Here is a 57,671-nt window from a genome sequence, read left to right on the forward strand (position 1 = left end):
TACGGACCGCCGATCAGGTCGATGCAATACGGCACGGCGGCGAAGATGCCGCCAGCGATCTGCTTGCCGTCGGCATCCTTCAAGCCTTCCAGGGTTTCCTTGATGGCTTTCGGCTGGCCGGGCAAGTTCATGATCAGCGCCGCATGGTCGGGCGTTTCGCGCAGCACCGCCACCTGGCGCGACAAGATCGCGGTGGGCACGAAATGCAGGCTGATCTGGCGCATTTGCTCGCCGAAGCCGGGCATTTCACGGGTGCCGGCCGCCAGCGTCGCTTCCGGCGTCACATCGCGCCGGGCCGGGCCGGTGCCGCCGGTGGTCAAGATCAAATGGCAATGGCTCAGGTCGACCAGGTCGATCAAGGTATTTTCGATCTTGCCGCGGTCGTCCGGAATCAGGCGGGTTTCCAGCCGGTACGGCGTGGTCAGCGCACTGGCCAGCCAGCTTTGCAGCGCCGGGATGCCCTGGTCTTCATAGACGCCATCGCTGGCGCGGTCGGAGACCGACACCAGGCCGATCACGAGTTCATTTGTCGTCATATAACACCTAATACCTGTCTGGTCTTAAAAACCACAAAACCGGGTTATTGTCCCGGTTTTGTCGATATCGAAAGCCATGCGGGGATTATTCTTCTTCCGCAGCGTCGCTCTCTTCTTCGCCTTCCTCGGCCTCAGCCTTGCCGCCATTGGCTTTCTTGGCGATTTGCTTGAGGATCTGGAAAATCTCGCGGTACGCTTTCGGCGGCTTGTTCTCGGCCTGTTCCTTGCGTGCATTGCGGATCAGGGTGCGCAAGTGCTGCACGTCGAGTTCCGGATTTTCCGACAGTAGCACGGTCAGCGCCTTGTCGTCGCTCAGCAACTTGTCGCGCCGGCGCTCCATCGCGTGCATCGCGGCGGTGTCGGCTTTCGACAAGCCTTTCCAGCTGTCGATGGTGCGCTGGATCGCGGCAACTTCTTCTTCATCGAGCGTGCGCATCTTCTTGCCGACGAATTGCAACTGGCGGCGGCGGCCTTCGTGATCCTTGATCAGCTGGCATTCGAGGATGGCGTCGCGCACATCTTCCGGCATCGGCACGCGCTTGACGCGGTCGCGGGCTTCATTGACGAGCTCTTCGCCCAGCTTTTGCAGGACGGTCATTTGACGCTTGAGTTCCGATTTCGATGGGCGCTCGTACTCTTGCTCGAATTCGGAGGATTGGAAGCCGCAAGCTCCCCGGTTTGGATTTGGCATGATAACTGTAGGTTTGGCGTGTGGCCGCACCTGTAAACTGTAAACGACTGCTATGATAACTGTTTTAATGGCCTTACGAAGAAAACAGCTCATGAACGACTCCGTATTTACCCACAGCCAGGATCAATTGAAACAACTCGCGCGCGATGTTTTGACGTTTGCCCGGGAAAAAGGCGGCACCGATGCCGCTGTCGAGATCAGCGAAGGCGGTGGTTTGTCGGTTTCTGTACGTAAAGGCAAGATCGAGACGATCGAGCAAAATAAAGACAAGGGCATGGGTGTGACTGTATTTATCGGCAATAAGCGCGGTAATGCCAGCACGTCCGACTTTTCGCCAGCCGCGCTGCGCGACACGGTCGACGCCGCCTACAATATCGCCCGCTTCACCGCCGAGGACGATTGCGCCGGCCTGGCCGACGCCGAGATGCTGGAAATGGCGCCGCGCGACTTGAAACTGTTTTATCCGTGGCTGATTTCCGCCGAAGAAGCCGTGATGCTGGCGCAACGCGCCGAAGCGGCCGCCTTCGCCGTCGATCCGCGCATCACCAATAGCGAAGGCGCCGGCGTGCATGTGCAGCAATCGCATTTCGTGTCGGCCAACTCGCGTGGCTTCATCGGCGGTTATCCCTTCTCGCGCCACACGCTGTCGGTCGCGCCGATCGCCGGCAAGGGCGCCAAGATGCAGCGCGACGACTGGTATTCGTCGGTGCGCGACGCCCGCAAGATGTCGAAACCGGAAGAAATCGGCCGTTACGCCGCCGAACGCGCCTTATCGCGCCTGAATGCGCGCAAACTGGAGACCCGCAATTGCCCGGTGCTGTTCGAGGCGCCGCTGGCCGCCGGTTTGCTGGGCGCGTTCGTCCAGGCCACCTCGGGCGGCGCGCTGTACCGTAAATCGACGTTCTTGCTCGATTCGCTGGGTAAACAAGTATTGCCATCGCACGTACAGATCGTCGAAGACCCGCACGTGGTCGGCGGCGTCGGTTCGGCGCCGTTCGATGAGGAAGGCGTCAAAACCTTCAAGCGCGACGTGGTCAAGAATGGCGTGGTGCAAGGTTATTTCTTGTCGACCTATTCGGCGCGCAAGCTGGGCATGCAAACCACCGGCAATGCGGGCGGTTCGCATAATCTGTCGATGACGTCCAGCAAGACCAAGCGCAGCGACGACTTTGTCGCGATGCTCAAGAAAATGGGCACCGGCTTGCTGGTCACCGAATTGATGGGCCAGGGCACCAACTACGTGACTGGCGACTATTCGCGCGGCGCATCCGGCTTCTGGGTCGAAAATGGCGTGATTCAATACCCGGTCGAAGAAATCACCATCGCCGGCAACATGAAGGACATGCTGGGCCAGATCGTCGCGATCGGCGCCGACGTCCTGAGGCGCGGCACCAAGCAAACCGGTTCGATCCTGATCGAGAACATGGTGGTGGCTGGCGGCTGATGTAATTCAGGTGATCCCCGCCGTCAGGGGTGCCGCAGCGGGTGCCGCCGGGATCGTCCAGACCCCGCCTGCACCCGTTTTGCATCTATCTTGCAGCGTCTAACACAACGTTCAGGGCAAGGCGCATTGTCGTAGGCAGTACGAATGTACGACAAGGCAATGCAACGCTGCCATGCATGTTTTGTCAGACGCTCTTAAGCGCGCAGCGAGCTCAGGATCGGTTGCAGCACCGCCTGTCCCAGGTTGGCGCTGCGCGCGCCGCTCCAGCCGGCTTGCGGGTCGGGATCGTTGGCGTTGTCCTTGAACGGCAATTCCAGCGTCAGCGACAGGCAGCCGAAGGCGTGCGTGATGTGCGGCGAACCCATGGTCAGCACTTCCGGCGTGAATGGCGCGTCCGGATAACCGTGCACGTCCTGGAAGTCCGGGCTGGCGATCTTGAAATCGGCGATGAAACGGTCTTGCTCGGCCTTTTGTTCAGCAGTGAAATTCTCCAGCGCATTGCTGCCGGCCACGAATACATACGGCAAGCCTTCGTCTCCATGCACGTCGAGGAACAGGTCGCAGCCGATTTCATGCATCTTGTTTTTCACCAGGAATACTTCCGGGCTGCGCTCCAGGCTTGGCGTCATCCATTCGCGGTTCAGGTTGGCGCCGGCCGCGTTGGTGCGCAGGTTGCCGTGCACCGAGCCGTCCGGGTTCATGTTCGGCACCACGTAAAACACGGCGTCTTGCAGCAATTGACGGGCAAACGGATTGGCGCTGTCCAGCAAGGCGTCCAGCATGCCTTCGACAAACCATTCCGCCATTGTTTCGCCCGGGTGCTGGCGCGCGATGACCCACACTTTTTTCTCCGCTTCCGGATCGCCGACCACCAGCACGTTCATATCGCGGCCTTCGATGGTATTGCCCAAATCGAGCAGTTGCACCAGCGGCGATGATTGCGCGCTGTCGATCAGGGCCAGGTGGCGGTCCCATGGATACGGTTCGAAGTAGGCGTAATACACGCTGTCGCCTTCCGGCGTATGGTCGATGGTCATCACCGTGCCGTCGTAGCTGGTCGGCACGCGGAACCAGGTTTCGCGGTCATAGCTGGCCACGGCCTGATAATCGACCCAGCCGGCCGGATAGGCGGACTTGCCGGCGTTCATGAAGCTGATCTTGCACGGCGTCGCTTGTGCGCCTTGCAGGCGGAAATAAAACCACTGCGTGATGTCCGCGTGGGAATCCTTGCGGATGTTCAGCTGGATCGCCTGCGGGGCGCTTGCGCTCAGCACGTCGATGGCGCCGGCGTCAAATTGATGGCTGATTTTAATAGGCATACAATAATTCCTGGTGATTTTATGAATGAATCCGCTGTGCGGCAGGGTACCTGGCGCCATGATACTAGCTTTGACTGATCGTAATGCCCGGATGGATCGCCAGACTTGTTTGAGGCTGCGTTTTTCTGCGCCAGCGCAAACCGCGCGCTTCCCGGTTTGCTAATTTGGTGAATGGCTGCCGGCGTGCGGCAGCCGGGCGCCGTATCGGACGGATCATGCCGGCGCGGCATTTCAAGCTAGACAGGAAATCAGGAGGCCATCATGGCGGACGATAAGAATCACATCAAAATACTGGATAAGAAAATCAGCGACCTCAGCGATGCGCTGGCGCATCTCGGGCAAGGCACGACACTCAAGGATCTGTTGAAGATCATACGTTTCCCCGGCTATACCACGCCGGCCGAATTCGCTTTTTCGATTGCGATGGTCGACGCCATGCAGGTACAAGTCAATGCGCTGGAAAAAGCCGGCCAGGACTTGCTGGCGGCGGGCCGGCTGGTGGTGCAGGGGAAGAATGTCAGCTGATGGGCATGCTTGAGTGCTAGGCCAGCAAACCGCCGAAGCGCTGGTAAAACGACGCTTCCGCCGCCGGCGACTGTGCGTCTTCGCGGCGCAGCGTCGTCATGATGTGTTCTTCGGCGGCGCGGTAAATCAGGCGGTAGATGGCACGGACCAATGCATACGCTTGCGCGCCGGGCCATGGGTCCGGCAAGAGTTCGACCGGCAATTGCGGGTCGTGCAATTGCACCCGGCGGTAGGCGTGAATCAGCAGCGAGCGGACCACAAACGCTTGCTCGGGGGCAATGTCGCTGTCGGTTTCGAGCAAGGCCAGCAATGGCTGGAACTGGACGATGAAACGCCGGTAGTCGTGGATTACGCCGGACAAGTCCCAGCAATCGGCGACCATCTCGCGCAACGGGCGCTGGCTGACGCCGGGCAATTCCTTTGCCTGGCAGATGTACAGCTTGCCCTGCACGCCGTTACGTTGCAGCATGTCTTCCAGCACCGCCGGGTCGCCGGCCGGATGGCCGAACAGGCCGGGTCCGATGGCGCTATACCCTTCCCACAGCATTTCCTTGCGCATCGAACTGCGCTCGGCGGCATCGATGCTGCCGGCCGGTCCCATCACCAGCGTCCAGCTGCCATCCCAGTGCAATACCAGTGGCGCATAGATGCGCCGCAATGCGCGCATGAAACGTCCCAGCGCTTCCGGCGTGACCGCATACGCGCTGCGGCGGCCGTCGCGGCTGGCGCCCAGCCAGCCTTCCTGCGCCAGCCGGAACACACTGGTACGCAGCAAGCGGTCATTGACGCCGAACGGCGCCAGCAATTCGATCAGGCTGCCTAGCCACACCAGACCGCCGTGCGGCACGATGGCGTCGCCAAAAATGGTGGTCACCAGCGACTTCGAGCGCGGCGGATCGCTGGCCAGGAATTGTGCTATCCATTCATTGCATGGGGTGTTCTTCATCGGCTTTCCGGGAGGTTTCTGGCGCGCGGGCGCCGACAGTGCGAGTTTACTTTGCCATGAGGCAAGTGCAGGACTATTTTTAACATGATACGTGCAGAAAGTAGCGCTAGAAAGGAAAGATGGGATACGGATTTTCAATATGACTCAAATATGGTGTATGCAAATTTAATTTTGTATCGTATTATCTGTTCATCCGATGCGCATGACTGCGTAAAAAATGACTTGGAGCATGATCATGTATGCACAAATGGTGGAAACCGGTCTGAAAAACGTTCGTTCGCCCGACGCCATGGACGCGGACGAGCAGCAATTCCAGGCGCGCATCGATGCCGGCATCAAGATCGAAGCGAAGGACTGGATGCCCGACGCGTATCGCAAAACCCTGATCCGCCAGATTTCGCAGCACGCGCATTCGGAAATCGTCGGCCAATTGCCAGAAGGTAACTGGGTGACCCGCGCGCCGACGCTGAAACGCAAATCGATCTTGCTGGCCAAGATACAAGACGAAGCCGGCCACGGCCTGTACCTGTACAGCGCGGCCGAAACGCTGGGCGTGTCGCGCGACGAATTGCTGGCCGCGCTGCATTCCGGCAAGGCCAAATATTCCAGCATCTTCAATTACCCGACGCTGAGCTGGGCCGACATGGGCGCCATCGGCTGGCTGGTCGATGGCTCGGCCATCATCAACCAGATTCCGCTATGCCGCTGTTCGTACGGCCCGTATGCGCGCGCGATGGTGCGCGTCTGCAAGGAAGAGTCGTTCCATGCGCGCCAGGGCTACGACATCATGATGGCGCTGTGCAAAGGCAGCGCGGCCCAGAAGGCGATGGCGCAAGATGCGCTGAACCGCTGGTGGTGGCCGGCGCTGATGATGTTCGGCCCGTCCGACGCCGCATCGGTCAACAGCGCCCAGTCGGCGTTATGGCGCATCAAGCTGTTTTCCAACGATGAGCTGCGCCAGCGCATGGTCGACCAGACCGTGCCGCAAATCGAGTACCTCGGCTTGACCGTGCCGGACCCGGACTTGCGATTCAACCAGCAGACCGGCCACTACCAATTCGGCGCGATCGACTGGTCCGAATTCCACAACGTCTTGAAGGGCAACGGCCCCTGCAACCGCGAACGGCTGGCGACCCGCGTCAAGGCGTATGAAGACGGCGCCTGGTTCCGCGACGCGCTGGTCGCCTACGCCGATAAACAGGCCGCCGCCAGAGCCGCGTAGGCCGGATTGGCGCACAGCGCGTAATCCGGCAAGCTTGGAGAAATATTTACAGGAGCAGGTGATGAGCAAGGAATGGCCATTGTGGGAAATCTTCATTCGCAGCCAGCACGGCCTGGCGCATAAGCACGTCGGCAGCCTGCACGCGCCGGATGCCGAAATGGCGCTCAACAATGCGCGCGACGTGTACACCCGCCGCAACGAAGGCGTCAGCATCTGGGTGGTGCGCGCCGCCGATATCGTCGCCAGCAGTCCCGCCGACAAGGGGGCGCTGTTCGACCCGTCGAACAGCAAAGTCTACCGCCATCCGACCTTCTTCCCGATGCCGGAAGAAGTCAAGAACCTGTAAGCGGAGCGCCACCGTGGAGCATAAAGTCAATTACCTGCTGCGCCTGGGCGACAATGCGCTGATCCTGAGCCAGCAATTGTCGCAACTGTGCGGCAAGGGACCGGCGCTGGAAGAGGACATGGCGCTGACCAACGTCGCGCTCGACCTGCTGGGCCAGACCCGCCTGTGGTACGGCTACGCCGCCGAACTGGAAGGCGCCGGCCGCGACGAAGACCAGATCGCCTACCTGCGCGACGCGCACGACTTCAAGAATTGCCTGCTGCTGGAACAGCCGAACGGCAATTACGCCGACACCATGATGCGCCAGTTCTTTTTCGACAGCTGGCACTACTTCCTGCTGCGCGGCTTGCTGGCAGCGAGCGATGCGCGCATCGCGGAAGTGGCCGAGAAATCGATCAAGGAAGTGACCTATCACTTGCGCCGCAGCGGAGATTTGGTGGTGCGCCTCGGCGACGGCACCGCCGAAAGCCATGCGAAAACCCAGGCCGCCGCCAACGCGCTGTGGATGTACAGCGGCGAAATGTTCCATTACGACGCGGTCGACCAGGCGATGGCGGCGGCCGGCGTCGCGCCCGCCGCCGACGGCTTGCGCCAGGCTTTCCTTGAACACGTCGGCGAAATTTTCGCCGAAGCGACGCTGGCCATGCCGCCGCTGGACGCATGGATGCAACAGGGCGGCAAGCAGGGCATCCATACCGAGCACATGGGATTCATCCTGGCCGAAATGCAGTTCTTGCAGCGCGCCTATCCCGGCGCGGAGTGGTAGATGACTACCGATAAAGCGCAGCCAGCCGGCGTCATCAGCGCCGGCCAGGTCTGGGCCTGGCTGGGCGAGGTCGCCGACCCTGAAATCCCGGTGGTTTCGGTGGTCGACCTGGGCATCGTGCGCAGCGTCGAAATGACCGGGCCACACGCGTGCCGGGTGACGCTCACGCCGACCTATTCCGGCTGCCCGGCCATGCAGGTGATCGCCGATGCCGTCACCGAAGCGTTATCCAGCCATGGCGTCGGCCAGGTGACGCTGGTGAGTCAGTTGTCGCCGGCCTGGACCACCGACTGGATCAGCGAGGCCGGCAAGGCCAGGCTGAAGGGGTATGGCATCGCGCCGCCGGCCGGGCAAGTAATCGACATCAGCGGTTTGCACGGTGGCGTGAAACGGCGCGTGCTGCCGACATTGACGGTCGCCTGTCCCAACTGCGGTTCCGGGCACACCGAGCTGACCAGCCAGTTCGGCTCGACGCCCTGCAAGGCGCTGTACAAATGCCTGGCTTGCCGCGAGCCGTTCGACTACTTCAAGTGCCACTGACGTTTCATTAACGAGAGCCCTATGAGCAAATTTTATCCGCTGCGGGTCGCGAAAGTCAGCCATGAAACGCGCGACACCATCGCCGTGACGTTCGCCGTGCCGCCAGAATTGCAGCGGCAGTTCAGGTTCCAGCAAGGCCAGCACCTGACCTTGCGCGCCGATGTCGATGCCGAAGACTTGCGCCGCTCGTATTCGATCTGTTCGGCGGTGCAGGACGGCACGCTGCGCGTGGCGATCAAGCGCACCCCGGGCGGCGCCTTTTCCAGCTGGGCCAACGACACGCTGCAAGCCGGCGCCGTGATCGACGTGATGCCGCCGATGGGCCACTTCAACGTGCCGCTGGCGCCGGACAATCGCAAGCACTACCTGGCGTTCGCGGCCGGCAGCGGCATCACGCCTATCCTGTCGATCATCAAGACCACCTTGCTGGCCGAACCGCACAGCCGCTTCACGCTGTTTTACGGTAACCGCGCCTCGTCCAGCGTCATCTTCAAGGAAGAATTGACGGACTTGAAGGACGTCTACCTGCAGCGCCTGAACCTGGTTTATGTGATGAGCCGCGAACAGCAGGATATCGAACTGTTCAACGGCCGCATCACCAGGGAAAAATGCGAGCAATTCCTGCGCCACTGGATCAAGGTCGAGGATTGCGACATCGCTTTCATTTGCGGCCCGCAAGACATGATGTTGGGCGTGTCCGCAGCGCTGCAAGCGGCCGGCATGCCGAAGCAAGCCATCAAGGTTGAACTGTTCGCATCCAGCATCCCGAACAGCGCGCACCAGCCGCGCGCCAGGCTCGATGCCGGCGTGCGCCAGGAAACCGAAGTCACCGTCATCATCGACGGCAACCACAGCACGTTCACGATGGACCAGGACCAGGAATCGATCCTCGACGCCGGCCTGCGCCATGGTCTCGACATGCGCTACTCGTGCAAGGGCGGCGTGTGTTCGACCTGCCGCTGCAAACTGCTCGATGGCAAGGTCGACATGGACGTCAACTACGCGCTGGAAGACTACGAAGTGGCGCGCGGATTTGTGTTGAGCTGCCAGAGTTTTCCGGTCACCGACAAGGTCGTCATCGATTTCGACCAGGCCGAATAGCACACTACAACAACGAAAATAACGATAGCGAGACGCCATGAACTATCAAAACATCCTGTTTGACATCCGCGACGGCATTGCCCGCTTGACGCTGAACCGGCCCGACAAATTGAACAGTTTTACCGAGGCCATGCACGAAGAAGTGCGCCATGCGCTGGCCCGGGTTAACGCCGACGGCAGCGTGCGGGTATTTGTGCTGAGCGGCGCCGGCCGTGGGTTTTGCGCCGGCCAGGATTTGTCCGACCGCGCCGTGGCGCCGGGTTCCAAAGGCGTCGACCTGGGCCAGTCGGTGCAGAAAAACTACGCACCGCTGGTGCTGGCGCTGCAAGCGTTGCCGATGCCGGTGATTTGCGCCGTCAACGGCGTGGCGGCCGGCGCCGGCGCCAACCTGGCGCTGGCTTGCGACATCGTGCTGGCGGCCAAGTCGGCCAGCTTTGTCGAAGTGTTTTGCAAGCTGGGCCTGATCCCCGACACCGGCGGCACTTACTTCCTGCCGCGCCTGATCGGCAGCGCGCGCGCGATGGGGCTGGCGATGCTGGGCGAAAAACTGACGGCCGAACGGGCCGAAAGCTGGGGCCTGATCTGGAAGTGCGTCGACGACGGCCAACTGGCCGACGAAACCGACAAGCTGGCGCGGCACTTCGCCAGCGCGCCGACCAAGGGCCTGGCTTTCACCAGGAAAGCGCTGCAAGCAAGCGGCGCCAACACGCTGGCGCAGCAATTGGCGCTGGAGGCGGCAATGATGAGCGAACTGGGCAACAGCGACGATTACCGCGAAGGCGTGGCCGCCTTCATCGAAAAACGCCCGCCGCAATTCAAGGGGAAATAAGCGATGGCAGCCCTGACGCAAGACAGTATCGTCGCCGTGGTCGGCAGCGGCGCGATGGGTGCCGGCATCGCGCAAGTGGCGGCCGCCTCGGGTTATCGGGTCAAGCTGTACGACAGCCGCCCGCAAGCCGTGAGCAAGGCGCTGGCCGGGATCGGCAAGATGTTTGTCAAGCTGGCTGAAAAAGGCCGCATGACGGCCGGCGAAGCGGCCGCCGCCAGCGCCCGCCTGCAAGCGGCGAGCAGTCTGGACGACCTGGCCGACGCCGGACTGGTGGTGGAAGCCATCGTCGAACACCTGGAGGCCAAGCGCGGCCTGTTCGCGCAACTGGAACAAGTCGTCGGCGACCATTGTATTCTGGCGACGAATACCTCGTCGCTCTCGGTCACCGCCATCGCCGCCGGGCTGCGGCTGCCGCAGCGCCTGGTCGGCATGCATTTTTTTAATCCGGTGCCGCTGATGGCGCTGGTCGAAGTGGTCAGCGGCCTGGCCACCGATGCGCAGGCGGCCAGCACCGTGTTCGACACCGCCGCCGCCTGGGGCAAGAGTCCGGTGCATGCAACGTCCACACCCGGCTTCATCGTCAACCGCGTGGCGCGGCCGTTTTATGCCGAAGGGTTGCGCCTGTTGAATGAACGGGCCGGCGACGCGGTCACCATCGACACACTGATGCGCGAGGCGGGCGGTTTTCGCATGGGACCGTTCGAATTGATGGACCTGATCGGCCACGACGTCAATTTTTCGGTCACCCAATCGGTGTTCGACGCCTACTTCGGCGACCCGCGTTTTACGCCGTCGGTGCTGCAACAGGAACTGGTCAACGCCGGTTTCCTGGGCCGCAAGACGGGGCGCGGTTTTTATGCTTATGGCGAGCAGGCCGTGCAGCCGCTGGCGCAGGCCGAAGCGCCTCGGCCGCAACCGGAATTCGTCGCCCGCAGCGGGGCGGTCGGCAGCCATGGCGCCGTCATCGACGCCTTGGGCCAGCGCCTGGTCCAGGCCGGCATCACGGTCAGCCAGCGCGGCATGCCGGAAGGCCATCAAGACCATGAAGCGCCGGCCCTGCATTGCCATGGCGCCGCGATTTACCTCAGCGACGGCCGCAGTGCCACCCAGCGGGCGCGCGACAACCGGCATCCGGATACCGTGCTGTTCGACCTGGTGTTCGATTTCGCCAGCGCCAAACGGATCGCCGTCACCTGCGCCGACCAGTGCAGCCCGGCCGCGTATGACGCCGCGGTCGGGTTGTTCCAGGCCGCCGGCTTCATCGTCTCGCGGCTCGACGACGTGCCGGGCCTGGCCGTGATGCGCACCGTCGCCATGCTGGCCAATGAAGCGGCCGACGCCGTCAATCAGGGCGTGTGCAGCGTAGCGGCCGTCGATCTCGCGATGCGCAAGGGCGTCAATTATCCGCGCGGCCCGCTGGCCTGGGCCGATGACATCGGCCTCGGGCAAGTCGTGGCCGTATTAGACAACCTGGCGCGGGCTTACGGCGAAGACCGCTACCGCATATCGCCGCTGCTGCGCCGCAAACTCGCCCATGGAGTGACTTTTCATGCTTAACGATACCCTGCTCAGCGCCCATGCGCTGGCCGAAGCCGCCGCAGCCGCGATGTACGCGCGCGACAATGCCACCCAGGCGCTGGGCATCGGCCTGGCCGAGGTCGGTCCCGGTTATGCGTGCATGACGATGACGGTACGCAGCGACATGCTGAACGGCCACCGAAGCTGTCATGGCGGCCTGATTTTTGCGCTGGCCGACAGCGCCTTCGCGTTTGCCTGCAACAGCTACAACCTGAACACCGTCGGCGCCGGCTGCGGCATCGATTACTTGGCGCCGGCTCACCTGGACGACGTGCTGACGGCGGAAGCGGTCGAGCAGACGCTGGCCGGCAAAAGCGGCGTCTACGATGTCAAGGTCAGCAACCAGCAAGGCCGCCTGATCGCTCTATTTCGCGGCAAGTCGCTGCGCGTCGCCGGCGAAGTCATACCGCAAAGTTAATTGGCCAGGCCAACAGGAGACAGCAATGGTCCAACGTATTCCCGCGCCATCCGGGCTGGAGGCGATCGAACGCGCCAGCCAGGATGAGTTGCAGGCGCTGCAGTTGCAACGCATGCAATGGTCGCTCCGGCACGCCTACGACAATGTGGCGCATTACCGGACCGCGTTCGATGCGGCCGGCGTGCATCCGGACGACTTGAAAACCCTGGCCGACCTGGCCAGGTTTCCATTCACCGACAAGAAGACCCTGCGCGACCATTACCCGTTCGGCCTGTTCGCGGTGCCGCGCGAGCAAGTGGCGCGCATCCACGCATCGAGCGGCACCACCGGCAAGGCCACCGTGGTCGGCTACACCAGGGGCGACATCGATACCTGGGCCAATGTGGTGGCGCGCTCGATCCGCGCGGCCGGCGGCCGGGCCGGCGACATGGTGCATATCTCTTACGGCTACGGCTTGTTCACCGGCGGCCTGGGCGCGCATTACGGCGCCGAGCGCCTGGGCTGCACGGTGGTGCCGATGTCCGGCGGCCAGACTGAAAAACAGGTGCAGCTGATCCAGGATTTCAAGCCGTCCATCATCATGGTGACACCGTCGTACATGCTCAACATTATCGAGGAATTCACGCTCCAGGGCGTCGATCCGGCCAGTGCATCGCTGCAGGTCGGCATCTTCGGCGCCGAGCCGTGGACCGATGCGATGCGCAGCGAAATCGAGGCGCGCGCCGGCATCGACGCGGTCGATATCTACGGCCTGTCGGAAGTGATGGGGCCGGGCGTGGCCAGCGAATGCATCGAAAGCAAGGATGGCCCGGTGATCTGGGAAGACCATTTTTACCCTGAAATCATCGACCCGGACACCGGCCAGGTGTTGCCGGACGGGACCGAGGGCGAACTGGTCTTCACCTCGCTGTCGAAAGAAGCGCTGCCGATCATCCGCTACCGCACCCGCGACCTGACCCGCTTGCTGCCGCCGACGTCGCGCTCGATGCGCCGCATCGGCAAGATCACCGGCCGTTCCGACGACATGCTGATCATCCGCGGCGTCAATGTGTTCCCGACCCAGATCGAGGAATTGATCTTGAAAATGCCGCAACTGGCGCCGCAATACCAGTTGCTGGTGTCGCGCGACGGCCACCTGGACCAGCTGGAGGTGCTGGCCGAATTGCGCGGCGACGTGTCGGGCCGGCTGTCGGAAAGCGAAACGGCGGCGCTGGTCCGTGAGCTGGAACATCACATCAAGACCCATGTCGGGGTGACCACCCGGGTGCGCGTGCTGGCCGCCGCCGGCATCGAACGCAGCCTGACCGGCAAGGCCAGGCGCGTGATCGACCAGCGCCCGAAACATATCTGACCGTATAAAAATCAGGAGACCAACATGCATCAAGCCTTTATCTGCGACGCCGTGCCGATCGCGGCGGTCAAGCAGCTGGAACGCACCGGCGGGCGTGATGCGCTGTGCACCATGTGCATCGGCGTCGGCCAGGGCATCGCGCTGGTGCTCGAACGCGTTTGAGAGGGAGGAAATCGGCATGGTCAAGGTCTATGAAATCAATGGCGTCAGGCCGGTGGTGCATCCGAGCGCCTACGTGCATCCGAGCGCGGTGCTGATCGGCGACGTGATCGTCGGGCCGCGCTGTTATGTCGGCCCGCTGGCGTCGATACGCGGCGATTTCGGCCGGCTGGTACTGGAACAGGGCGCCAACCTGCAAGACACCTGCGTGATGCACGGCTTTCCCGGCTGCGACACGGTGGTCGAAAGCGACGGCCACATCGGCCACGGCGCCGTGCTGCACGGTTGCCGCATCGGCCGCAATGCGCTGGTCGGCATGAACGCGGTGGTGATGGACAACGCCGTCATCGGCGAGGAATCCATCGTCGCCGCGATGAGCTTCGTCAAGGCCGGCATGATCGTCGCGCCGCGCAGCATGGTGGTCGGCGCGCCGGCGCGCGTGATGCGCAGCCTGAGCGACGATGAAATCCGCTGGAAATCCGGCGGCACCAGCCAGTACCACGAGCTGGCGCTGCGTTCGATGAACAGCATGTATCTGGTCGACGCCCTGACCGAGGTCGAGGCCAACCGGCAGCGGCTGTCGTTCGAGTCGGTGCTGCCGCCGCACTTGCATAAAAACGCCGGGACTTGAGAATTCGGCGCATCCAACCACGTTTTCTGGAGAACTTCACATGGCCACAGTATCCACCCTGCAAAGCCTGATCGGCGGCCGCTGGCTTGGCGCCCAGGCTGCCGTGCCGCTGCACAGCGCGCTCGATAACCGCCTGATCTACCATACCCACGGCGAACGGATCGATTTCGACGAAGCCGTGACCTATGCCCGCAAGACCGGCGTGCCGGGCTTGATGGCGCTCGACTTCCAGCAGCGCGCCGCGCGCCTGAAAGCGCTGGCGCTGTACCTGGTCGAACGCAAGGAAGAGCTGTATGCGATTTCGCACCTGACCGGCGCCACCCGCGCCGACAGCTGGGTCGATATCGAAGGCGGCAGCGGCACCCTGTTCGCCTACGCCAGCATGGGCAGCAACGAGCTGCCGTCGTCGAATGTGCTGCACGAAGGGCCGGCCATCGCGCTGGGCAAGAAAGGCGGCTTCGCCGGCACCCACATCCTGGTGCCGCGCGGCGGCCTGGCGGTGCACATCAATGCGTTCAACTTCCCGGTCTGGGGTTTATTGGAAAAATTCGCGCCGAGCTTTCTGGCGGCCATGCCGTGCATCGCCAAGCCGGCCAGCGCCACCAGCTACCTGACCGAGGCGCTGGTGCGCATGATGCACGCTTCCGGCCTGCTGCCGGAAGGCAGCCTGCAACTGGTAATCGGCGGCACCGGCGACCTGCTGGACCGCTTGAACGGCCAGGACGTGGTCACCTTCACCGGCTCGGCGGCCACCGCCGCCAGGCTGCGCACCAATCGCAACCTGATCGCCCAGTCGGTGCCGTTCAATGGCGAAGCCGACTCCCTCAATTGCGCGATCCTGGCGCCGGACGTGAGCCCGGACGATATCGAATTCGACTTGTTCGTCAAGGAAGTGGTGCGTGAAATGACCGGCAAGGCTGGCCAGAAATGTACCGCGATCCGGCGCATCATCGTGCCGGAGCAACTGCTCGACGCGGTCGGCACGCGCTTGCGCGAACGGCTGGCCAAAGTGGTGGTCGGCGATCCGGCCATCGACGGCGTGCGCATGGGTGCGCTGGCCTCGAAAGAGCAGCAAAGCGACGTGGCCGAAAGGCTGGCGCTGCTCTCGCGCGGCAATCAAATCGTGTTCGGCGCGGCCGACGGTTTCCAGCCGCTCGGCGACGGCGCCGCCGATGGCAGCTTCTTTGCGCCGACTCTGCTGATGTGCCGCGATGGACATCGCAACGACGCGGTGCACGACGTGGAAGCGTTTGGCCCGGTCAGCACCATGATGCCGTACTCGGACCTGGATGAGGCGCTGGCCCTGGCAGCGCGCGGCAAGGGCAGCCTGGTCAGCACGCTGGTCACGCGCGATCCGAAAATCGCCGCGCGCGCCGTGCCGGCCGCCGCCGCGATGCACGGCCGGGTACTGATACTGGAGCGCGAAGCGTCGGTCGATTCGACCGGCCACGGTTCGCCTTTGCCGCAACTGAAGCACGGCGGCCCGGGCCGCGCCGGCGGCGGCGAGGAGCTGGGCGGCGTGCGCGCGGTGCGCCATTATCTGCAGCGCGCCGCGATCCAGGGTTCGCCGACCATGCTGGCGGCGGTGACCGGCGAATATGTGCGCGGCGCGGCCGTCAACGAAAGCCCGATCCACCCGTTCCGCAAGCATTTCGAAGACTTGCAGACCGGCGATTCGCTGCTGACCCACAGGCGCACCGTCAGCGAAGCCGACATCGTCGCTTTCGGCGGCATCTCCGGCGACTTCTTCTACATGCATTTCGACGAGATCGCCGCCAAAGAGTCGCAATTCGGCAAGCGCATCGCGCACGGCTATTTCGTGCTGTCGGCGGCGGCCGGCCTGTTCGTCTCGCCGGGCGTCGGTCCGGTGCTGGCCAACTACGGCCTGGACAACCTGCGCTTCGTGGCGCCGGTCGGCATCGGCGACACCATCCGCGCGCGCCTGACCTGCAAGCGCAAGGTCGACCGCAACCGCAAGGACATCTTCGGTATCGGCCAGGGCGTGGTCGCGTGGGACGTGCAGGTGACCAACCAGAACGATGAACTGGTCGCCAGCTACGACATCCTGACGCTGGTGTCGAAGCGCGAATAAGGCTATAAGCGGTGACAGGCCTCGATTACAAGGCAACTTATTGCTTCGGAATCGTGGCCGGTCCCCTTTGTTTCCTCAAGGCCAGCCGTAGTAGCGTTGAATGGCCGAAGCGAGGAGACTGCCGGCCATGCCAATTTCGACTTGCCATATCGTGTTGATCGCCTTGCCGAACATGTTTTGCATCCACTCGGTCACTTTCGGACCGTTCTTCTTGTGCGCGAGTTCTGGCGCGTTCTTATCCTGTTCGAGGGCCTTGCGCAGGTCTGCGATATCCGCTTCTGTCACACCATGCCTGGCCAGCTCTTGCGATAAAGCTTCGAAGGATCCGGTCAGTTGATTGTTTTGAAAAGACTGATTGCCGGTGCTGACGCTTGTCGACTGATGACCTACGGCGAATGTGCCTTGCAAAGTACTGCCGGAGATATTGATGTTATTGGGCATGGTGTATCCTTATTTCGAATTACTGATAATGCGCGGTAGATGAGCTTTTTTCACCGACTGCAAAATTACCTTCCAATGTACTGTTTGAAATGTTGATGGTGGCACCGTTTTGGGTTTTGGTATCGATTTTTTTACGTAAAAAATCGCGTATATCCTTAAGGAACTGCCTATTTTTCGAAATGATTACCGTGGATCTGCCATCGCAGGTGCCCAGTGAAAGATAAATCGCGATTTTTTGGGAAAGATTCCACAGCGTCAACCCAATCCCGGCAATTAACATGAGCAGTCCAAAGAAGACTGAAGAGGAAAGGGCGCCCAATCCTATTATCGCAATGACAATGCCGACCACGGTTGCTGTATGATTTTTCTTGCCGTCGATCATCCTGATGGTGCCGATGTTTTCCAGCGCGATGATATCCCCGGCGATTTCAATGGTGCGTTCATAGACTTCCGCCACTCCGCTGTCCACTCTTCTGGATTCGTCGTTTTCGGAAATGCCCAGTAAGTTAGAAATGCTCATAATTTTTCCTTAAATAATTAATGCTCGGTAAGTTGTGTTGGATGTTGATTTTTTTTGAATCCCACATTGTACCGGTTAATTATTTGATATATATGATGAAGATAAGATGAGTTGATTGAAAATACTGGAATGCAATTTATCTTGGTAAATCGTGAGAATCAGTGATGAATACATCCACGGATATATTCTCCTTGATAGTTCTGATGCTAAGCTCCTGATTTTTAAGCATCTTATTTCAGCTGCCAGGCAAGCTCGGCATTTTTCCTCCCGGCGGCGCCTGCCCGCCGTCTTTCTGGACGATGAACAAATCGGCCGGGTAGGTAAACACCCAGTCGGCGTAGCGCGCTTTCTGGCGCAGGCCGGTATCGCCATCGAGGAAGTTATCCTGCTTGATCGGCTGTTGCTGCGACAGCGAATGTACGCCGACGATGCGGCCTTCCTGCAGTACCAGGCCCCATGCGGCCTGGCCGGTGGTCGGGTCGGTGTACAGGCGGCGCAAATGGCGTTTCGGCTTGGCGAAGCGGTTATCCTTCAGCAGGTCTTCCAGCGTCAACGGATACTGGGCCTGTCCGCCGGCGCCCTTGACTTCGTAATAACGTCCGATTGCGTTGCGGAATTCATGGCCGATGAAGATCAGCTCGCGCTCCTTGTCGCGCCGCAGCGCGGTCGAGTACAGTTCGCTGGCGATGCTCAGGCCGATGCCCATGAACGCCACCAGCAGCAAGGTCCACAGGTAGGCAAAGCCGGCATGCCGGCGCGCCGGCATGTCAGAGCTGGTCGTACGGTACGCCATCGCGGGTCTTGCCTTTGGCGCCGCTGTGGACGTCGGCCACGCCCGGCACTTCCGCATCGGGCGAATTGATCAATTGCCAGGTGGTGGCCGATTCGGTGACCGGATCGACCGGCACGCTGCGAAAATAATGATGGGTCACCAGGTCGGCCAGCGCAGCCGGATATTCGCCCTTGTCGGCATAAAATTTGTCGATGCCGCTGCGCAGCACTTGCAGGTTTTCCCTCAGCGCGACTTCCTTCGACTTTTCGACCGAGCCGAAATAACGCGGCAGGGCGATGGTCAGCAGCAGCGAAATAATGGCCAGCACCACCAGCAGTTCGATCAGCGTAAAACCGCGGCGTCCGGGTTTGTGCATAGCGCTCACCATTGTTTCAAGGGCACGCCGTTCAAGCCGACGATGTTCGAGCGCGAGCTGATATCGAACACGTCTTCGCCCTCGGCCGGATTGTCGGGCGGCGACGCATACGCGCGCCTGGCCCAGGTATCGGCCGCGCTGCCGCTACCCTGCGGCTGGAACGGGTCGCGCGGCAAGCGCCGCAGGAAATAAATATTCTGCTTGCGCTGGCTGCGCTGGTCGGGCACGCCCTCGACCAGTTCTTCCAGCTTTTTCGGGAAGCCGGAATCGCCGATATTGAGCTTGATGCGGCCATTGTCGGCGGCGCGCTTGTAGGCGTCGATCGCTTCGCGGATCTCGATCAACGCCGTGCGCAGTTCATGTTCCTTGCCGCGCTGCGCGGCCACCTGAACCAGCGGCACCGCCACCGCCGCCAGCGTGCCCATGATCGCCAGCGTGATCATCAGTTCGATGAAGGTAAAGCCGCGCGGTTTCAAGCAAGCGATCCCGTTCACTGGCCGCCTTTCCTGGCCGCGTCGGCCGGCGCCGGCGGGGGCGGAGAGGGAGCCAGGTCGGCGCCGCCGGTCATCGGCGATTCCAGCCGTGGCGGCGCGCTGCCGCCATCCTGCGCCGGTTCGGCGCCGCCTATCGTGCCGCGTCCGCCGGCGTTCGATTCGGTGCCGGAATTGAATTCGGCGGTCGCCAGGTCCGGCCGGCGGATGCTGCGCAGCAGCCGCGGCGTGATCGACAGCACGATCTCGTTGCGCGAGGTATCGTCCTTCTGGCTGCCGAACAGGCGGCTCAATACCGGCAGTTCGCCGATGCCCGGCACCTTGTTGGCGCTGCTGCGGTCTTCGTCGCTGATCAGGCCGGCCAGCACCTGGGTTTCGCCGTCGCGCAGGCGCAGCACGGTCGACGCGCTGCGCGTGCCGATCTGGTACGCCTGGGTGCCCGACTTGCTGACCAGGTCCTTGACCACGTTGCTCACTTCCAGGTTGACCTTGATCGCGACCTCGTCGTCGAGGTAGATATTCGGTTCGACGTCGAGCTTCAGGCCGACGTCGATATAGTTGACGCTGTCCGAGCTGACGCCATTGTTGGTGGTGACGGTGATCACCGGCACCCGGTCGCCGATCAGTATCTTGGCTTTTTCCTTGTTGCGCACGCGGATGCGCGGGTTGGCCAGGATATTGCTGTCGGTATCGGTCTTATTGGCGTTCAAGACCACGTTGCCGATGCCGAGCTTGATATTGTCGCCGCGGATATGGCGCAGGTCATCCACCTTCAGGTTGCTCAGGCCGAAACTGTCGGGGGTGCCGGCCAGCGTCAGCGTGGCCTGTTCCGGCCAGCGGATGCCCAGTTCCATCAGGCGCGTGCGTTTGACTTCCAGCACTTCGACTTCCAGCATCACTTCCGGATCGGCCAGGTCTTGCACGTTGATGATGCGTTCGGCCATGCGTATCATTTCCGGTGTGTCGCGCATCATGATGATGCCCAGCCGTTCATCGGTGACGATGTCCTTGACCCGCAGCAGCGTCTTGATCGAGAACGCCACCGTCTTGACGTCGGCGTTGGCCAGGAAGAAAGTGCGCACCACCAGCTGCTGGTAGTCCTTGACCTTTTGCGGCGTGTTCGGATAGATCGTGATCGACTTTTCATTGCTGACGCTTTGCTCCAGCTGGTTGGCGCCCAGCAGCAAGCCGATGGCGTCTTCGATGCTGGTGTCGCGCACCGAAATCGTGGCGCGCAAATTCGGATCGACCTCCTTGTCGAACACGAAGTTCAAGCCCGACACCTTGCCGATGAAATCGAACACCGAGCGCAGCGGCGCGTCGCGGAATTCCAGCGTGACGGGTTTGCGGTACGCCGCCGCCAGCCTGCCATTCGGCGGATTCGACTTGGCCTGGGCCTCGCCGATGCGGCTTTTCAAGGCCAGCGCATCGCGCTGGCTGGGCCGCTCCAGCAGCACCTGGCGCAGCGTTTCCTGGGCCTGCGCGAGATTCGCGGCGCCGCCGCGCTGATAGACGGCGCCGGCCTCGGCCACGATGCGCTGGTGGCGCCGGTCCTGTGCCAGCGCCGCCAATCCCTGCTGGGCCACCGCGTTGTTCGGGTCGATGGCCAGCGACTGCCGGTAAAACTGTTCGGCTTCGCTGTTGTTGGCTTGCTGGCGCATGCTATCGGCGCGGCTGTTAAAACCATTCACCAGGCGCATCTTGCGGTTGGTCAGCGCGATGCGGAACTGCGCATTGTCCGGCTCCGCGCGCAGCGCCTGCTCCAGCTTGGCCAGGCCCTGTTCGTTTTTGCCTTCGTCGAGCAGCGCATTGCCTTCCTTGAACGCCTGGCTGGCGGCGCAGGCGCTCAGCAAGACACTGAGCGCCACGATGGCCAGGCGGTTCGATGCGGTTCGGTTCAATTCAAGTCCCCTACGACTAAAGATTGTTTTTGCTTGAGCGGCAGGTAAGTGAAGCTCAAGGTGTCGCCGGCGGCGTTGTCGAACAGATAGTTGTCGTCGATTTTTTCGCCGACGCGGGCCACCACGTTGCGGCCGTCCACTTGCAGGAAATAGGCGGTCTTGCCGTCATCGACAAACCGGCCGAGGAAGCGGAACGGCAGCGGCGGCGCGCCTGCGTTCGCATTGGATGGCGCTGCGCCGCCTGGCTGCGCCAGTTGTTGCGACAAGACTTTTTTGGGCGCCTCGGACTGCCAGCTCTGTTTGGCGAACAGATTGCCCAGATCGTCCTCATCCTCGCGGCGCGGATGGATGGCCAGGTCGATGCCGGCCGGCCGGGCCAACGCGGTGGCGAGCGCCTGTGGCGCGGCCGCTGGCGCTGCGCGCGTGGTGGCGGCGGCCGGCGCCACCACGCTGTTCTCGTCGTCCGGCGCAAAATAAGCGGCCAGCAGCGTGGCGATTGCGGCGGCGCCCAGCACGATCTTTTTCATGGCCGCCCCCGCGCTTTCTTGACCAGCAAGATGAATTGAATCCGCGCCTCGACATCGCCGGCCTCGATCTGTTCGCGCTTGAAGATGACCGAGTCGAGCGTCAGCGTCGGCAGCGCTTGCAGTGCGTTGACGATGAACGCCTGCAGGTTGGCATATTCAGCCTTGACCGGCAGCGTGATCTGGTAGCGCAGGAAGGCGGCATTGGTTTCCGGCTGCGCCTTGTACTCGGCCTTGACCAGCATGACGTCGCTTTTTTGCGCCACCTCGACCAGGTCTTTCAACTGCCCGGGAATGCTCTCATGGTCCGGCAGGTAGGCGTAAAACGCCGCCAGCCCTTCAGCGTCGCCGGGCGGCGCGGCCACCGGCGCGGCGGCCGCCGCCTTGCTTGCCTCGGCCAGCTGTGCCTGCAGCAGGTGCTGGCGCCTGAGCAGGCTGCCGCTTTGCTGCAGCGCCAGGCCGGCCACGGCCAGGCAAGCCAGCCCGGCAGCGGCGGCCCAGCCCAGCCGGCGCCACAGGCGGCGCATTTCCCACGACAGGCGCGGCCCCAGGTTGGCCGGCAGGCGCACCGACTTTATTGCCGCCATTGCGCCTCCATTTGGAAACGGTAAGGGTGGTCCGGCGCCGTCATATTCATTTCATGCTTGACCAGGTACACCGATTGGAACAGCGGCTGTTCATTTAAAAACGCCAGGTAATTGATCATGTCTTGCGCGGTTTCCGCTTCGGCGGCGATTTTCAAGGCGCCGCCGGCCTTGCCGCCGTCATTTTCGGTGCCATTTCCTTGATTATTCATGTCCAGCCCGAGCAGCGCCACCCGCACGTCGCGCGGCGCCTGCACCGTCTTGATCAGGCGCGTCACCGGCAAGTTCAGCTGGCGCACCGCGTCGGCCACCAGCTTCAGCTGCAAGTCCTGTTCGCGCTGCTGGCTGGCCGACAGCGGCACGCGCTGCACCGGGCGCGGCCGCGCTTGGACCAATTGCGTTTCCAGTTTGCGCACCGCCTGCAGCTGCACCATCCAGTGCAGCGCGGCCGGTATGCAGACGACCAGGCCGGCGGCCAGCACGGCCAGCCGCCAGCCGGAAGCGCCGCCGCCGCGGCGCAGGAAATCGAGCGTGCTCAAGCCCATGCCGATTCCCTGATCAAATGGGCCAGCGGTGCGGCCGCGTGGCGGAAGCCGGACGGCAAGACCGTCGATGCCGGCGCGGCGCCGCTCACATCGATCACCAGCACATCCTGGATCTGGGCCAGTGCCGGCGTGCGCAAGGTCCAGCGCCGCCACGCCTGCTGCAATTCGGTGTGCCACGCGGCCGGGCAGGGTTGCGACTGCAGCGCCGTGATGCGGCCGCTGGCCACGGCGGCGATGACCAGCCGGCCCGCTTCGATGACGGCAAACGCTTGCGGCTGCTTGGCGGCGATGGCGCGGCCGGCCACGCTGACCACCGGCTCGACGGCGCGCAAGATGTGGCCATGCTCTGCCGCCGCCGCTTGCAGCGCCTGCCGCAATTCGCTGTCGATGCCGCACACCAGGCGCGGCTGGCCGTACGGCGCATCGTCGGCGACGATGGCCCAGCCGCGCGCCTCGTCGCCGTATAGCGCGGCCAGCTGGGTCTGCAGGAAACGTGCCGCAGCGCTGTCCGACAGCAGCGCATCGCTCCACGGCACCAGCGCCATGCGGCACCAGCGGCTCGACAGGCTGACCGACAGCGGCGGCCTGGCGCCGCCAGGCTGCAGCTGCGCCAGGTGTTGCAGGTGTCGGGTCAACGCCGCCAGCGACACCTGCCAGTGGCCGCCGGGATTGTCGATCGCCGTCGCGAACGCGCTGCCGGAGACCAGCTTGCCGCCCCGGTACAGCACGCCGCTCAACTGTTGCGGCGCCAGATGCAGGCTCAGGACGGGCCGAAAAAACTGCTTAATAAGTGACACGGTTCAGCTCCGTCAACGTGGTTTCGCCCAGCCGCACCAGGTCCAGCCCGGCGTCGCGCGCCAGCCGGAAACCCATCTTGGCGGCTTCTTCCTTCATATGGCTGACGGGCGCGCGGGTGCAGATCATTTCGCGCATCGCATCGTTCAGGATCAGCACTTCGGCGACCGCTTTGCGGCCCTTGTAGCCGGTGCCCCGGCAATGGCCGCAGCCTTTGCCGGCCTTGAAGCGCCAGCCCCGCACCTGGCCGGGATCGAGTCCGCTTTCCAGCAATTCACCGGCGTCCGGCTCGGCATCGGCGGCGCAGTGCTCGCAATTGAGGCGCAGCAGGCGCTGGGCCACGATGCCGTTCAGCGCGGCGGCGAAGCTGTACGCGTCGACGCCCATGTGCAGGAAGCGGCCGACCACGTCGAACACATTGTTGGCGTGCACGGTGGTAAACACCAGGTGGCCGGTCAGCGACGCCTGCACGGCGATTTGCGCCGTTTCATCGTCGCGGATTTCGCCGATCATGATTTTGTCGGGGTCGTGGCGCAGGATCGAGCGCAGGCCGCGCGCAAAGGTCAGGCCCTTTTTTTCATTGACCGGAATTTGCAGCACGCGCGGCAGCCGGTATTCGACCGGGTCTTCGATGGTGACGATCTTGTCGCGCCCGGTATTGATTTCAGTGATCGCCGCATACAGCGTGGTGGTCTTGCCCGAACCGGTCGGTCCGGTCACCAGCAGCATGCCGTGCGGCTTGGCGGCCAGGCGGCGGATCTGTTCGATCGCATCGCTGTTCAAGCCCAGGCTTTCCAGCCGCAGCGCCTGCGCCGCCTCGGTCAGCGCGCGCCGGTCCAGCAGCCGCAGCACCGCGTCTTCGCCGAAGATATTCGGCATGATCGAGACCCGGAAGTCGATTTCGCTGCCCTTGACGCGCACCTTGAAGCGGCCGTCCTGCGGCACGCGGCGTTCGGCGATGTCGAGGTCGGCCATGACCTTGATACGCGAAATGACCTGTTCCGCCATTTGCAGGCCCTGCACCTGGCCGGCCTGCACCAGCACGCCGTCGACCCGGTACTTGATCAGCAGGCTGGCCACGTCGCATTCGAGGTGGATATCGCTGGCCTGGAATTTCAGCGCGTCGTAGATGGTCGAGTTGACCAGCTTGACCACCGGGCTGCTGTCTTCGCTGATGCGTATCAGCGAAATGTCTTCGATGCTCTGGTCCAGGCCCGGCGCGTCGTCGGCATCGTGCATCATCTCGGCCATTGCCTGCTGCACGCTTTCCTGCTGCACCAGGTAGGCGGTCAAGTCGTCCGGATGGCACAGCGCGACGCTGAAGGCGCCGGCGATGGCGTAGTCGGCCCATTGCAGCAAGTCGTCGGCGAACGGATTGCCGATCACCAGCACCGGCGCGGCATCGTCTTCCAAGGCCGCCATCAGCACGCACTCGCGCTGCGCGCAATCGGTGTAGGGCAGCAGCTCGAACGCCGGTTTGCCCTGCTGCAGCTGGTGCATGTTCCAGGCCGGGTAGCAGAACAGCGCCGCCAGTTGCGCCGTGAATGGTTCGGCCGCCAGGCCCGACATGTCCTGCATCACGGCCAGCGGCGGCCGGCCCTGGGCCAGCGCGGCGGCGCGGGCCCGTTGCAGCAGGGCCGCGTCCAGTTCCTGGGCCGCCGGTTCGCGCGCGTTCATGACAAGCTCCCGGCAAGTTCGAAGATCGGCATATACATCAGCACCACCACGCCGCCGATGACGACGCCGATGACGGTCATCAGCAGCGGTTCCAGCAGCCGCGACGCCCAGTCGACCCAGCGCGCGAATTCCTCGTCGTGGAATTTGGCCGAGCGTTCCAGCATGTCGCCCAGGCGGCCGGTGTTTTCGCCGACTTTTAATAACGATTGGGCGACCGGGGTGGCCAGCTGGCTTTGTTCCAGCGCCGCTGAAAACGGCAAGCCTTCCTGCACCGCGCGGCGCGCCTGCGCCAGTTGCGCCTGCTGGGCCGGCAGCAGCATCGCGGCCACCAGGGCCAGCGCCTTGTGCAGCGGAATGCCGGCGTGCAGCAGCAGGCTCAGGGCGCGGTAAAAGCGCGCCAGGCGGAATTCGGCGGCCTTGCCGGACAAGACGGGCAGGCGCAGCACTTGCAGGATCAGCGCCTGGCGCATGGCCTGGTTGGCGGCGCCGAACGCCACCGCGCCGACGGTGCCGGCCAGCGCGGCCAGGCACAGCATCGGATGGGCCGCCAGCGCCTGGCCGAAACCGAGCAGCATTTGCGACATCCAGGGAATTTCGCGGCCCGAGCTTTCATACACCACGCTGAATTTCGGCACCACGTAGCCGAGCAAGAACAGCGTGACGAGGCTGCCGACCACCAGCAGCATGGCCGGATAGATCGCGGCCGAAATCAGTTTTTTGCGGATCGCGTCGAATTGCAGCTGGTAGCCGACAAAGCGCGCCAGCGCCTCCGGCAGGTTGCCCGAGCGTTCGGCGGCGTGCACGGTGGCGATATAAATATCGGGGAAGATGGCCGGAAAGTCGGCCAGCGTGTCGGAAAAGCTTTTTCCTTGCTGCAGCGTCAGCATGATCGCGGCCAGGGTCGCCTTGGAAGCGTTACGGACTTCCTTGTTGTGCAGCGTGGCCATCGCCTCGCTCAGGTTCAGCCCCGCTTCCAGCAGGGCCAGCAATTCCTGGCTGAACTGCAGCAGCGGGAATGCCTGTTGATGGTGCTTGATCGCGGCGCCAGCGCCGGGCAGGGCCGCGCTGTCGATCGCCAGTACGCGCCAGCCGTTGCGCGCGGCCGCGCGGATCGCGTCGGCTTCGCTGGCCGCGTCGATGGCGATCGCCTGCCTGCCGGCGGCGCCTTGCACCTGGAGTTGGAACTGCATGGTCGTCTCAGGCGTTCGGGCGGGCTCGCTGAAACAACAGAGGAGGGGGCGTGCGGCGAGCGGCGAAATATGTAGGCATTGGTTCAGACAATCTTCAAGTATTCATAATAAACGGCGGCAAACGCGGCAGCCCTACCTTAGACTGCGCTTGCGAAAAGATCAATATGCTTCTGTTGTTTTTTTAAATTATTACTACTTTTAAAGTATGGAAGAAAATGTGTAGGGCAAAGCTATGTAACGCAACCGTGCACATTTGCTTCAGCACTAAAAACCTATCCCGGTAGAGAATACATCGCCTGCTGACAGCCCCTCAGAAGGGTGGATCGGCGTTGTTCGTCGTAGCATGGCTAGCCATGCGTCCTCCTTGCGCCTTGCCCACACTCCTGATGAGTAGCCATCCGGCGACGCTCCCTACTGGGATAGGTTCTAAAAACAGCCCCGCCGACAATGGGAAGGAGGGGCTGCCGAAGGACACTTATTACGTGATCAGGCTGACTTTGCCGATCACGAACGAGGTTTGCAGTGATGCATTCCAGGTGTGGTGCGTGCCTTCATATGCGGTCTGGCGACGGTTAGCGTGACGCTGCCAGACTTTTCGGGAGTTCATCGACGTCGGCGCCGACGTTGATCGCCGCATAGGCGCGCTTGACGGCGATCGATTCGGCGCTGCCCACGCCATACAGTTCTTCCGCCGCTTGCACGACCTTGTTGCGCGCGTCGGCGTAATTGGTCGACGCGGTGAACTTGGTGGTGTTCGCCTTGAACCAAATACGGAAGGCCTTGTCGTTGCCGATGCCGGTCATCGCCAGCGGGCTTTTTTTCAGGTAGGAGCTGTAGTAATCGGGGGTGGCGCTCGACTTCGAGCCTTGCGACAGGAAGTAGAACATGCGGTTGTTCGGGCCGCTGCTGTAATGCACGTTCAGGTTTTTCAGCGTGGTGCTCCACGCGTCCGGGCTGCGGCTATCCTTGCTCGGCTTGTACATCCAACGCAGCGGCTGGCCGGTCTTGCTGATCTCGGTGCCCATCTGCCAATCGTTGCCGGTGGCCGGGATCACGTTGCCGGTGCCGCGCGCGCGCGCATAGGCTTCGGTCATTTCGCCGCCGATGTCCGAGTTCGATTCGTTCAAGCCGCCCGATTCGCCGGCGTAGGTCAGGTTGGAAGTCGCGTCGGTGACGCCGTGCGACATTTCATGGCCGATCACGTCGATCGCGCCCAGGCTCTTGAAGCTGTTGCCGTCGCCGATGTACATGCATTTGCAGCTAGGGTCGAAGAAGGCGTTGTCGTAGTTGTTGTCGACGTGGACCGCGATATAGGTGGCGGTGTTGTTGCCGTCCAGGCTTTGCCAGCCGAGCACGTTTTTCAGCGTGTCGTAGGTATTCATCAAGCCCCACATCGCATTCACCGCGGCGGTCTGGCCGTTGGCGTTGGTGGTGCTGCCGCCGGCGATGTATTGCTTGCCGTCGCCCCAGGTGTTGCTGGTATTGGTGTAAATGTTGCCGGGATTCGGGTTGGTTTCAGGGCTGTGGTTGGCGTTGGTGATCGCCATGCCGCCATATTTTCCACCGACGCCGCGGCTCGCATCTTTCAGCGAATAGGTGCTGCCGGTCAGCGTGGTATTGATTGGCACCTGGCCGTTGTACTGGCTGTTGCCGACGCCGACCACGGTTTGTAGCGCTTGCCACTGGTCGATCACTGCGCCGCTCTTGGCGTTGACGATGGTGTCGAAGTAGACCAGCTTGCCCTGGCTGGCCATGCGGGTCTTGACCAGGTAGGCCAGCTCATAGTGGTCGACCACTTCTTCCAGGTCGAGCGCGTTCAGCGATGCTTCGGCCTTGTCGACCGCCGAGGCGATGCGCACCGATTTCATCACCGGGTAGATCAGCAGCTCGGCTTGCGGCGCCCAGCGGTGAATGCCGCGCGGCGCGGTGGCCTTGACCACCACGTCGATCGCCGCGACCTCGCTCAGGACCGGTGCGACGTCCAGGTTGACGGTGCTGCTGCTGGTCACCGAATTGCGGTTGCCGTTGCCCAGGCCGGCGCGCCGGTCGGCCACCGATTCGCTGACGATGTCGCCGCTGTCATTGGTCACCACCACGGTTTCGGAACCGAAGATGCGCAGCCCCTTGAAGGTGTGCTGGGCGCGGCTGATCTTGGTGCCGACCACGCCAGGGTGCTGGCTGGATACGGCAAAGCTGTGGTCGGCGTCCAGGCCGAGCACGCCGCGCTGCGAGGACAGCTTGGTCACCAGGCTGGAGGCTTCTTGCGGCGAGGCCTGGTTGACCGGCGCCGCCATCAGGGCTGGGGCGGCGCTGGCCGATGTATTGATCATCATGGGTATCGCGATGATGGATGCGGCAATGATTGTCTTACGTAAATTCATCTCTTCTCCGTGGGTATCGATGAGGAATGTGGTGGATGCGACTTGGCCGCTGGTATCCGATGGCCATCCCGGTATTTCCCACGGCCGGACAACAGGGTAGTTGTGCGAACGTTTCAAAAAGGAAACATCGAGAGCGCGACACTATTCCGTTCCGTTATCAAAAGTCAAAAATCTTCGCAAATTGGTCGAAATGTTGCCGAGTGTTAAGAATTAGACATTTTGACCACACTTTGAAAAGGCCCGTCAAACTCGTTGCCGCATGTCGTACCGGTGTTCATTGAGATGTTCCGTGGATATGGAACTTTGATGCCGGTCCTGCCACTTACCGACTTGTAAATAAACCAAGAAGTCCCGCGATGCGCAAAATTGACTGAACCGCCCATCCTGCCGCGCTTGCGCTCTCGAGGAAAATACACCGTTACTAATATATGTCAGCATTGCAGGATAAGTTGCTACGTTTTTGATAGTGATCACAAGAAATAAAATAAATCTGTTGATTTGTGAAAAAAACAACGAATAGTCTGATTTTCAATCAAAACACTGTTGCTTTTTTTTAATGTCGCGTCCTACACTAACCAGACTATACCGGGATAGTTTCCGCTGGGATTGATAAAAAAAGCGCAAGCGGCATGACCGCACAAAATTAGCGCATCGCGAACCAAGGGAGAAGTACATGTTGTCGTCACGCTCAGTTTGCATGCTTCGTTTCATCATCTTCAAGCCGCCGCCAATAGCGTCGCTGCGATAGCGCACGCTTTTTTTTCCAGACTGCCTCCGCGCTGCGGCGGCATGACCAACGCCGTTTCCGCCATGCCTGCAGGCACGGCGGCTGGCGCTGCTTATTGTGATTTTTGTGAAGGTGTGCCTGTCCAGGGCGCCGGCGTACCACGCCGTATCGTGCTGGGCCAGCGAAATTGAACTATGCTTTCGATTTCCAGTAAAGTTGAACAAATCGTCATGGAGTCGGCTTTCCTGATGGAGGGCCTGGGCCGCGGCCTGCTCAATCTGTCGGAACTGGCGCGCCAGTTGCAGCCGCAGATAGAGAGCGACTTGTGGAAGCCGGTCGGCCAGGCCGCCGTGGTGATGGCGCTGCGCCGGCTGGCCGAGCGGCTGCCGTCGCAGGGCGGCGACATCGTGCCGGCGCAGCGCAGCGGCGAACTGACCACGCGCACCGAACTGATCGTGTTCACCTACCGTTATTCCGAGCATACCTATGAATGCCACCGCCAGTTGCTGGCGCTGGCCGAGCCGCAGCGCGGCGCCTTCATCAGCGTCACGCGCGGTGTCAATGAAGTGATGGTGATTTGCAGCCGGGTGCTGGGCGGCGTGGTCGAAGAAGTGTTCAGCGGCGAACGCCAGCTGGCGCGGCGCGAGCGGCTGACGGCGCTGACGCTGCATTTGAATCCCGGCACCGGCTATACGCCGGCGATCTATCACGCGATCCTGAAGCGGCTGGCCTGGGACAAGATCAACCTGATCAACATGATTTGCACTTACACCGAACTGACGCTGCTGCTGGAGCATAGCCAGACCGGCGCGGCGTTTTCAGTGCTGTCGAAAATCATCGGGAATTAAAAAAGGCCGGCATTGCGCCGGCCCTTGCTGTTCAGCTTTGGTTCAGCTTACCCGGCCAGCTGCTGGCGCACGCGGGCGATCGCGGTCCGCACCTGGCGCGGCGCGGTGCCGCCGACGTGGTCGCGCGCGGCGACCGAACCTTCCAGCGTCAGCACGGTGAACACGTCGTCGCCGACCAGTTCCGAAAATTCGCGCAACTGTTCCAGCGACAGGTCGGCCAGGTCGCAGCCGGCGTCGACGCAGGCGCGCACGGCGTGCGCCACGGCTTCGTGGGCGTCGCGGAACGGCAAGCCTTTCTTGACCAGGTAGTCGGCCAGATCGGTCGCAGTGGCGTAGCCTTGCAGCGCGGCGGCGCGCATCGCTTCCGGCTTGACGGTGATGCCGCCGGCCATGTCGGCGAAGATGCGCAAGGTGTCGACCACCGTGTCGACGGTGTCGAACAGCGGTTCCTTGTCTTCCTGGTTATCCTTGTTGTAGGCCAGCGGCTGGCCTTTCATCAAAGTCAGCAGGCCGGTCAGGTGGCCGTACACGCGGCCGGTCTTGCCGCGCGCCAGTTCCGGCACGTCCGGGTTTTTCTTTTGCGGCATGATCGACGAGCCGGTGCAGAAGCGGTCGGCGATGTCGATGAAGCCGATGCGCGGGCTCATCCAGATCACCAGTTCTTCCGCCATGCGCGACACGTGCATCATGACGACGGCGGCGGCGGCGCAGAATTCGATCGCGAAATCGCGGTCCGACACGGCGTCCAGCGAGTTGTGGCAGACGTCGTCGAAGCCCAGCGTCCTGGCCACGCGCTCGCGGTCGATAGCGAAGGTGGTGCCGGCCAGCGCGGCGGCGCCCAGCGGCAGGCGGTTGACGCGCTTGCGGCAGTCCAGCATGCGTTCGCTGTCGCGGCCGAACATCTCGACGTAGGCCAGCATGTGATGGCCGAACGTGATCGGCTGCGCCACTTGCATGTGGGTGAAGCCGGGCATGATGGTGTCGGCGTGCTGTTCGGCCAGGTCCAGCAGCGCCGAACGGAAGGTGGCCAGCAAGCCGGTGATGTCGTCGATCGCGGCGCGCACGTACAGGCGGATGTCGGTCGCGACCTGATCGTTGCGCGAGCGGCCGGTGTGCAGGCGCTTGCCGGCGTCGCCGACCAGCTCGGTCAGGCGTTTTTCGATATTCAGGTGGACGTCTTCCAGGTCGAGCAGCCATTCGAATGTGCCGGCGCCGATTTCGCCGGAAATCTGGGCCATGCCGCGCTGGATTTCAGCGTAGTCGAATGCGCTCAGGATGCCTTGCGCGTGCAGCATTTCGGCATGCGCCAACGAGCCTTCGATGTCGAACAGCGCCAGGCGCTTGTCGAAAAAGACCGAGGCGGTGTAACGCTTGACGAGATCCGAAACAGGCTCGGAAAACCGCGCCGACCATGCTTCGCTTTTTTTGGAGAGTTGTGCTGTCATATGAATGGGTCCAGTTTGATTGGGAAGATTATAAACAATGCGCGCACAGGGGCAGCAGATTTTGCCGCTTCCGGAGGGGAAACGTGGTTTTTAGCCGTCTGCCGGCGCGTCAAGGCGGGAAAATGTTTTCAGAATGCTACCGGTGTACGGACGGCCGGGGCGCTTTGCGGCTTCAGCCCCGGCTTTTTGTATTCTGTCCCGCAAAACCGGCATTTCATCGCAATCCGATGGCGAGCCGGGGAGCGTCTGGATAAAGTTCAACCATCGCAACACCACTCATTCACGATTCACTCAAAGGAAAACATCATGAACATCGCTAAAAACATGGAAGCCATTTTTGTCGCAGTCATCGTCCTGGCCGGCGCCTCGAACATGGTCAACGCGACAGCGCTGAAGCTGCATGCCGCCCCTGCTGCTGCACCGGCCGCCGCGCTGACCGTGGCCAGCATCGACGCCAACATGCATACCGTGACGGTGGTCGGCAAACGCTTGAGCGCCGCTGAAAAAGCCGTGCTGTAGTCGCCCCGCGGTTTTGACGCCGCCGCATGCCGCGCCTTTCCGGAGAGGTTGCCAGCAGCTGGCCGCAGTTTTAAAAAGTTCTTGAGTCGTCGCACGGAGTGACCGATGATTGCGTTTTATTTAACGCCTGTCACACTGCCCGCCATGCCCGACTTCACCATCAGTAGCGATCCAGCGGAACTCGACGTTCCCGCCATCCACCATTTTTTGAGTACCCAATCGACCTGGGCGATCAACATCCCGCTCGCCACCGTCACGCGTGCGATCGACCATTCGCTGTGTTTCGGCGGCTACTTCGATGGACGCCAGGTCGCGTTCGCCCGCGTGGTCACCGACTATGCCACCTTCGCCAACTTGGTAGATGTGTTCGTGCTGCCGGAATATCGCGGCCGCGGCTACAGCAAGCTGCTGATGGCCGCCGTGTTCGGCCACCCGCAATTGCAGGGCTTGCGCCGCTTCACACTGGCCACTTTCGATGCGCACGGCTTGTACGCGCAATTCGGTTTTGCGCCGCCGCAGCGCCCCGAACTGCTGATGGAGCGCTATTTCCCGCATCTTTACATCGATTGAACCTCACTGCCAATTCGTCAGCGCCGGCGGCACCAGCATTATCAGCGACATCACCAGATAAGCCAGTTGCAGCGGGATCATCCACTTGGCCCAGGTGATCCACGGTACCCGCGCCAGCGCCAGCACGCCGACGGTGATGCCCGACGTCGGTATCATCGGCGTGCTGAATTCGCCGAACTGGAACGCCAGGATCGCGGTCTGGCGCGACACGCCGACCAGGTCCGCCAGCGGCGCCATGATCGGCATCGTCAGCGCCGCCTGGCCGCTGCCGGAATGGATGAAGAAATTGATCACCGACTGGATCGCGAACATCTTTTGCGCCGCGAACACCGGGCTGGACGACGCCACCAGCGGCATCAGCGCGTGCAGCATGGTGTCGATGATGTGCGCGTCGCGCGCCAGTATCATGGTGCCGCGCGCCAGCGCGATCACCAGCGCGGTGCCGACCATGTCCCTGGCGCCCTGCATGAAGGCGTTGACGATGGCGTCCGAATCGAGCCGGCCGACCAGGCCGACCACGATGCCCATGATGAGGAACAGCGTGGCGATTTCCTCGATGAACCACTGGTACTTGATGACGCCGAATACCATCGTCAGCAGGGTCGCCATGAACATCCACAGCACCAGCCGGTGACGGCCGGTCATGCCGTGGAAGTCGCTGAAGTCCAGCGTCTGTTCGCGGCGTTTTTCACAGTCAAGCCGGTAGGTCGGGCTTTTCTCAGGGTGTTGCTTGACCTTGGCCGCATACATCATCAGGAATGCGATGGTCAGCGCGGTGGCGATGACCCATACGACGAAGCGGTAGCCCATGCCGGAAAACACCGGCACGCCGGCGATGCCCTGCGCGATGCCGACGTTGAACGGGTTCAGGAAGGCGGCGCCGAAGCCCACTTGCGAACCGACGAAGGGGATCGACACGCCGACAATCGTATCGTAGCCGAGCGCCAGCGCCAGCGGCACGAAGATCAGGATGAACGGGATCGCTTCCTCGTTCATGCCAAAGGTGGCGCCGCCCAGCGAAAACATGGTGACGAACACCGGGATCAGGGCGACCCGCACGAAGCGCGAGCTGGTGTGCGCCTTGGCCACCGATTTGATCATCGCATCGATCGCCTCGGTTTTTTGCAGCACCGCGAAGGCGCCGCCGACGATCAGGATGAAGCCGATGATCAGCGCCGCCTCGACGAAGCCCTTGATCGGCGCCATCATCAGCGCGACAAACCCTTGCGGCTGGCTGGCCACATAGTGGAAAGTGGCCGGATCGACCAGCTGCTTGCCATTGACCAGGTGGGTGTCGTACTTCCCGCCCGGCACCAGCCAGGTCGACATCGCGATCATCGCCAGGATCGCGAACAGCAGGACGAAGGTGTGCGGCAGCTTGATTTTTTTCATCGCGGCGACCTGTTATTGGCTCAGCAGCGAGCCGGCGCGGAAGGCCGTGGCGCCGGCGACCTTGCCGACGTTCATGCCGCGCAACACGTGGCGATGCGCGCTGCGGCCAAAGAACACCCCGTCCACGCTGCAGCGCAGCGCGGTGACGGCGCCGCCGACCGGATCGATCAGGTCGGCCAGCGCATCGCCGGCCCGCAGCCGTTCGCCGAGCGTCCGGGTGTACACCAGTATGCCCGAGTGCGGCGCGATGATCGGCTCCACGCCGGCCAGCGGCGTCGCCTCGCATAATGCCTCAGGCAGCGCGCCGGCGTCGATCTTCAGCACGCCGTTGAGCGCCAGGAAGCGCAGCAGGCCTTGCGCATCCTGTTGCGCCAGTGGATAGCCGACTTCCATTTCGCCGCGCAGTTCGACGGTGACCGACAGGCACGCGGCCGGAATCGGATAACGGCCGTCGAAATGCGCATCGAGATCCCACCACAAGCGGCTGCACGCTTCGTCGAACGGTTCCCCGCCGGCTTCCCGCTCCAGCAGCACCGCGTGCGCGCCCAGCAGCGCCGACAATGGCGCGACCGCGTCGGCCAGCGGCGTGCCGGCATACAGATGCAGCACCGCCTCGTTATCGCAATGCAGGTCGAGCACGATGTCGGCGTCGATGGCCAGGCCCATCAGGATTTTTTTCAGCGCTTCGGCGTCGGTTTGCGGTGCCCAGTCGGCGATCGCGCGGCGTGCATGGCGCCGGATGGCGGCGACATTGTGTTGCGCATCGGCGCCGAGCTCACCGGCCAGCGTGGTCTTTAATTCATTGGCGACGTGGCGGTAGGCGCGGTTGAAGTTGATGCCGGTGCTCAGGTCGAAACGGCCGAACGGCGCGCCGTGGATCGCCTGCGCCAGGCCGATCGGATTGGCGGCCGGCACCAGGATGATTTCACCGGCGATCTTGCCGTCCGCTTCCAGCTCCAGCAAGCGGCGGCGCAGGAATTGCGCCACCAGCATGCCCGGCACTTCATCGGCGTGCAGCGCGGCCTGGATGTACACCTTCTTGCCGCTGCCCGGCACGCCAAAATGAAGACTGGTGAGTTGATAAGCCGCGCTGGCGTGCGGCGCGGAGACCGGATGAGTGTGTGCTTGCATGGGCGGGGGGCATCCTGGTGAGTTTATCGTTAATTTCCGCTTGGTTATGTGGCATTATTTCACGAAGTAAATCAATGCCGGATCTTTTTGAAAAAAGCTGTTGAATTTTAGTTTTGATATGCGTAGCCTGACTGCATGGCGGCGGGTGCGGTTGTCCGCACCGTCCGAGGCAGTCCCCCAAAAAACAGCGGCGCCTAGAAAATAGAAATAGCAGGTATGAGCAGGTAATAAAAACAAGTAAACAATAAAGTAAACCATACCCTGGGGAGTATCTCAATGCATCAATTATGCTGGCGCGCTGTTGCGTCAGGTCCATTCGCGCCACGTCCATCCATGCTGAGCCGCTCGATACGCGTTGCGCTCGGCTTGGGCGCCGCCGTCGCGCTGCTCGGACACGAGGCGGCCGCGCAGTCGTCCGATTCAGCCACGGCCGCGGTCAACATGCCGCGCGTCGAAATCACCGGTTCGGCGATCAAGCGGGTCGAATCCGAAACCGCGCTGCCGGTGCAGGTCATCACCCGCGCCGATATCGAGAAAGCCGGCGTCACCACCGCCGCCGAATTGATGGCGCGCGTGTCGGCCAACGTCGGCGGCCTGACCGACGGCGCCAGCATCAATGTCGGCGGCGACCAGCGCGGCTTCAACAGCGCCAACCTGCGCGGCATCGGCACCTCGTCGACGCTGGTGCTGCTGAACGGCCGGCGCATGGCCAACTTCGCGTCGCCGGGCGACGATGCCGGGGTCGACTTGAACAATATCCCGGCCGCCGCATTGCAGCGCGTCGAAGTGCTGCTCGACGGCGCGTCGGCGCTGTACGGCACCGACGCCATCGGCGGCGTGATCAACTTCATTACGCGCAAGGACTTCCAGGGCGTCGAATTGAACGCCTATGGCAGCGGCACGCAAGAGGGCGGGGCCGGCAAGCGCACCGCGACCATCAGCGCCGGCACCGGCGATTTGTCGCGCGACGGCTATAACGTGTTTGCGGTACTCGACACCCAAAGCACCGGCAGTCTCAGCACGTCGCAGCGCAAGTTCATCCCGAACCTGCACATTCCGGAACGCCTCGGCCATTTGCTGTCGAGTTATACCAGCCCGGCGAATATCCGCCTCAGCAGCGACCAGCGCGATTATTTGCAAAGCATCGGCTTCCAGATCAACGGCAAGCCGATCACCAACCGCCAGATCAACCTGTCGGTGCCGGGCTGCAGCGGACCGGCGAATCTCTATCTGCCGGCCGGCACCGGCGGCGTCGATGGCTGCACCTACAATTACATGGGCGACACCGAGCTGTATCCGGAATCGAGCAAGCAGAATTTGCTGACGCGTGGCGTGCTGCAATTGAGCCCCGAGCATCAGCTGTATGCCGAAGTGGCGCTGAGCAGTTCGCGTACCAATTATGTCGGTTCGGCGGCGCGGGTAACCGCCAGCATCGATTACAGCAAGGTGCCGCAACTGGCCAACAGCGGTCTCGACAGCACCGGCGACAGCGAGCTGCAACTGCGCATGCGCCTTGGCGAAGCGGGCCGCCGCACCAGCGAACTGACCAGCGAAAGCCAGCGCTACGTGGTCGGCCTGAGCGGCGTCGCCGGCGGCTGGGATTACGACATCGGCTTGAACCACAGCGTCAACACCATCAAGGACAAGGATACCCACGGCTACGTATTGAAGGACCAACTGCTGCAAGGGATCGCCGATGGCTTGATCAATCCTTTCGGCCCGTCCGGTCCGCAAGGCCGCGCGCTGCTCGACAGTATCCAGGTCAACGACGATGTGCGCCACGCGCGCGGCAGCATGGACTCGCTCGACTTCAAGGTGTCGCGCGGCTTGATGGCGCTGGGCGGCGGCGACCTGGCGCTGGCGCTCGGCGGGGAGCTGCGCCGCGAGCGCACCGCCTTCACGCCGTCGGCGCTGCTGATGAGCGATAACATCAATAACGACGATGCGCCGGAAGGCGGCGCCGGCACCAGCGACAGCCGCAATGTGGCGGCGGTATATGGTGAATTGCTGCTGCCGTTCAGCAAGCAGTGGCAAGCGCAATTGTCCGGCCGCTACGACCGTTATCAAGCCATCGGCGGCGCGCTGAGCCCGAAAATCGGCGTTACCTATACGCCGGCCAGGGACGTGCTGCTGCGCGCATCGGCCGGCAAGGGTTTCCGCGCGCCATCGATGTCGGACTTGCACCGGCCGACCGTGTACGGCCAGAGCGCGACCCTGCCCGATCCGGTGTATTGCGCGACGGTCAATAATAATTACGCCGATTGCGCCAACAACTGGGATACCCGGCGTTACAGCAACGCCAATTTGAAACCGGAGCGCAGCCGCCAATTCTCGCTGGGCGCGGTGCTCGAGGGCAGCCCGTACTGGAGCACCAGCCTGGATTACTGGAACATCAGGCGCACCGACTTGATCAGCGAAATCGGCGACGACATAATCCTGGCCAATCTCGACAAGTACGGCAGCCTGGTGCACCGCAATCGCGACAACGAGATCGACTACATCGAACTGCGCAAGGAAAATCGCGGCGCGCAACTGGCGTCCGGCCTCGACCTGACGCTCGACCTGCACAGCCCGACCACCGGGTGGGGACGTTTCGGCGCGCATGTCAACGGCACCTATGTGCTGGACTCGAAAATCCAGACCAGCGCCGGCGACGCCTATATCAGCAACCTGAATCAATTCGTCACCGACAGCGTGGTGCAGCGCTGGCGCCACACCATCACGCTGGACTGGGACCGCGGCGCCTATTCGGCCAGCCTGTCGAATACCTTCTCGAGCGGCTACCAGGACCAGAACTCGGCCATCAATCTCGACGACGGCAGCGTGGTGGCGGCCAACCAGGTCAAGGCGTATTCGATCTGGGACATGTCCGGCGCCTATGCGGTGAACCAGCACTTCAAGCTGCGGGCAGGCATCCAGAACTTGTTCAATACCAGCCCGCCCTACTCGAATCAAGCTTATTATTTCATTTCAGGCTACGATCCGAGCTACACCGATCCGCGCGGCCGGCGCTTCTATGCGTCGGCCAATTACGTCTTTAAGTAAGAACCGCAGCACCGCAGTACCGCAGCACCGCATCAAGCAAGCAGGCAATTTTCGAGCAGTTTTTTTGAGCAATCGTTTTGATGAGGACGGCGCCCCGACCATGCGCCGTCCTGGTCGGAAAGGCATCATGAAAGCATCTGGAATATCGCTACAACGAGTTGCTGCGGCGTGGCTGTTTGCGCTGCTGGGAGTGTGCCTGCAAGCGGCGGCCGCGCCGGCGCCGGCGGTGCCGTCGTTCGGCGCGGCGCCGCGCGGCACGCTGGTGATCATCGGCGGCGGCCTGCGCGCCGATAACGCCGAAGTGTGGCAGCGCATCGTCAAGCTGTCGGGCGGCAAGGGGGCGCGCATCGCGGTGCTGGCGTCGGCCTCGATCAACCCCGAAAAATCCGGCGCCAGCATCGTCGGCAAATTGAACCAGTACGGCGCCGACGCGTTCTTCGTGCCGCTCGGCGTCAAGCTGGCCGGCAGCGATTACCGCAAGGCGGCCGAAGACCCGGCCGTGGTGGCGCAAATCCGTTCCGCCAGCGGGATTTATTTCGCCGGCGGCGACCAGGGCCGCATCACCCAGGCGCTGGTGCGTACGGACGGCAGCCGCACCGCCGCGCTCGACGCGATCTGGTCGGTGTACCGGGGCGGCGGCGTGATCGCCGGTTCCAGCGCCGGCGCGGCGATCATGAGCACCACGATGTTCTACGACGCCAAGCCGGTGCTGGACATGCTCAAGATGGGCATCACCGAAGGCAGGGAAATCGCACCGGGCCTGGGTTTCATCGGCAGCGACGTGTTCGTCGACCAGCACTTGCTGGTACGCGGCCGCTTTGCGCGGATGATCCCGGTGATGCTGAAAAAGGGTTATCACATCGGCCTCGGCATCGATGAAAACAGCGCCATGATCGTCGACGCCGGGCGCGACGTCGAAGTGATCGGCTACAGCGGCGCCTTGCTGATCGACCTGTCCGACGCGCTGACCGACCGCGGCATCAAGAACTTCAATATCAGCAACGCGGCGATCAGCTACCTGGACCGGGGCGACAAATTCAACCTGATCACGCGCATCTTCACGCCGTCGCCGGACAAGGCCGACAACAAGCTCGACCCGAACCAGCCGGACATGCGCGAACCGGTGTTCACCAACGATATCCTCGGCAATAATGCGGTGCTCGACCTGATGGGCAACCTGATCGACAATGCCCAGCAAGAAGCGATCGGCATCGCCTTCGGCAATCCGCGCGACCCGTATCCCGACCTGGGCTTCGAGTTCAGGTTCAGCAAGACCGTCAACAGCGTCGGTTACAGCTCGACCGAGGCGGAAGCGTATTCGGTGCTCAAGCTGCGGCTCGACATCCGCCCGATCCAGCTGCGCCAGCCCTTGTACCGCTACAAATAGCAAAATCCCGGCGTTCCAAAAGTGGCGCCGGGTCGCTACAATGTCCGATCGGCGATCCGCCCATCATGCAAGGACTATTTATGCGCCCGACCACTTTCCGATTTTTTAGCGGCGTGTTGCTGGCCGCCTGCGGCCTGGCCCATGCGGCACAGGCGACTGCGCCGCCGCCTGCACCGCCGCCGGCGACGGTGCGCGTCGACTACCAGCACAGCGGCAACGCGCTGTCCGACCAGTATGCGATGGAGCGGGTGGTGATCGAACCGCTGCCGTGGCCGGGCGATATGTCGCGCACGCTGGACCACACCAACCGCGGCAACAACCGGGTCGAGGTGGTCGACGCCAGGACCGGCGCGCTGCTGTATTCGCGCGGGTTCAATACCGTCTTCGGCGAATGGCGCAGCACCGAGGAAGCGAACAAGACCAGCCGCGGCTTCGAGGAATCGGTGCGGTTTCCGAAACCGGACCGGCCGGTGCGCGTGCGCATCCTGAAGCGCGACGAGCGCAATCAATTTTCGGTCGCGTGGAGCGCCGAGGTCGATACCGACGGCCCGGACGTGATCCGCAAGCAGGGCCCGGCGCCGGCTAAGTTGATCCCGATCCGCGTCAACGGCCCGTCGCCGGACAAGGTCGACTTGCTGATACTCGGCGACGGCTACACCAAGGCCGACATGCCGAAATTCGAGGCCACCGCGCGCCGCATGGCCGACCATTTGTTTACCGTATCGCCATTCCGCGAACGGGCCGGCGATTTCAATGTGTGGGCAATGGCGGCGCCGACCCAGGAATCGGGCGTGTCGCGGCCATCGACCGGTCTGCACCACGCCTCGCGGCTGGGTGCGCGCTACGACATCTTCGGCAGCGAACGCTATGTGCTGACCACCGACAATCGCGCGCTGCGCGAACTGGCGCAATACGCGCCGTATGAATTCATCGAAATCCTGGTCAATAACGACACCTACGGCGGCGGCGGCATCTTCGGCCAGTTCAGCACGGCGGCGGCGAATAACGACTGGGCCAACTACCTGTTCGTGCATGAATTCGGCCACCATTTCGCCGGCCTGGCCGACGAGTACTACACCTCGCCGGTGGCGTATCAGTCGAGCGGCGCGCGTCCGGAACCGTGGGAGCCGAACGTCACCGCGCTGCACGATCCGGCGAATTTGAAATGGACGGACCACGTCAAGGCCGGCACGCCGCTGCCGACCGCATGGCCGAAGGCGGAGTATGAAGAAGCTTCGCGCGCATACCAGAAAGAGCGCGCCGCGCTGCGCCAGGAAAACCGTCCCGAATCGGAAATGAGCGCCTTGTTCCAGCGCGACTTGAAACAGACTGCGGAACTGTTTTCGCGCGCGCCGCACCAGCATCAGGTGGGCGCGTTCGAAGGCGCCAACTACGAAGCCAGCGGGTATTACCGGCCCGAGATGCAATGCATCATGTTCGACCGCAGCGGCCAATTCTGCTCGGTGTGCCAGGACGCGATCAGCACCATCATTGACTTGTATTCGCGGCCTTTAAGCCGGTAATTCTTCCCGGTAAAAGATAGCGATCCGGCATGGCGATATCAAGCCATGCCGGACTTTGTGCGGAAAACCCGCCAAACCGGGCTTTCCAAGCTTACCGTCAATTAAACCGCTGTCAAGGAAATCAAGTATTTGTTGCCGATTTTATTATCGCCAATATTTTTGAAATCTGTCACCACAAAATTGGTATGATGATTGAATAACACTTCTTGTTCCTCCTCCTCCTCGCCTAACTTTGTAATGTCACGTGCCTTGTTTCCATTCGCATGCACTTGCGCGGGCACTGTAATGTGGAAGCAGGTGTTTCCTGTGAAATCGCTTTCATTGGGTTTGTTTTTCTCCCAGCGCCTTGCCAATCCTTTATCTTTGGTCGTGCTCAGGAAGCACGGGACATTGATTGCAGTATTATTTTTGTATGCATTATAAAATCCCTGCAATACAGCGCCATCATGTTCCTTGACCCTGTATGTCTTCCCGGAATAACCTGGTCCCTTGCCAATCATGGATGAAACGCCGTTCAGGATCGGACTTAATTTGTTCAATGTTGGAACATCATTTTTAGAAAGTGCCGTATTGATTTTGTTGCTTAATCCTGTGGTATAAAGCAGGGTGCTGACCATTTCTCCTTTGTTGCAGTTGTCAAATTCTCCATCGCTGGATTCTTTCAGGTTATCGGTGACCTTGAATAAGCTATTGATGTCATGCGGATTTGTGTCATGCGGATTTATTTCTTCGAAATCACCTTCTTTCAACAGATTTGGATTGTTCCATATTAATTTGAAAACATCACTGTTTGCAACTTCAGGATGCTGTATTATTTTCTGTACCATGCCGTTATAGACTTGCATTATTTTCTGCATGTCTTCTTTTTTTGGTTTGGGACCCAAATATTCGTCAATTACAGTTTTTAACTTTATGCCATCGTCCAGGTCGCCGCTTGCTTTTTTCATGTCTTTCGCGGATATTCCAGTTGACTGAGTGGAAGGCGATGCCACTAATTGTTTGAGTTTCTCAGTACGGACATCAAGCATGTTGATGATTGCATCTTGGTCGCGGCGCGCCATGCCCGGAGTCCAAGCCGTCACAAGTGGTCGCCAACTATCCGTACCGCCGCTGTTACGCAAGTCCACGATGCTTTTAACTTGCTGCGGAAAGTTAGGAATGTCTTGAATTGACGCGCATCCCGCATGGGCCGCGATTTTTGCGTAAGACGCATTAACGCTCGGTTTGAATAATCCTTGTATTTCATCGAGTTCAGACAAACTTGCCGGGGATTTTCTTTCTCCCATCGCGCGCGACAAGAATGCGCTGCCATTATCGATGCGAATGGCTTTCTTATCTTTTGTTACCAAAATGTTGTCAAATTCAAGACCAACAACGTCCCAGTTTTTGAGTAATACATCGGCTGCAAATCCGGAAAGAATATTTTGTGATACCGCTTTTTTTACTTCCGGATTACTTCCTTTTAATACATCATTCAATGAGCCGGCTATGTTTGGGTTGCTGACGAATTTGGATGCAAAACGGGCCTTTCCTTTATGCTGGAATACCGCCGATTCTGGTGCTGCGTCAGCACCCATGAGGCGCCGATAAATTTTATTAGCGACGACCTCGCCGTGAGATTGAGCTTCATCTTCGTAGAACTTCACATAGCGCTCGATCTTATCCGTACCACGATATTTTCCACCCGGCGTACTTCCGGTTTGAGACGGCAACAGCTTGCCTAATACTACATGTGAGTCAAGTGGATTTTGCTGGGGCGCCGATCCGACCGAGGAAGAATTTCCATGGCTGGACGATGGTGGAATACCCCTGTTATTAATGGGATGGCTGTTGTTTTGGTTATATGGGTTGTAGGAATTCAGTGATCCGGGATTAAGAGTAGGGTGCATGATTTATTCTCTTGCATTAAAGGTATTCGGTTGTGGGCTGTTTTGTAATGAAGGACAGCGAGATGGTGCCGTTCTTCTATATAGGTATGGCCGGAGTCCGAATAGTTCCTTACGCTCATCATGCACAGCACGAAAAAGCGCTTCATGCAGGAGCTAAGAGCCACCCCTTTCAAGGAGTCCATCGGGCACTAATTGTCATTTCACGAATCCAACACATTGTTCATGTGTAGAGGAGTGATGTCATGCTGATGGATAACATTGTCGAACGATTCGCCGAGCGCGCGCCCCTTACCGTCATGGCCAGACTGGCATTGCAGCGCGCACTCGATCCGGCCTGGGTTGATCAGGTATTCGATCTGCACCGCCAGGCCCAATATCAGCGCGAGTTGCTGTTTTCGAGTGTGGTGGAAATCATGTCGGTGGTCGCGGTGGGGCTGCGTCCCTCGGTGCACGCGGCTGCCAAGCGCTACCTGGCCTTGCCAGTTTCTATTACCGCCCTGTACGACAAGATCAACCATACCGATCCGGCCGTGGTGCGAGCCCTGGTACAAGGCAGCCATGCAAGGCTGGGAGCTATCCTGCAACACCTGGGACCGGCGCCAGCGCCCAGCGTGCCGGGCTACCGCCTGCGCATTGTCGACGGCAATCATCTGCCGGCCAGCGAGAAACGGCTCAAACCACTGCGTGCATTTCGCGGGGCCGCCTTGCCGGGCCATTCGCTGGTCGTCTATGACCCGGACAGCAACCTGGTGGTCGATCTGCTGCCTTGCGAGGATGCCCATGCCCAGGAGCGTGCCTGCATGGGACCGATCCTGGCGCAGGCCGGTCCCGGAGAACTATGGATCGCCGACCGCAATTTCAGTACGCGCGCCATCCTGACAGGCTGGCATGCGCGCGGCAGCATGTTTATCGTGCGCGAACACGCCCGCACCCCGTATCCCGTCGTGTCTTCGGCACTGCAAGCGATGGGGTGCTGCGATACCGGCAATCTCTTTGAACAGCAAGTCTGTATCGACGATGGCGATGGTCAGTCGCTGCCCCTGCGCCGTATCGTGCTGGAACTGGATCAAGCCACGACGGACGGCGAGAAGAGCATACGGTTGCTCAGCAATCTGCCATCGGAACACTTTGACGCCAACTCGATTGCACAGCTATACCGTCGCCGCTGGCGCATTGAAAACATGTTTCAGCGCCTCGAAGCGGCGTTGCGCAGCGAGATCGCCACGCTGGGCCATCCGCGCGCCGCGCTGTTGGCCTTTGGGGTGGCCGTGCTTGCCTATAACGTTCTGGCGTTGATCGAAGGAGCAGTCTCTATCTGTCATCGTTTGCACGAAACAGACATCATCCTGTCGACCTTCTATCTGGCACTGGAGGTCAAAGGGGCGTATGAAGGCATGATGATCGCCATTGAGCGAGCGTCCTGGGAGCCGTGCGACAGGCTCGATTCGGCCGAGCTGGCAGCATTGTTGCTGCGCATCGCCGAACACGTGCAACCGGCCCGCTTGCGCAAGCATACCCGGGGACCCAAGACGCCTAAAAAGACCGGTTATGTATCAGGCGCCGAAGCGCGTCGCCACGTTGCAACCGCCCGCGTATTAAAAAGCGATAGAGTTACGCTCCCAAGACCTTGAAAGGGGTGGCGCTTAGAGCCTATCCCAGTAGTGAGCGTCTTGTTCTGGCCGCGCATCGGGAGCGCGGACCAGGCGTGAGGAGGACGCGTGGCGGGCCACGCGACGACGATCAACGCAGTCCCCGCTACTGAGGAGCGCCAGAAGAGGGCGTATTCATCTACTGGGATAGGCTCTTAGTGCCGGTATTAGGGAGTCTTGTCTCCTTCCGTTATGGCTATCGTTTGCAGCGACCAGACGCTATGCGGGTCGCCATGGCGGCCGCGCTGCAGCACGCTGCGCGCCATCTTCCAGTACAGCGCGGCAAACAGCAGCGACACCAGCGCCACGCCGGCGATGACGCCGTCGCCGCGCATCAGCGACAGCAGGGGATTGATGCCGCTGCGCTGCCACTGCGCCAGCGGGATCGCCGCCGTCAGCACGGCGCACAAGGTCAGCAGCTCGTGCGCGGCGCGCGCCGGCGGACGGGCGAACGCCCATGCCACGCTGGCAAGGAAGACCGCATGGTAGCCGCGCTGCTCCCACAACGGCAGTTCGCCCGGCGCCAGTTTATTCAGCAGGAACACCGCCGATACGCCTGCCACGCAGCCGAGGCAGACGCCCAGCGTGGCCTGCGCCATCAGCCGTCCGCTGCGCGGCTGTACTTGCCGGTTGCGCTTGCGGCGCGCCTCTATCCATAACAGGTTGCCGCTGTAGAACAGGAAGGCGCCGGCCATGCCGAGCATGAAGTAGGTCCATTGCAGCGCGGCGCCGCCGTATTCGGCGAAGTGCAGCGTTTGCAAACCGCGCATGAAGCGTGTGCCCGGACTGAAATTGTCGGGCGTCATGGCGCGCAGCACCCTGCCGTCGCTGGCGTTCAGCACCACCAGCGCCTTGCTGGTCACGGTCTGCCGGCTGATGGCGCCGTAGGCCTGTATTTCCGCGTTGCTGTCGCCGGCATGACGATAACTGATGCCCTCGACCTGCATGCCCGGCGCGGCGCGCTGCAGCGCCGCCAGCAGGGCCGGCGCCGGCAGCAATGGCGCGGCGACGCCGGACGCCCTGGACGGCGCCACCGCTGAAATATCCGGGCCAACCAGATCGAGCAGCTTGCCGTCGAAGACCAGGTACTGGAAAGGCGCCAGCAAGATCACGCCCAGGGCCAGGATCACGCTGCTCCACGCATACATCAGGTGGAACGGCAGCGACAGGATGCCGATCGCATTATGGGCATCCTGCCACATGCGCTTGAGGTTCTTGCCGATCCGTAGCGCAAGCAAGTCCTTGAAAAAGGACGGCGCATAAATCACCACGCCGCTGGCCAGCGCCATGCCATACAGGATGCAGATCGCGCCCAGCACATAGATGCCCCAGGACGGAGGAAAGCCGGCCGAATAATGCAGGCGGAAGATGAAGTCCACCAGCTTCGAATACGGCTCGGCGTCTTCCAGCTGGCCGGCCGGGTTCAGGCGGAAGTGGTGTACGATCGGCTTGCCTTGCTTGACGCTCTCGGTCCAGATCAACGACAGCGTTGGCTGGTATTCCGACGGCAGGCGCAGATAAAAGGATTGCCGCGCTTGCGGATACGCCTTCAGCACCGCATCGATCAGCGGCTGCGTCCGCGACAGCGGCTCCATCGGCTGTGCTGTCGACGACGCGCTTTCCCACGCATGCAATTCTTCATGGAACAGCGTCACCGAGCCGGCATAAAACGCGATGAACAGGCAGAAGCCCGCCGCCAGTCCGACCCAGGTATGCAGCGCGATATAGGTCCGTAAAGTTGCCGACTTCATGCTGCAATCCTGAGCAGGCCACCGGCCTTCAAGAAATGCAGCGCGCTGTAGCCGAGCAGCGTCGCGCCGCCCATCCACAGCCATGCGCGCAAGCCGGTCTTGAACAGGAACGCGCCCATCATGGCCGCCACCCACGCCAGGAAAAACAGCAGTAGCAAAGGCAGCGTGGTACGCCGCTGGTCGCTGCTGAGCAAGGCGAGCGTACCCACCACCAGTACCGATAATGGCAGTCCCAGCAAGGCCGCCGCCGTCGCCTTACCCCACATGGCGTCCTCCCGCTGCAGCCTGTTTTCGTCCACGCAGCCAGGCGTCCAGATAGGGCAGCAGCACCAGTCCCGTCATCAGGCCGGAGCAGGCGATCCACACGCCGCACCAGGCGCCATAGGCTTGCGCGGCCGCCGCCACCGCGCCGCCGGCCAGCGGCAGCGACAGCCAGCGCAGCCATCTGCTCCCGGCCGGCGCGGCGGGCCACAAGGTTTGATGCGGCGACGCCAGGTAAAAACTCAGCGCGGCCAGGCCGGCCATGGCCATGCATATCCAGTTCATGATCTGCTTTCTCGTCAGTTTTTTGGTCAGATGCTGCCTTGCAGGCCGAAGCCGACCTGCCGCGCATTGCCCAGGTTGACCAGGTAGCGGCCGGTGACCGATTCCAGGCGGTTGGCCGTGATGTAAGTGCGGTTGGTCAGGTTGCTGCCGAAGGCGAACAGCGACATGCCGTTCGACAGCGTGTACGCCGCCTTGCCGCCTAGGATGGTGTGGCCATCGTTGCGGTCGATGTTTTCCGGACGGGTATAAGTGCCGCCGGCGTGCTCCAGCGTCGCATTCAGCGTCCAGTGGCCGGGGGTCCAGTTAACGCCCACAGATTGCGTCTGGCGCGGCGAGCGGGAAAATTCCTTGCCGGTGTAATCGCCCTGCGGCGTCTTGAAATCGAGGAAGCGCGATGCCGATACGCCCAGCGCGCCGAACAGTTCCAGGTGCGGCGTCACCTTGCCGCGCAGCTCGGCTTCCAGTCCCTGCAGGCGCGAACTGCCGGCATTGACGATGTAGGTGTCCAGCGTGTTGCGGCCGACATCGACCTGCTGGTCCGACCAGTCCACGCGATAGGCGTTCAGCGTCAGCACCATGCCGCCATCGAGCATGCCCTTCAGCGACGCTTCATAGTTCTTGGTGAATTCCGGCGCGTAGGCATGCGAGCCGCGCTGATAGCTGTAATCGACGCCGCCGGTGCGGTAGCCGCGCTGCGCCGTCAGGCCGGCCACCCATTCGGGCGCCAGCGCGTAGCGCAGGCCCAGCTTCGGCAGCCAGACGTCATTGTCGGTCTTCAGGTTTTGCGCGCCATCGGCGGCGAACACGCCGCCGTTGATCAACTGGCCGACGATCCTGGTGGCCAGCGGCGAGGTGCCGCTGGTAGAGCCGGTCAGCACGCGGGTCTGGCGTTCGCCGTCGAAGCGCATGCCGGCGGTCAGGGTCAGCCTGCCGATCGCGTAATCGAGTTCGGTGAATGCCGCGCGGGTCCTGGTGGTGTCGGCTTCCAGGTTGCCGCGCTTGATGAACTCGGCGCCATACGCCGCATCGCATGCCGACTGCACCCGGCATTGCCCGATCAGGCCCAGCACATACGATACCGGCACGGTGAACACGTCGTCTCCGCTATAGTGCGCGTTCAGGTAATACACCCCCGCGACGCCCTTCAACTGGTTGCCGAACAGCGTGGTCTCGAAGTTGGCGCGCGCTTCCTGCGAAAACTGGCGATCGATATTTTCGCCGGTGCGGTAGCCCTGGTTCAGTTCGGTGCCGTCGTAATCCTGTACCCGGGTATAGCGATTGTGCGAATAGGTGGTCAGCAGCGTGATGTCGGCGCCGCCCAGCTTGAAGGTTTGTTCCAGCGCGGCCGAGCGGGTGTGGTTGGTGGAATTGCGCGGTTCGTTGGACAGGTTCTGGCGCGCCTCGGCCGGGCGGGTCACCGGCTCCACTCCCGGGCTGCCCAGTTGCTGCTTGTCGTCGACCAGCGTCACCAGCGCCTGGTAACGGTCGCCGATCGGCGTGACGCGCAATTTGGCGCGCAGCGTGTGGCCGTCGTCGTGGTTGTAGCGCTGGTCGGCGCGGCTTGGATCATAGACGTCGCCGTCGCGCTTGCGCTGTTCAAGGCTGATGCGGCCGGCCAGCACCTGGTCGACGATGGCGCCGCCGCCAGCCACCGCGATGCGCCGGGCATTCTGGTTGCCGGCGCTGACGCGATAGCTGAAGTCCGGCGTATCGGACGGGTCGCGCGTTTTCAGCACCACCGCGCCGGCCAGCGAGTTGCGGCCCTGGTTGGTCGACTGCGGGCCGCGCAGCACTTCCACGCGGTCGGCGTCCCACACGCTCAGGCCGCTGATGTCCTGGCCATAGCCATCCTGGGTCACGCCATCGACCACCAGCGTGATGGTGCGGCCGCCGCCGCCGCCGGCCGGGCCGTAGGAATTAATGCCGCGTATCGACAAGCCGCTCGCCGTGCCGACGTTGGCCATCTGCGCGGCCACGTTTTCCAGCGTGGTGTTGCCCGACTCGGCAATCTGGCGGCGGTTGCGCGCACCGACGCTGGCGCTGCTGTCGATTTCCGTGCGTTTCAGCTTGTCGCCGCTGATCACCACCCGCTCGGCGGCGGCCGCCGGTTCGGCCGCCGCATCGGGGGCAACTGCCATCTCATCCGCATGCACTTGCCAACTTGCTATCACACTTGCCAGGCCCAGCACCATCAATTTGATACGCATGTCAGTTCTTCCCTCGGTATTATTGAATGAGAATCAATCTCAAATGCAATCAATTTTAAATGATAATCATTTTTATTAAAAGTGAATTTTAGTGAGGATTCACGGCTGCTGATATGTTAAAACAGCAACTTTGTCGCCTGACTGGCGTAACACGCAGCCAAGCAGGCATGGTTTTTCGAGACGATGGCGACAAGCGCCGGGCATGCGGCTTTACGTGCTGGATCGCGGCGCGGTGGACGAGATGGATGGATTCCGGAATCCGCTTCATGTTGCAAAATTTGATATATATCAATGTTGCTCTGATGCACACACTCGTATAGTTGCATCGTCTCAAGGCGCGCCAGCGCCGGACTGATCTATGGCCGGGCTGTATCAAGCCCCGGCTACGGCGGCGTCTACTTTATGGAGTAACAAGATGATCAATACCGGTTTGCGGGGAAAAAAAGGCGTGGTGATCGGCATCGCCAACGAGCAGAGCATTGCCTGGGGTTGTGCGCGCGCCTTGTCCGGCGCCGGCGCCGAACTGGCGCTGACGTGGCTCAACGACAAGGCGCGGCCGCATGTGGAACCGCTGGCGCGGCAGGTGGAGGCGGCGCTCGCGCTGCCGCTCGACGTCAGCCGCCCGGAACAGGCCGCGGCGCTGTTCGACGCGATCGCAGAACAATGGGGCCGGCTCGATTTCCTGGTCCATTCGATCGCCTACGCGCCGATGCAGGATTTGCATGGCCGCGTGGTGGATAGTTCCGCGGACGGTTTTGCGCAGGCGATGGATATTTCCTGCCACTCGCTGATGCGGCTGGCGAAGCTGGCCGAGCCGCTGATGCGGGACGGCGGCAGCCTGATCACGATGAGTTACCTGGGCGCCGAAGAGGTGATCAACGATTACGGCCTGATGGGACCGGTCAAGGCGGCGCTGGAAGCGTCGGTGCGTTACCTGGCGGCCGAGCTGGGACCGGCCGGCATCCGCGTCAACGCGATTTCGCCGGGGCCGCTCGATACCCGCGCCGCGTCGGGCATCGCCCATTTCGACCGGCTGCTGGCCGACGCGGCGCAGCGTTCGCCGCTGCGCCGGCTGGTCGATATCGACGACGTCGGCGCGCTGTGCGCCTTCCTGGCCGGCGACGGCGCCCGTTCCATCACCGGCGGCACCTTGTATGTCGACGCCGGCTACAACATTCTTAACTAGGCAGGACGCACGATGAAGATGGTCAAGACTTTTTTACCGTTGGCGCTGATGTCGCTGCTGGGCGCCTGCACCTCGATGGCGCCGCCGTACCAGGCGCCGGCCTTGCCGGTGGCGGCGGCGTATCCGGAAACCGATCCGGCCGCCGGCGCGCGGCCTGCGTCGGCGATCGGCTGGCGCGATTATTTTGCCGATCCCCTCTTGCAGGAATTGATCGTCCAGGCGCTGCGGCATAACCGCGACTTGCGCATCGCCGCCTTGCGGATACAGGAAGCGCGCGCCGCCTACGGCATCCAGCGCGCCGAACAGTTTCCGACGGTGGGCCTGGGCGCCGAGGGCAACCGCTCGCGCGTGCCGGGCGACTTGAATGTGACGGGCCAGCCGCTGGTCGCGTCCCAATACCAGGCCGGCTTGAGCGTCAGCGCGTGGGAGCTGGATTTCTGGGGCCGCGTGCGCAGCCTGAAAGACAGCGCGCTGGAAAACCTGCTGGCCAGCGACGAGGCGCGCCGCGCCGTCGGCGTGGCGCTGGTGGCGCAGGTGGCCGACGGCTACCTGGCGCTGCGCGAACTCGACGAACGGGTCGCGCTGGCGCGCCGCACCGTCGACAGCCGGGCCGAGTCGTACCGCATCTTCAAGCGCCGCTTTGAAGTCGGCTCGATCTCGAAACTCGATTTGACGCAAGTCGAAACGCTGCTGACGCAGGCGCAGTCGCTGGGCGCGCAACTGGAGCAGGCGCGCGCCGCGCGGGCCCACGCGCTGGTGCAACTGGTCGGCGCGCCGCTGCCGCTGGTTCCGGAAACCCGCCGCTTCGACGATGCCAGCGTGTTGCGCGAAGTGCGCGCCGGCTTGCCGTCTGACTTGCTGGCGGTGCGCCCCGACATCGCCGCCGCCGAACACCAGCTGCGCGCCGCCCAGGCCAATATCGGCGCGGCGCGCGCGGCGTTTTTCCCGCGCATCACGCTGACCGGTTCCTACGGCAGCGCCAGCGCCGAACTGCATGGCCTGTTCGATGCCGGCAGCGGCGCGTGGAGCGTGATACCGCGCCTGAGCGTGCCGATCTTCGACGCCGGCCGCAACCGCGCCGGGCTGGACCTGGCCGTGGCGCGGCGCGACGTGGCCGTGGCGAATTATGAAAAAAGCGTGCAAAACGCGTTCCGCGAAGTGTCGGACGCCTTGTCCGGGCGGCGCTGGCTGGCCGAGCAGGTGCGCATCCAGAAAACCACGCTGGCCGCCCAGACCGAACGCGCGCGGCTGGCCAAGCTGCGCTACGACAACGGCGCCGCGCCCTACCTGGAAGTGCTCGATGCGCAGCGCGACTTGCTGAACGTGGAACAGGCGCTGGTGCAAACCCGCCGCGCGCTGTTGTCCAGCCAGGTCAGCCTGTACGCCGCGCTCGGCGGCGGCGCGCTGGACGCAGCCGCTCCCCTCACTTATTGATACTTATTGATTGCGACCCCATGACTCCACAACTGAAGAAAAAATTCCTCCCCGCAGCACTGGTCCTGGCCGTCCTGGCGCTGGCTTATTATGGCTGGCATGCGCTGCGTCCAGCCGGTCCCGGTCCCGGTTTCGTCAGCGGCAATGGCCGCATTGAGGCCACGGAAGTCGACGTCGCCACCAAGTTGCCGGGCCGGGTCGATGCGCTGCTGGTGCGCGAGGGCGATTTCGTCAAGGCCGGCCAGCCGCTGGCGAAAATGCAAGTGCAATCGCTGGAAGCCCAGCGCGACGAAGCGCGCGCCCGCCATCAGCAGGCGCGCGATACGGTGGTCGGCGCGGAGGCCCAGGTGGCGGTGCGTCAAAGCGACAAGGTCGCGGCGCAAGCCGTGGTGGCGCAGCGCGAAAGCGAGCTGGATGCGGCGCAGCGCCGCCTGGCCCGTTCCGAAACGCTGGCGCGCGAAGGCGCGTCGTCGGCCCAGGAGCTGGACGACGACCGGGCCCGGGTGCGCAGTATCGCGTCCGCGCTGAACGCGGCGCGGGCCCAGGTGACGGCGGCGCAGGCGGCGATCGATGCGGCCAGCGCGCAAGTGGTCGGCACCCGTTCGGCGGTGAACGCGGCCGAGGCGACCACCGCGCGCATCGACGCCGACCTGGCCGACAGCCAGCTGGGTGCGCCGCGCGACGGCCGCGTGCAATACGTGGTGGCGCAGCAGGGCGAAGTATTGGGCGGCGGCGGCAAGGTGCTGAACCTGGTCGACTTGAACGATGTCTACATGACGTTCTTCCTGCCCGAAACCGTGGCCGGCAAGGTCGCGCTGGGCGCCGAAGTGCGGCTGGTGCTGGACGCCGCGCCCGATTACGTGATCCCGGCGACGATTTCCTTCGTCGCCAGCAGCGCGCAATTCACGCCGAAAACGGTGGAAACCACCAGCGAACGGCAAAAGCTGATGTTCCGCGTCAAGGCGCAAATCAACCGCGAGCTGCTGCAAAAACACGTCAAGCTGGTCAAGGTCGGCTTGCCCGGCGTGGCCTGGGTCAAGCTCGATGCACAAGCCGCGTGGCCGGCTGAATTGACCGGCAAGGTCGCACAGTGAGCGTGGTCTTGGAAAAGACCGCAGCGGTGGTGCGGCTGGCAGGCGTCAGCCAGCGCTATGGCAAGACCGTGGCGCTCGATGCGATCGACCTGGATATCCCGGCCGGCCGGATGGTCGGCCTGATCGGACCGGACGGCGTCGGCAAGTCCAGCCTGATGTCGCTGGTGGCCGGCGCGCGCGCGGTGCAGCAGGGCACAGTCGAAGCGCTGGGCGGCGACATGGCCGATCGCGAACACCGCACGGCGGTCTGCCCGCGCATCGCCTACATGCCGCAGGGACTGGGCAAGAACCTGTATCCGACGCTGTCGGTCGAAGAAAACCTGCAATTCTTTGCGCGCCTGTTCGGCCATGACGCGGCCGAACGGCGCCGCCGCATCGACCAGCTGACGCGCAGCACCGGCCTGTATTCCTTCCTGGCGCGGCCGGCCGGCAAGCTGTCCGGCGGCATGAAGCAAAAGCTGGGGCTGTGCTGCGCGCTGATCCATGATCCCGACTTGCTGATCCTCGACGAACCGACCACCGGCGTCGATCCGCTGGCGCGGGCCCAGTTCTGGGACTTGATCGCGCATATCCGCGCCGACCGCACCGAAATGAGCGTGATCGTCGCGACCGCCTACATGGACGAGGCGCAGCGCTTCGACTGGCTGGTGGCGATGGACGACGGCAAGGTGCTGGCCACCGGCACGCCGGCCGAATTGCTGGCCAATACCGGCAGCGCCAACCTGGAAGCGGCCTTCATCGCGCTGCTGCCGGAAGCCAAGCGGCGCGGCCACCAGCCGGTGGTGATCACGCCGCTGGATGCGCAAAGCGCGAACGACATCGCGATCGAAGCCAAGGATCTGACGATGCGCTTCGGCGATTTCACGGCGGTCGATCACGTCAATTTCCGCATCGGCCGCGGCGAAATTTTCGGCTTCCTGGGGTCCAATGGCTGCGGCAAGTCGACCACCATGAAGATGCTGACCGGCTTGCTGCCGGCCAGCGAAGGCACGGCCTGGCTATTCGGCAGCGAAGTGAATCCCGACGATATCGCCACCCGGCGCCGGGTCGGTTACATGTCGCAGGCGTTTTCGCTGTACAGCGAGTTGACGGTGCGCCAGAACCTGGTGCTGCATGCGCGGCTGTTCCATGTACCCGAGTCCGAAATTGCGGCGCGGGTCGATGAAATGGCCGACCGTTTCGACTTGCGCGAGGCGATCGACGCGCTGCCCGACAGCCTGCCGCTGGGCATACGCCAGCGGCTGTCGCTGGCGGTGGCGATGGTGCACCGGCCGGAATTGCTGATCCTCGACGAGCCGACGTCGGGCGTCGATCCGATTGCGCGCGATAACTTCTGGCGCCTGATGATCGAGCTGGCGCGGCGCGACAAGGTCACCATCTTCATTTCGACCCACTTCATGAACGAGGCCGAGCGCTGCGACCGCATTTCCCTGATGCACGCGGGGCGGGTGCTGGTCAGCGATGCGCCGGACGCACTGGTGAAAAACAGCGGCGCGGCGACGCTGGAAGAAGCCTTCATTTCCTATCTGGAGCAGGCTGGCGGCGGGGTATCGGTCGATCCCGATGCGGCGGCCGTGGCGCCGGCGGCGGCCGACGCGCCCGCCGTGCACCAGAAACGGCATGGCTTCAGCCTGAACCGGATGCTCAGCTACCTGTGGCGCGAAACGCTGGAATTGCGCCGCGACCCGGTGCGCGCCACGCTGGCGCTGGGCGGTTCGGTGATCCTGATGTTCGTGATCGGCTTCGGCATCAGCCTGGACGTCGAAAACCTGAGTTATGCGGTGCTCGACCATGACCAGACCACGCTGAGCCACAATTACACGCTCAATCTGTCCGGCTCGCGTTATTTCATCGAGCAGCCGCCGCTGCGCGACTACGACGACCTGGATAAACGCATGCGCAGCGGCGAACTGGCGCTGGCGATTGAAATCCCGCCCGGTTTTACCCGCAATGTGCAGCGCGGGGCGCCGGCGCAGATCGGCGCCTGGGTCGATGGCGCGATGCCGATGCGCGCCGAAACCGTGCAGGGCTATGTGCAGGGCATGCACCAGGGCTGGCTGGCCGACCAGGCGCTGCATCGTCTCGGCATCGCGCTGAGCAGCCCGGTCGCGGTCGAGACGCGCTTCCGCTACAACCCGGACGTGAAAAGTCTGCCGGCGATGGTGCCGGCGGTGATTCCGCTGCTGTTGCTGATGCTGCCGGCGATGCTGGCGGCGCTGTCGGTGGTGCGCGAAAAGGAGCTCGGCTCGATTTTGAACCTGTACGTCACGCCGGTCACGCGCACCGAATTCTTGCTCGGCAAGCAGGCGCCGTACGTGCTGCTGGCGATGCTGAACTTCTTGCTGATGACTTTGCTGGCGGTGACCGTGTTCGGCGTGCCGGTCAAAGGCAGTTTCCTGACCTTGCTGGGCGCTGCGCTGCTGTTCAATATCAGCGCCACCGGCATCGGCCTGTTCGCGTCGACCTTCACCAAAAGCCAGATCGCGGCGCTGTTCGTCACCATGATCGGCACCATGATCCCGGCGATCCAGTTCGCCGGCCTGCTCAATCCGGTGTCGTCGATGGAAGGCGGCGGGCGCTTGATCGGCATGCTGTATCCGGCCGCCCACATGCTCGACATCAGCCGCGGCGTCTTCAACAAGGCGCTCGGTTTTTCCGACTTGCACAGCGCATTCTGGGCGCTGCTGCTGGCGATACCGGTGGTGCTGGGCCTGACCATCGTCTTACTCAAGAAACAGGAAAGCTGACATGCGCGGCCTCGCCAATATTTACCGCCTCGGCATCAAGGAATTGTGGAGCCTGATCCGCGACCCGATGATGCTGATACTGATACTGTACACCTTCACGCTGGCGATCTACGTGGCCGCCACGGCCAAGCCGGAAACCCTGCACAAGGCGTCGATCGCGATCGTCGATGAAGACGCGTCGCCGCTGTCGGCGCGCATCGCCGGGGCGTTTTATCCGCCGCAATTCACCACCCCGGCCGTGATTTCGCAAGCCGAGGTCGACGCCGGCCTGGACGCCGGCCGCTATACCTTCGTGCTGACCATTCCCGGCAAGCTGCAAAGCGACGTGCTGGCCGGCCGCCGCGCGGTGCTGCAACTGAACGTTGATGCGACCCGCATGAGCCAGGCCTTCAGCGGCAGCGGCTACATCCAGCAAATCGTCGCCGGCGAAGTGGCCGAGTTCACCCAGCGCTACCGTGGCGGCGCCAGGCCGCCGGTGGAGCTGGTGCTGCGCGCGCGCTTCAATCCGGCCTTGCAGCAGGCGTGGTTCGGCGCGCTGATGGAAATCATCAACCAGGTGACGATGCTGTCGATCATCCTGACCGGCGCCGCGCTGATACGCGAGCGCGAACACGGCACCATCGAGCATTTGCTGGTGATGCCGGTGACGCCGAGCGAAATCATGCTGGCCAAGGTATGGTCGATGGGACTGGTGGTGCTGGTCGCCGCCGGGCTGTCGCTGAACCTGGTGGTGCGCGGCGTGCTCAACGTGCCGGTCGAGGGGTCGGTGGCCTTGTTCCTGTGCGGCGCGGCGCTGCACCTGTTCGCGACGACGTCGATGGGCATCTTCATGGCGACGGTGGCGCGCAGCATGCCGCAATTCGGCATGCTGCTGATCCTGGTGCTGCTGCCGCTGCAAATGCTGTCCGGCGGCAGCACGCCGCGCGAAAGCATGCCGCAACTGGTGCAAAACATCATGCTGGTCGCGCCGACCACCCACTTTGTCGAACTGAGCCAGGCGATCCTGTATCGCGGCGCCGGTTTCGACGTGGTCTGGAAGCCGTTCCTGGCGCTGCTGGCGATCGGCGCCGCGCTGTTCACGGTGTCGCTGTCGCGCTTCCGCAAGACCATCAGCCAGATGGCTTGACGCGATGCGCCCGCACGATAGAAAACCACCTTTCCCCGGGCTTGTTGAAAAGGCCATATCATGAGCCAGTCAGATAAACCGCAACACGAACCACAGTGGAGATTGATGACGATGCAGGAATCTACGACCAATACCGGTACGACCAACGTCCCCTGGCCGCAGGCGGCCGGCAGCTATGCGATCGACGCCTGGCAGCGCAGCATCCTGTATGCCGACGTGATGCGCCGGCGCGGCAACCAGTACCACCAGCACATGGCCGAGGAAGTGCCGAACGTGCTGGACTTCACCGCCGAAATCGTCATGTCCGGCCTGGAATTGGCGCGCCCCGTCAATTACGGCCTGGTGCGCATCCTGGCGCCGCACGACGAGCCGGCCGACGAGACCAGGCGGCCGTTCGTGGTGGTCGATCCGCGCGCCGGCCACGGCCCCGGCATCGGCGGCTTCAAGGCGGAAAGCGAAATCGGCGTGGCGCTGCGCGCCGGCCATCCCTGTTATTTCATCGGCTTCCTGCCCGATCCGGCGCCCGGGCAAACGGTGGAAGACGTGATGCACGCCGAAGCGGCCTTCCTCGAAAAAGTCATCGCGCTGCATCCGCGCAGCGAAGGCAAGCCGGCCGTGATCGGCAATTGCCAGGCCGGCTGGCAAATCCTGATGACGGTCGCGCTGCGCCCGGAACTGTTCGGTCCGATCATCGTGGCCGGCGCGCCGGTGTCGTACTGGGCCGGCTGGCACGGCCGCAATCCGATGCGCTATTCCGGCGGCCT

General features: G+C 62.5%; 52 protein-coding genes (2 of these 52 cut by a window edge). 27 read left to right on the forward strand and 25 right to left on the reverse strand.

Going from position 1 to position 57,671, the window contains the following annotated elements; all coding sequences use genetic code 11:
• Both mog and yjgA read right to left on the reverse strand, forming a co-directional pair.
• Positions 1–536 carry the 5' portion of a molybdopterin adenylyltransferase gene (gene mog, locus GJA_RS03015; protein ID WP_038488624.1) on the reverse strand. It extends 88 nt beyond the left edge of the window, so 536 of the gene's 624 nt are visible here — the first part of the coding sequence; its start codon is at positions 534–536; the stop codon falls past the left edge of the window.
• An 85-nt stretch (positions 537–621) separates the two neighbouring features.
• Entirely contained in the window at positions 622–1,227 is a 606-nt protein-coding gene (gene yjgA, locus GJA_RS03020) for a ribosome biogenesis factor YjgA (RefSeq protein WP_038488627.1), read from the reverse strand.
• Positions 1,228–1,318: 91 nt separating this feature from the next.
• Between yjgA and pmbA the strand changes: the two genes are divergently transcribed.
• Complete coding sequence (pmbA, locus tag GJA_RS03025; protein ID WP_038488629.1) at positions 1,319–2,671, forward strand: metalloprotease PmbA; 1,353 nt, start codon at positions 1,319–1,321, stop codon at positions 2,669–2,671.
• A gap of 194 nt (positions 2,672–2,865) precedes the next feature.
• Here pmbA and GJA_RS03030 read toward each other — a convergent pair whose 3' ends face one another.
• Positions 2,866–3,990, reverse strand: a complete 1,125-nt coding sequence (locus tag GJA_RS03030) for a M14 family metallopeptidase (RefSeq protein WP_038488631.1) — start codon at positions 3,988–3,990, stop codon at positions 2,866–2,868.
• 261 nt (positions 3,991–4,251) lie between these two features.
• On the opposite strand from GJA_RS03030, the gene GJA_RS03035 reads away from it, so the two are divergent.
• Complete coding sequence (locus GJA_RS03035) at positions 4,252–4,515, forward strand: hypothetical protein (RefSeq protein WP_038488634.1); 264 nt, start codon at positions 4,252–4,254, stop codon at positions 4,513–4,515.
• Between the two features lie 16 nt (positions 4,516–4,531).
• Here GJA_RS03035 and paaX read toward each other — a convergent pair whose 3' ends face one another.
• Entirely contained in the window at positions 4,532–5,461 is a 930-nt protein-coding gene (paaX, locus tag GJA_RS03040; RefSeq protein WP_038488637.1) for a phenylacetic acid degradation operon negative regulatory protein PaaX, read from the reverse strand.
• Between the two features lie 235 nt (positions 5,462–5,696).
• Here paaX and paaA point away from each other — a divergent pair, with 235 nt between their 5' ends.
• The 12 genes from paaA to paaZ all read left to right on the forward strand — a co-directional run bounded on the left by paaA (position 5,697) and on the right by paaZ (position 16,494).
• A complete protein-coding gene (gene paaA / locus GJA_RS03045) occupies positions 5,697–6,683 on the forward strand; it encodes a 1,2-phenylacetyl-CoA epoxidase subunit PaaA (RefSeq protein ID WP_038498526.1) in 987 nt (328 codons plus the stop codon).
• Positions 6,684–6,744: 61 nt separating this feature from the next.
• Positions 6,745–7,029, forward strand: a complete 285-nt coding sequence (gene paaB, locus GJA_RS03050; RefSeq protein ID WP_038488641.1) for a 1,2-phenylacetyl-CoA epoxidase subunit PaaB — start codon at positions 6,745–6,747, stop codon at positions 7,027–7,029.
• A 13-nt stretch (positions 7,030–7,042) separates the two neighbouring features.
• Positions 7,043–7,795: a 1,2-phenylacetyl-CoA epoxidase subunit PaaC gene (gene paaC, locus GJA_RS03055; protein ID WP_038488645.1), complete on the forward strand. Its 753-nt coding sequence runs from the start codon at positions 7,043–7,045 to the stop codon at positions 7,793–7,795.
• A complete protein-coding gene (paaD, locus tag GJA_RS03060; protein WP_038488648.1) occupies positions 7,796–8,335 on the forward strand; it encodes a 1,2-phenylacetyl-CoA epoxidase subunit PaaD in 540 nt (179 codons plus the stop codon).
• Between the two features lie 21 nt (positions 8,336–8,356).
• Complete coding sequence (gene paaE / locus GJA_RS03065) at positions 8,357–9,436, forward strand: 1,2-phenylacetyl-CoA epoxidase subunit PaaE (protein ID WP_038488650.1); 1,080 nt, start codon at positions 8,357–8,359, stop codon at positions 9,434–9,436.
• Positions 9,437–9,473: 37 nt separating this feature from the next.
• Positions 9,474–10,265, forward strand: coding sequence for a 2-(1,2-epoxy-1,2-dihydrophenyl)acetyl-CoA isomerase PaaG (gene paaG, locus GJA_RS03070; protein ID WP_038488654.1), 792 nt, complete (start codon positions 9,474–9,476; stop codon positions 10,263–10,265).
• 3 nt (positions 10,266–10,268) lie between these two features.
• Positions 10,269–11,822 (forward strand): 3-hydroxyacyl-CoA dehydrogenase PaaH, encoded by a 1,554-nt coding sequence (gene paaH, locus GJA_RS03075; RefSeq protein WP_038488658.1) that lies wholly within the window; start codon positions 10,269–10,271, stop codon positions 11,820–11,822.
• Entirely contained in the window at positions 11,815–12,261 is a 447-nt protein-coding gene (gene paaI, locus GJA_RS03080; protein WP_038488661.1) for a hydroxyphenylacetyl-CoA thioesterase PaaI, read from the forward strand. Before paaH ends, paaI begins: the two co-directional genes overlap by 8 nt.
• A 25-nt stretch (positions 12,262–12,286) precedes the next feature.
• Positions 12,287–13,612 carry a phenylacetate--CoA ligase PaaK gene (paaK, locus tag GJA_RS03085; RefSeq protein ID WP_038488664.1) on the forward strand — a complete coding sequence of 442 codons (1,326 nt, stop codon included), beginning with the start codon at positions 12,287–12,289 and terminating at the stop codon, positions 13,610–13,612.
• A 24-nt stretch (positions 13,613–13,636) separates the two neighbouring features.
• A complete protein-coding gene (locus GJA_RS26495) occupies positions 13,637–13,774 on the forward strand; it encodes a hypothetical protein (RefSeq protein WP_339325680.1) in 138 nt (45 codons plus the stop codon).
• A gap of 16 nt (positions 13,775–13,790) precedes the next feature.
• Positions 13,791–14,402, forward strand: coding sequence for a phenylacetic acid degradation protein PaaY (gene paaY / locus GJA_RS03095; RefSeq protein WP_038488667.1), 612 nt, complete (start codon positions 13,791–13,793; stop codon positions 14,400–14,402).
• 40 nt (positions 14,403–14,442) lie between these two features.
• The gene (paaZ, locus tag GJA_RS03100) at positions 14,443–16,494 is read left to right on the forward strand and encodes a phenylacetic acid degradation bifunctional protein PaaZ (protein WP_038488669.1); all 2,052 of its coding nucleotides are present in this window, start codon (positions 14,443–14,445) and stop codon (positions 16,492–16,494) included.
• Between the two features lie 75 nt (positions 16,495–16,569).
• On the opposite strand, the gene GJA_RS03105 is transcribed toward paaZ, so the two are convergent.
• The 13 genes from GJA_RS03105 to GJA_RS03165 all read right to left on the reverse strand — a co-directional run bounded on the left by GJA_RS03105 (position 16,570) and on the right by GJA_RS03165 (position 28,640).
• Entirely contained in the window at positions 16,570–16,935 is a 366-nt protein-coding gene (locus GJA_RS03105) for a hypothetical protein (RefSeq protein WP_038488672.1), read from the reverse strand.
• Between the two features lie 19 nt (positions 16,936–16,954).
• The gene (locus tag GJA_RS03110; protein WP_038488675.1) at positions 16,955–17,455 is read right to left on the reverse strand and encodes a DUF6232 family protein; all 501 of its coding nucleotides are present in this window, start codon (positions 17,453–17,455) and stop codon (positions 16,955–16,957) included.
• Positions 17,456–17,690: 235 nt separating this feature from the next.
• Positions 17,691–18,248, reverse strand: coding sequence for a type II secretion system protein (locus GJA_RS03115; RefSeq protein ID WP_051780220.1), 558 nt, complete (start codon positions 18,246–18,248; stop codon positions 17,691–17,693).
• Complete coding sequence (locus GJA_RS03120) at positions 18,223–18,603, reverse strand: type II secretion system protein (RefSeq protein ID WP_422567900.1); 381 nt, start codon at positions 18,601–18,603, stop codon at positions 18,223–18,225. The genes GJA_RS03115 and GJA_RS03120 overlap by 26 nt, the downstream gene beginning before the upstream one ends.
• 5 nt (positions 18,604–18,608) lie before the next feature.
• Complete coding sequence (locus tag GJA_RS03125) at positions 18,609–19,097, reverse strand: type II secretion system protein (protein ID WP_038488681.1); 489 nt, start codon at positions 19,095–19,097, stop codon at positions 18,609–18,611.
• A complete protein-coding gene (locus GJA_RS03130) occupies positions 19,094–20,995 on the reverse strand; it encodes a secretin and TonB N-terminal domain-containing protein (RefSeq protein ID WP_038488684.1) in 1,902 nt (633 codons plus the stop codon). The genes GJA_RS03125 and GJA_RS03130 overlap by 4 nt, the downstream gene beginning before the upstream one ends.
• Positions 20,992–21,522, reverse strand: a complete 531-nt coding sequence (locus tag GJA_RS03135) for a hypothetical protein (protein WP_038488688.1) — start codon at positions 21,520–21,522, stop codon at positions 20,992–20,994. Before GJA_RS03135 ends, GJA_RS03130 begins: the two co-directional genes overlap by 4 nt.
• Positions 21,519–22,106, reverse strand: a complete 588-nt coding sequence (locus GJA_RS03140; RefSeq protein WP_038488691.1) for a hypothetical protein — start codon at positions 22,104–22,106, stop codon at positions 21,519–21,521. The genes GJA_RS03135 and GJA_RS03140 overlap by 4 nt, the downstream gene beginning before the upstream one ends.
• Positions 22,094–22,648, reverse strand: a complete 555-nt coding sequence (locus GJA_RS03145) for a hypothetical protein (protein WP_038488694.1) — start codon at positions 22,646–22,648, stop codon at positions 22,094–22,096. Before GJA_RS03145 ends, GJA_RS03140 begins: the two co-directional genes overlap by 13 nt.
• Positions 22,639–23,445 carry a hypothetical protein gene (locus GJA_RS03150; protein ID WP_144241410.1) on the reverse strand — a complete coding sequence of 269 codons (807 nt, stop codon included), beginning with the start codon at positions 23,443–23,445 and terminating at the stop codon, positions 22,639–22,641. Before GJA_RS03150 ends, GJA_RS03145 begins: the two co-directional genes overlap by 10 nt.
• On the reverse strand, positions 23,432–25,120 hold the full coding sequence (locus tag GJA_RS03155; RefSeq protein WP_038488698.1) for a GspE/PulE family protein: 1,689 nt from the start codon (positions 25,118–25,120) through the stop codon (positions 23,432–23,434). The genes GJA_RS03150 and GJA_RS03155 overlap by 14 nt, the downstream gene beginning before the upstream one ends.
• On the reverse strand, positions 25,117–26,310 hold the full coding sequence (locus tag GJA_RS03160; protein WP_038488700.1) for a type II secretion system F family protein: 1,194 nt from the start codon (positions 26,308–26,310) through the stop codon (positions 25,117–25,119). Before GJA_RS03160 ends, GJA_RS03155 begins: the two co-directional genes overlap by 4 nt.
• A 572-nt stretch (positions 26,311–26,882) precedes the next feature.
• Complete coding sequence (locus GJA_RS03165; protein ID WP_422567926.1) at positions 26,883–28,640, reverse strand: M4 family metallopeptidase; 1,758 nt, start codon at positions 28,638–28,640, stop codon at positions 26,883–26,885.
• Positions 28,641–29,612: 972 nt separating this feature from the next.
• Between GJA_RS03165 and GJA_RS03170 the strand changes: the two genes are divergently transcribed.
• On the forward strand, positions 29,613–30,266 hold the full coding sequence (locus GJA_RS03170) for a hypothetical protein (protein WP_038488704.1): 654 nt from the start codon (positions 29,613–29,615) through the stop codon (positions 30,264–30,266).
• Between the two features lie 47 nt (positions 30,267–30,313).
• On the opposite strand, the gene argH is transcribed toward GJA_RS03170, so the two are convergent.
• On the reverse strand, positions 30,314–31,711 hold the full coding sequence (gene argH, locus GJA_RS03175; RefSeq protein ID WP_038488706.1) for an argininosuccinate lyase: 1,398 nt from the start codon (positions 31,709–31,711) through the stop codon (positions 30,314–30,316).
• Positions 31,712–32,017: 306 nt separating this feature from the next.
• On the opposite strand from argH, the gene GJA_RS03180 reads away from it, so the two are divergent.
• Together GJA_RS03180 and GJA_RS03185 are read left to right on the forward strand one after the other, a co-directional pair.
• A complete protein-coding gene (locus tag GJA_RS03180) occupies positions 32,018–32,230 on the forward strand; it encodes a hypothetical protein (RefSeq protein ID WP_038488708.1) in 213 nt (70 codons plus the stop codon).
• A 105-nt stretch (positions 32,231–32,335) separates the two neighbouring features.
• Entirely contained in the window at positions 32,336–32,800 is a 465-nt protein-coding gene (locus tag GJA_RS03185; protein WP_242404437.1) for a GNAT family N-acetyltransferase, read from the forward strand.
• Positions 32,801–32,803: 3 nt separating this feature from the next.
• Here GJA_RS03185 and GJA_RS03190 read toward each other — a convergent pair whose 3' ends face one another.
• The gene (locus GJA_RS03190) at positions 32,804–34,192 is read right to left on the reverse strand and encodes a YfcC family protein (RefSeq protein WP_038488710.1); all 1,389 of its coding nucleotides are present in this window, start codon (positions 34,190–34,192) and stop codon (positions 32,804–32,806) included.
• A gap of 12 nt (positions 34,193–34,204) precedes the next feature.
• Entirely contained in the window at positions 34,205–35,323 is a 1,119-nt protein-coding gene (locus tag GJA_RS03195; protein WP_038488712.1) for a succinylglutamate desuccinylase/aspartoacylase family protein, read from the reverse strand.
• Positions 35,324–35,656: 333 nt separating this feature from the next.
• Here GJA_RS03195 and GJA_RS03200 point away from each other — a divergent pair, with 333 nt between their 5' ends.
• The 3 genes from GJA_RS03200 (at position 35,657) to GJA_RS03210 (ending at position 41,278) form a co-directional block, all read left to right on the forward strand.
• Positions 35,657–38,368: a TonB-dependent receptor gene (locus tag GJA_RS03200; RefSeq protein ID WP_038488714.1), complete on the forward strand. Its 2,712-nt coding sequence runs from the start codon at positions 35,657–35,659 to the stop codon at positions 38,366–38,368.
• A 127-nt stretch (positions 38,369–38,495) separates the two neighbouring features.
• Positions 38,496–39,755, forward strand: a complete 1,260-nt coding sequence (locus GJA_RS03205; protein ID WP_038488716.1) for a cyanophycinase — start codon at positions 38,496–38,498, stop codon at positions 39,753–39,755.
• An 80-nt stretch (positions 39,756–39,835) separates the two neighbouring features.
• On the forward strand, positions 39,836–41,278 hold the full coding sequence (locus tag GJA_RS03210; RefSeq protein ID WP_038488718.1) for an IgA Peptidase M64: 1,443 nt from the start codon (positions 39,836–39,838) through the stop codon (positions 41,276–41,278).
• A 101-nt stretch (positions 41,279–41,379) separates the two neighbouring features.
• Here the strand turns inward: GJA_RS03210 and GJA_RS27070 are convergent, their stop codons facing one another.
• Positions 41,380–43,167 (reverse strand): ADP-ribosyltransferase, encoded by a 1,788-nt coding sequence (locus GJA_RS27070; protein WP_144241411.1) that lies wholly within the window; start codon positions 43,165–43,167, stop codon positions 41,380–41,382.
• A 296-nt stretch (positions 43,168–43,463) separates the two neighbouring features.
• Here GJA_RS27070 and GJA_RS03225 point away from each other — a divergent pair, with 296 nt between their 5' ends.
• Positions 43,464–44,798, forward strand: coding sequence for an IS4 family transposase (locus GJA_RS03225; RefSeq protein ID WP_081905600.1), 1,335 nt, complete (start codon positions 43,464–43,466; stop codon positions 44,796–44,798).
• 185 nt (positions 44,799–44,983) lie between these two features.
• On the opposite strand, the gene GJA_RS03230 is transcribed toward GJA_RS03225, so the two are convergent.
• Genes GJA_RS03230 through GJA_RS03245 form a run of 4 tightly spaced genes read right to left on the reverse strand, consistent with a single transcriptional unit; the run spans position 44,984 to position 49,320 of the window.
• Positions 44,984–46,567, reverse strand: coding sequence for a PepSY-associated TM helix domain-containing protein (locus GJA_RS03230; RefSeq protein WP_038488727.1), 1,584 nt, complete (start codon positions 46,565–46,567; stop codon positions 44,984–44,986).
• Positions 46,564–46,833, reverse strand: a complete 270-nt coding sequence (locus tag GJA_RS03235) for a hypothetical protein (RefSeq protein ID WP_038488730.1) — start codon at positions 46,831–46,833, stop codon at positions 46,564–46,566. The genes GJA_RS03230 and GJA_RS03235 overlap by 4 nt, the downstream gene beginning before the upstream one ends.
• A complete protein-coding gene (locus GJA_RS03240) occupies positions 46,823–47,113 on the reverse strand; it encodes a hypothetical protein (RefSeq protein WP_051780224.1) in 291 nt (96 codons plus the stop codon). The genes GJA_RS03235 and GJA_RS03240 overlap by 11 nt, the downstream gene beginning before the upstream one ends.
• Positions 47,114–47,139: 26 nt before the next feature.
• Positions 47,140–49,320 carry a TonB-dependent receptor gene (locus tag GJA_RS03245; protein ID WP_038488734.1) on the reverse strand — a complete coding sequence of 727 codons (2,181 nt, stop codon included), beginning with the start codon at positions 49,318–49,320 and terminating at the stop codon, positions 47,140–47,142.
• 415 nt (positions 49,321–49,735) lie between these two features.
• Between GJA_RS03245 and fabI the strand changes: the two genes are divergently transcribed.
• The 6 genes from fabI to GJA_RS03275 all read left to right on the forward strand — a co-directional run.
• Positions 49,736–50,506: an enoyl-ACP reductase FabI gene (gene fabI, locus GJA_RS03250; protein WP_038488737.1), complete on the forward strand. Its 771-nt coding sequence runs from the start codon at positions 49,736–49,738 to the stop codon at positions 50,504–50,506.
• Positions 50,507–50,524: 18 nt separating this feature from the next.
• Positions 50,525–51,940: an efflux transporter outer membrane subunit gene (locus GJA_RS03255; protein ID WP_038498545.1), complete on the forward strand. Its 1,416-nt coding sequence runs from the start codon at positions 50,525–50,527 to the stop codon at positions 51,938–51,940.
• Between the two features lie 20 nt (positions 51,941–51,960).
• Positions 51,961–53,034 carry an HlyD family secretion protein gene (locus tag GJA_RS03260; protein WP_038488741.1) on the forward strand — a complete coding sequence of 358 codons (1,074 nt, stop codon included), beginning with the start codon at positions 51,961–51,963 and terminating at the stop codon, positions 53,032–53,034.
• Between the two features lie 8 nt (positions 53,035–53,042).
• Positions 53,043–55,781, forward strand: coding sequence for a ribosome-associated ATPase/putative transporter RbbA (gene rbbA, locus GJA_RS03265; protein WP_038498548.1), 2,739 nt, complete (start codon positions 53,043–53,045; stop codon positions 55,779–55,781).
• 1 nt (position 55,782) lies between these two features.
• Positions 55,783–56,907, forward strand: coding sequence for an ABC transporter permease (locus GJA_RS03270; protein ID WP_038488744.1), 1,125 nt, complete (start codon positions 55,783–55,785; stop codon positions 56,905–56,907).
• A 111-nt stretch (positions 56,908–57,018) separates the two neighbouring features.
• A protein-coding gene (locus GJA_RS03275; protein ID WP_051780226.1) for a DUF3141 domain-containing protein crosses the window boundary here: on the forward strand, positions 57,019–57,671 show its 5' portion. It continues 1,558 nt past the right edge of the window; the window shows 653 of its 2,211 coding nt (coding positions 1–653); it begins with the start codon at positions 57,019–57,021; its stop codon lies beyond the right edge, outside the window.

Origin of the sequence: Janthinobacterium agaricidamnosum NBRC 102515 = DSM 9628, from assembly GCF_000723165.1 — a bacterium.
GTDB classification, from domain to species: Bacteria; Pseudomonadota; Gammaproteobacteria; order Burkholderiales; family Burkholderiaceae_D; genus Janthinobacterium; species Janthinobacterium agaricidamnosum.

Bases quoted from the DNA above. Each gene is read 5' to 3' on its own strand.
- yjgA (WP_038488627.1), bottom strand. From the start codon at position 1,227: ATGCCAAATCCAAACCGGGGAGCTTGCGGCTTCCAATCCTCCGAATTC.
- pmbA (WP_038488629.1), top strand. From the start codon at position 1,319: ATGAACGACTCCGTATTTACCCACAGCCAGGATCAATTGAAACAACTC.
- GJA_RS03030 (WP_038488631.1), bottom strand. From the start codon at position 3,990: ATGCCTATTAAAATCAGCCATCAATTTGACGCCGGCGCCATCGACGTG.
- GJA_RS03035 (WP_038488634.1), top strand. From the start codon at position 4,252: ATGGCGGACGATAAGAATCACATCAAAATACTGGATAAGAAAATCAGC.
- paaX (WP_038488637.1), bottom strand. From the start codon at position 5,461: ATGAAGAACACCCCATGCAATGAATGGATAGCACAATTCCTGGCCAGC.
- paaA (WP_038498526.1), top strand. From the start codon at position 5,697: ATGTATGCACAAATGGTGGAAACCGGTCTGAAAAACGTTCGTTCGCCC.
- paaB (WP_038488641.1), top strand. From the start codon at position 6,745: ATGAGCAAGGAATGGCCATTGTGGGAAATCTTCATTCGCAGCCAGCAC.
- paaD (WP_038488648.1), top strand. From the start codon at position 7,796: ATGACTACCGATAAAGCGCAGCCAGCCGGCGTCATCAGCGCCGGCCAG.
- paaE (WP_038488650.1), top strand. From the start codon at position 8,357: ATGAGCAAATTTTATCCGCTGCGGGTCGCGAAAGTCAGCCATGAAACG.
- paaG (WP_038488654.1), top strand. From the start codon at position 9,474: ATGAACTATCAAAACATCCTGTTTGACATCCGCGACGGCATTGCCCGC.
- paaH (WP_038488658.1), top strand. From the start codon at position 10,269: ATGGCAGCCCTGACGCAAGACAGTATCGTCGCCGTGGTCGGCAGCGGC.
- paaI (WP_038488661.1), top strand. From the start codon at position 11,815: ATGCTTAACGATACCCTGCTCAGCGCCCATGCGCTGGCCGAAGCCGCC.
- paaK (WP_038488664.1), top strand. From the start codon at position 12,287: ATGGTCCAACGTATTCCCGCGCCATCCGGGCTGGAGGCGATCGAACGC.
- GJA_RS26495 (WP_339325680.1), top strand. From the start codon at position 13,637: ATGCATCAAGCCTTTATCTGCGACGCCGTGCCGATCGCGGCGGTCAAG.
- paaY (WP_038488667.1), top strand. From the start codon at position 13,791: ATGGTCAAGGTCTATGAAATCAATGGCGTCAGGCCGGTGGTGCATCCG.
- paaZ (WP_038488669.1), top strand. From the start codon at position 14,443: ATGGCCACAGTATCCACCCTGCAAAGCCTGATCGGCGGCCGCTGGCTT.
- GJA_RS03105 (WP_038488672.1), bottom strand. From the start codon at position 16,935: ATGCCCAATAACATCAATATCTCCGGCAGTACTTTGCAAGGCACATTC.
- GJA_RS03110 (WP_038488675.1), bottom strand. From the start codon at position 17,455: ATGAGCATTTCTAACTTACTGGGCATTTCCGAAAACGACGAATCCAGA.
- GJA_RS03115 (WP_051780220.1), bottom strand. From the start codon at position 18,248: ATGGCGTACCGTACGACCAGCTCTGACATGCCGGCGCGCCGGCATGCC.
- GJA_RS03120 (WP_422567900.1), bottom strand. From the start codon at position 18,603: ATGCACAAACCCGGACGCCGCGGTTTTACGCTGATCGAACTGCTGGTG.
- GJA_RS03135 (WP_038488688.1), bottom strand. From the start codon at position 21,522: ATGAAAAAGATCGTGCTGGGCGCCGCCGCAATCGCCACGCTGCTGGCC.
- GJA_RS03140 (WP_038488691.1), bottom strand. From the start codon at position 22,106: ATGGCGGCAATAAAGTCGGTGCGCCTGCCGGCCAACCTGGGGCCGCGC.
- GJA_RS03145 (WP_038488694.1), bottom strand. From the start codon at position 22,648: ATGGGCTTGAGCACGCTCGATTTCCTGCGCCGCGGCGGCGGCGCTTCC.
- GJA_RS03155 (WP_038488698.1), bottom strand. From the start codon at position 25,120: ATGAACGCGCGCGAACCGGCGGCCCAGGAACTGGACGCGGCCCTGCTG.
- GJA_RS03160 (WP_038488700.1), bottom strand. From the start codon at position 26,310: ATGCAGTTCCAACTCCAGGTGCAAGGCGCCGCCGGCAGGCAGGCGATC.
- GJA_RS03165 (WP_422567926.1), bottom strand. From the start codon at position 28,640: ATGATCAATACATCGGCCAGCGCCGCCCCAGCCCTGATGGCGGCGCCG.
- GJA_RS03170 (WP_038488704.1), top strand. From the start codon at position 29,613: ATGCTTTCGATTTCCAGTAAAGTTGAACAAATCGTCATGGAGTCGGCT.
- argH (WP_038488706.1), bottom strand. From the start codon at position 31,711: ATGACAGCACAACTCTCCAAAAAAAGCGAAGCATGGTCGGCGCGGTTT.
- GJA_RS03180 (WP_038488708.1), top strand. From the start codon at position 32,018: ATGAACATCGCTAAAAACATGGAAGCCATTTTTGTCGCAGTCATCGTC.
- GJA_RS03185 (WP_242404437.1), top strand. From the start codon at position 32,336: ATGATTGCGTTTTATTTAACGCCTGTCACACTGCCCGCCATGCCCGAC.
- GJA_RS03190 (WP_038488710.1), bottom strand. From the start codon at position 34,192: ATGAAAAAAATCAAGCTGCCGCACACCTTCGTCCTGCTGTTCGCGATC.
- GJA_RS03195 (WP_038488712.1), bottom strand. From the start codon at position 35,323: ATGCAAGCACACACTCATCCGGTCTCCGCGCCGCACGCCAGCGCGGCT.
- GJA_RS03200 (WP_038488714.1), top strand. From the start codon at position 35,657: ATGCTGAGCCGCTCGATACGCGTTGCGCTCGGCTTGGGCGCCGCCGTC.
- GJA_RS03205 (WP_038488716.1), top strand. From the start codon at position 38,496: ATGAAAGCATCTGGAATATCGCTACAACGAGTTGCTGCGGCGTGGCTG.
- GJA_RS03210 (WP_038488718.1), top strand. From the start codon at position 39,836: ATGCGCCCGACCACTTTCCGATTTTTTAGCGGCGTGTTGCTGGCCGCC.
- GJA_RS27070 (WP_144241411.1), bottom strand. From the start codon at position 43,167: ATGCACCCTACTCTTAATCCCGGATCACTGAATTCCTACAACCCATAT.
- GJA_RS03225 (WP_081905600.1), top strand. From the start codon at position 43,464: ATGGCCAGACTGGCATTGCAGCGCGCACTCGATCCGGCCTGGGTTGAT.
- GJA_RS03230 (WP_038488727.1), bottom strand. From the start codon at position 46,567: ATGAAGTCGGCAACTTTACGGACCTATATCGCGCTGCATACCTGGGTC.
- GJA_RS03235 (WP_038488730.1), bottom strand. From the start codon at position 46,833: ATGTGGGGTAAGGCGACGGCGGCGGCCTTGCTGGGACTGCCATTATCG.
- GJA_RS03240 (WP_051780224.1), bottom strand. From the start codon at position 47,113: ATGAACTGGATATGCATGGCCATGGCCGGCCTGGCCGCGCTGAGTTTT.
- GJA_RS03245 (WP_038488734.1), bottom strand. From the start codon at position 49,320: ATGCGTATCAAATTGATGGTGCTGGGCCTGGCAAGTGTGATAGCAAGT.
- fabI (WP_038488737.1), top strand. From the start codon at position 49,736: ATGATCAATACCGGTTTGCGGGGAAAAAAAGGCGTGGTGATCGGCATC.
- GJA_RS03255 (WP_038498545.1), top strand. From the start codon at position 50,525: ATGGTCAAGACTTTTTTACCGTTGGCGCTGATGTCGCTGCTGGGCGCC.
- GJA_RS03260 (WP_038488741.1), top strand. From the start codon at position 51,961: ATGACTCCACAACTGAAGAAAAAATTCCTCCCCGCAGCACTGGTCCTG.
- GJA_RS03270 (WP_038488744.1), top strand. From the start codon at position 55,783: ATGCGCGGCCTCGCCAATATTTACCGCCTCGGCATCAAGGAATTGTGG.